Below are 57,671 nucleotides of genomic sequence, written 5' to 3' on the forward strand. Positions count from 1 at the left end.
CGGCAAAAAAATTATAGTATTTAAACACTCCAAGGAAGCCCAGGTTGATCAAAATACTAAGCCACAACCAAAAACTTCTTGATTTCTGGTTTTCCGACTCCGTCATCTTTAATCCTGTAAAATAATCTAATAGCGTTGAGAAAACCAGAAGGAAAAGAAAACGCCAGTCCCAGCATGCATAAAAGAAATAACTTGCACAAAGCAATAAAAAATTTTGAAGCTGTAGGTTCCTGTTAAATATCAACCAATATAAAATAAACACAACCGGCAAAAAAATTGCAAAACTAACCGAATTAAAAAGCATCTTGGAGTTATTTTTAATGTGATTGAGACATCAGAACAATGCCACTTTATTAAGAAAGAGTTAATTTATATTTTCAACCTTAGTTCAGGTCATTGTTTATGGCTTCCTGTCAATATCAACATTAACAGGAAGTATTTTTGCTGCAAATTTCAAATAGATGACTGGGCACCAAAAGTTTGTAGCATTAAAAACGGAAGTGGTATTTACCAAAAATATAGTTGACCGGTACAGAAACTTAACCTGCCAATAAATTGGCAAGATCAAATGACTTTAAAAATGGAATTTGTATTAATTAATCAATTGCTATCAGTTTACTTAAATCTATACAATTATATTTTTCCCCTCGTGACTTAGAACTTCATTGAATTTTTCAAGCAGCTTTATGTACTTGTCCATCCAATAGTAAGTTGCATCACGGGGCTGATCTTTTATGTTTAATGCATCAAACGAACGATCAGCGTTGACAGAATTAATTCTTTTGGCGAAAGCTTCGGGAAACTCTTTGGAAAAATCATGCCCAATCACAAAGCCGATTTGGCAAATTATATCCAGGTTCAATTTTTTTGTTTCAAACCAATTATACAAGGTTCTACGACTTACATTCAGCTTTCTCGCAATTTCGCTTATACCCATATGATCTCGTCGCACAATGCGTTCCACAATTTGGCCGTAATGTAAGTCAATGCATTCAGATGTTCCAACAGTACAACTGTCATTATCTAAATAACTATTAATCGGGTAATCCATTTTGCTGTACATACATTCACTGATTTAGGTTGAAAAAATAATTTTTAAAGGACGATTTACATTTGTTGTTTTTATTCTAAAATTAGGATGGTGCTATATTTCTTTACTACGAATAACGTTAGGGGGATAGTTATTCAAAAAATTTCAATTTAGGTTATCTCAATTAAAAATGTGTTAAATGCCTGGTCTTTTACCTGTTAAAGCTTATAACATTATTGTCGCTTGTGATTAGTATAAATTTAGAGATAGTAGAAGCACTAATCAACCTATTGGCGGTCATTTTTTGCCTGTAGAAGACATTGATCAATAAGTATTTAACGTATAAAAGCAGAAGCTCCCCATCGTTATTTTAACTATAAGTTTACCAAAATCATCATCGATACTATAATTATTTACCTATAGCAGTGGTTGTGTGGAAATAATTTGCCACAAAGTTTAAAAGGCAGCGATCTTTATAGCCCGAACTTTTAAAGTTTTTAACATTTATTACCGTCGCTCCCTGCTTTTCGGCCACTCCGGACTTGGCGGTAAATTGAATAAAAGGGATTTTATTTATGTATAACCAGCTGAACATGGTTTTATAAATATCATAGCCATTCATACCCGACATTATAATTTCACAAATCACAAGATCAGGTAATTGTGCCTTTAAATGCTTTAGTGCGCTCATACCATTATCTGTTATTGAAACATGATAACCTTCGGCAATTAAAAGCCTGGCAATGTTCTCTCTAATTTTATGATTATCTTCAATTAGGAGTATATTATTCATAATAAAATTAATTTTAACTCGCTTAATTGGGGCGCTCTTGCAAATGTTAAGCAAACGTTATGTTGCAGCGTGTTTTGTTTGGTGAGTGATATCAATAAAGATACCTGACAGCTTTTCACATATCCCATTATTAAATTCCGGATAGCAAACAGCTCTAACCCTTATTGAATTTTTTTTGGCTGTAATCATTTCAAATTCACCATCAAATGATTTTCCATTCTCAAGTGCATCTTTCAATCCCAATCCGGCCAATTCCCGGTCGGCACCTTCTTTATAAAATCCCATAGCTGTTTTCAGGTCTGGGCTAAAATCTTCAGGTACTTCAAGCATTTCTTTCAATACCTTGCTCCAAATAGTGGTATTTTTAACAAAATTCCTGCTCCAAGCCCCAATACGGGCAATTTTTTGCGTTTTATTAAGTATTTCTAAAATTTGACTGCTGTCTGCTTCCTTAAGCTTAAAAGGAGTAATATTTTCAGTCAATATTAAAAAACCACCAATTTCTAATCTGTTCTTATACCAAGGTCTCAGATCCCAATGCATCCAGGCTAATGATCCATCCTGGTTTTCTATTATAGCATCATCAAAATGACTTTCTCCTTTCAAGCATGTGAGCAATAAATCATGAAATTGAGATTTAATTTGAGGAAGAACCCGGTAAAGGTTTACCCCTATGATTTCTTTACCTTGCAAATCATAATCTTCTACCCATTTTAACGATGCCGCGATAAATGCCATATTCTTATCAAACATGGCAATGGCAACCGGAGCTTGCTCTACAAAAGTTATATGATTTTCCTGGTTTTCTGAGTGTATTTTACTAATGAGCTCTTTCGCTAATTTTTCATTTAAATATTTTTGATAACATGAAGAAAAATTAGACGGATTTGAGAAATTTAGCATTAAAGCCATCTGACTTTTATTGCAACGCTTTTCATTAAGGCACTTTTCAGCAAATTCCATCTGAAGATTCCGGTAATAAGAAAAAATAGTGCTATTATATTTTTCCTTAAAGTCTCTTTTAAGCTTTGATTCCGAAATAAAGTGCTTTTTTGATAGCGTTGCTATACTTGGGAACTCAGTAAAAATACATGACTTTAAGGTTTGTACTACTTGCTCTAAAATTTGATCATTGGAGAACAAAAAAACCTTCTCGGTTTTTAAATCATCCTGATCATTCATTAAAGTTTTCATATCAATAGGGCTTATATCGGCAACATGCACAAAAAAACCATCTACCTCACCATCTATAAAATTGGGGGTATAAGTTGCCCTTGTGTTTTTAATTTCTCCCGATGGAGTAGTTAAAAGCCTATCAAAAACCTGTAATTCCCCTCTTAAAACTGCATTTGTTTGTTTAAGATTCCTTTGATACAACAACGCTCCTAACTCCCATAAATACATCTTATCGATCATTTCATCGGGAGTTTTTTCAAACCACTTTGAATAGGCATTATTTGCAAACCGGCAAATTAGATTCTTATCCCAATAAGCCAGCATGGCATTGGTATGGTCAATAACATTAAAAACTATATTTATAAAGTTTGAATTGGTATTAAAAGCCATTTAATCCCCTTGTTAAGCGTAACTTTTTAACAAATCATAAAAAAATCCTCAATAAAAAGAATTTAATTTCATGGATCACAATTCCTTAAAAGTGCAAATAAATAATTAATTATCCTCGAACGAAACTGACTATTAAAAATATGATTTGAATCATATTTGAAATGTTAACTAAATGTGATAATCATTAATCAGCTTAACATCAAGTTTTTCATATTGGGAGTTATTACTAATGAAATCGGGTAAAATCGTTTTCATTTTAGTTACCATTACATCAATATTATTTTGAAGGTTAAGCTCCATCAGTTCCTTAATTACCCTGTTAGTATCTGCATAATTATTGGGTATCGTTTTTGAAATTTTTATATCCTTATTATAGGTAGGTATTACTTCTTCCTCCACATTAAGTAACTCTTCATATAGTTTTTCACCTGGCCTTAAACCTGTATAAATAATTTCAATGTCTTTACCGGGTACCAAGCCTACCAATTTAATCATATTGGCGGCCAAATCTGCTATTTTAACTGGATCTCCCATATCAAATAAAAATATTTCTCCTCCGCTACCCATAACTGCCGCTTCAAGCACGAGTTGTACAGCTTCGGGTATTGTCATAAAATATCTTGTAATATCGGGATGCGTAACCGTAATTGGCCCCCCTTTTTCAATTTGCGCCTTAAACCGGGGTATTACAGACCCGTTTGACCCTAACACATTGCCAAAACGTGTTGTAATAAATTTAGTTTGATTAGCAGATTCACTTATTGGATCGGTACAAAAGAAATGGTTTTCAAACAGCACATTATTTAAAGATTGAATATACATTTCAGCAATGCGTTTGGAAGCACCCATAATATTAGTGGGCCTAACTGCTTTATCTGTGGAAATCATCACAAATTTTTCGACACCGAACTCAACCGAAATATCTGCCAGATTTTTTGTGCCCCAAATATTGGTTAAAACCGCCTCTGTGGGGTTATTTTCCATCATAGGCACATGTTTATATGCAGCGGCATGAAAAACAATTTGAGGTTTATATAAATCAAATAAAGTTTTTATTCTGCTTGCATTTTGTATATCAGCAATAAATATTCTTATTTTATCGGCATAATTACCATCCTCTATTTCTAACTGAATGTCATGTAAAGGGGTCTCTGCCTGGTCGCACAGCACCACATATTCCGGATTGTAACTTAATATTTGACGTACAAGCTCTGAACCAATTGAGCCCGCGGCACCTGTTATCAAAACCCTTTTATTTTGAATATCAGCCAACACATGTTTATTGCAAAGGTTGATGGGTTTGCGCTCAAGAAGATCTTCGATTTTTAAATCTTTAAACTGCCTTAAATTTGGCTCGCCATTTATCCATTGATCAGAAGGCGGAACAGTTATCACTTTTATACCAAGCTCAACACATTTTTCAACGGCCATTCTTTTGCCATCAATTTTTATGTCTTCGGATGTTATGAGCATCGTTTTTATAGAAAATTTATTTTTTAATTTCTCTATTGCCTTTATTGGATACACGCGTTTTTGTTCAATGCATTTGTAAACCTTATCAGACCCGGTATCTATAAAACCCTGTACATTTATCATAAAACCTTTTTGGGCTTCAAGCGCATTTTTTATTAAGATAGATGGCGTTCCTGAACCATAGATTAAAACATTCTCTTTGGTGATTTTGTACCCAGGCTCATCAAAATATTTAAAAACATCCTTAATTATTATACGCATACCCATCAATATTGATGAGGATATAAAAAAATTAATTAGTAAAATATCCCCAAGGCCTTTAAGGCTAATTTTAAGATAGGAAGCAAATAAAATATGATAAAGAACCAGGAACGCCGCATTACTAACTAAAACAGCGAGGAGTATACGTAACATATCCCGGGTATTTGAATGCCTGATAATATGCGTATGTATCCGCATGAACAGAAATATCAATATAGCATTGCTACAATAAAATACGATATAGTAAATATTGCCTTGCTTAAAATCAAGTTTATCTTTCAGGTAAAAAGATAAGCACAGAGACGACAAAACGATCAAAAGGTCGGTTAACAGAATTAACCATCTTGAATGGAATTTGTCCTGAAATAATAAATTTCTAATGTAAATCATATCCAATACTTATTTAAGAACATTAAAATTATGCATACCTGTATAGTGGAAAAAAATCTATCTCAACGTTTTCCTGAATACCTTTTTCATCCAGTAAAATTTGATAAATTGTAGGGTTAGCTACAAAACGCCAGCTTTTAAAATCAATATGCTGATTTGAAAAGGCAGATTTCCACTCAAAGAGTTTATCATGTTTATAACCAAGGCCACCTCCCAGGTTATAATACCTCATTCCTTCTATCCTGCCAATTTTGGTAATTTCATCAACTAAGAATTTTGTTGGACTTTGGTTCAAATATTCTGCACGTGTGCCAACTAAATGAGCCTGGATAATACCGTTGGTGAAGGTTATAATTGTACTTGACATAACTGTTTCGCCATCATAAACCATAAGGATACGGGCATCGTATTCGCTGGTGTTACATAGGTTTGAAAAGTATCTGTCATTAAACAAATATTTGTCGTTCGCCCCTACCCGCTTCATGCTTTCTGTATAAATTTCAACAAAGGTTGCTAATGCTGCCGGCCCCTTTTCTTCCTCAACCCTAAACCCTTTTTTCCAGGCGTGCTTTATGGCATCCATTGCGCTTTGTTTATATCTGTTACGTTGATCTTCAATACTTTCAGAGAGATCAATAATCACCGTTTTGCCATTTTCATGCACACCCCCAAACTTATTAAGCAGGGGTTGCTGATTGTAGAAAGGGTGCATTCGTGTAAATACAGATACATAGTTTTCCTCGGATAGGAAAGAAAGAAATGCTTTTTTAAAATTCTCCATAAAAAAATCGTCAAGCTGATCTATTTTATGGTTAGAAAGAGGTCCCGAAAAGCCGTAAACACAACTCAGGTCAAAATATTCAGATCCAGGTATGGCTCGCTTAATTAACGGGAAAGCGATATAATTAGCAAATTCCTGGTAAACAAATAAAATAGGACTGCCATCTGTTTCCAGCGAATGATAATGCCACGTGTGATAAAAATCATATTCTGCCGCATTACGGACGTAGAATGTCCACTCCCTCTTATCGTGGATAGAAAATATTCTTGTCATAATTCTGTATTAAGGTTACTTATGAATTATAATTTCAAATTTTCAAGGGTTACGAATTTACTTTTTGTAATGCTCATACAAATAAGATCATTTTGTTTACCAGTAATATCAAAACCAGCTTTTTCATAAACTGACAATGCTGAAATGTTTGCCGGATGAACCTTTAAATAAATAATATCCAACTCCTTAACTAAAAAGCCATAGCGTAGCATTTGAACAGTTGCCTGGTAGCCTATGCCTTTACCCCAGTAAAGCTTATTACCAATAAAAAGGTGTAGCTCTGCATCATGTTCAGTAATATCCAATAATTGAACATTACCTATGTATGTATTAAGCTCCTTAACACAAATTGCAAATCTTGCCTGGTTTGTTTTGTTTAACTGGGTTCTAAGCCATTCGGTTTCTACCTCGGCACTTATGTAATTTACAGGCTTGTAGCCTGTATATACCCATATTAAAGGGTCGTTTCGCCATACATGTGATACCTGTGCATCTTCTATAACGAGGGGGCGTATGTATACTGAAATCGTCATAAAAAAAGGCGTAAAATATTTAACATATAAAACATATCCTGAAGATTATATCGTTGATCTATTGGTAAAGGGACTAAACAGCGGGCAAGGTGATTTTCAAACATTCCTTTTTTCGTCCACTTAAAAACGTTTGGCCAATATGTGGCAACAAATATTTTCTTTTGAATTAAGTGAACTTTTAAATGGCTGTCATCATTTAAAAAAGGGTAAACCATTGGGGCACAATTCTCTGGGACATCAAATTTTAACAGGTTATACTCCTGGAGATGTTTATGTAAAAAGTGAAAATTTCGCTCCCTGATTTTGGCGCATTCATCATAATCAATACTTGAAAGAATTTTTTGTGTTAACATTGACATTGCTCTAATCTCATTATTTTCCAGATCTATATTATTTTCTTTATAATCCGTATAAGCTGCCTCTATGCCAAAATCTATACTTTTAATAAGGTGCGAAAAACGATGGCTTGAACTATCCACTGGTAATTTTTTAGGGAGTTTTCTTTTTATTTGAAGGTAGGCTCCGTCAGAAACACCGAAAAATTTTCGGCAAGAATAAAAAGTATCCACCCCTGGTATCGGCTCAGAAAAAAAAGCCTGAGAATTATCTACTATCAGATTGGTAACCTTGTAACTGAGTTCTATTATTTTTTCTTGTTTAAGTCCAAAATAATTAGTGTACAAAAAACAGGCGTCTGGTTCAATCTCAAAATTTATTTCCGGATCAAGATGCTTATCAATTGAATAAAACTGATGTTTAATGCCCAGTTTTGTGATAGGCTCAAGTAAAGATTCACAGGTAAAATAGGGTATATATATTTGGGTGTATCCTTTTTGTCTCAGGATGTACTCCAAAGCGTTACGCCCGGTATTAAGGTGAATAAGATTTGGATAATACTCATTTCCATGGGGGAGTTCAAGCTCTAAATATCCACCAATGGATTTTAAAGCAGCTTTATTTTTTTGCATAACTGTAAATTACTTGGCGGATTAATTAAGACTTAGGTTAACCCTGATCGCATTGGTACATTCTTAAGTTTGGTGGCTGATAAAATTCATTCAAATTTTCGGGTGTGCGCGAGTTGTATCCTATAACCTGCCGCAACTGCGAGTTGAGGTGAGATACAAAATCATAACCTAAAAATCTTGGATAATCCATCTGCTGTTTTAAAAATGGACGGGTAAATCCTATCGTTAATCCCCGGCGCGGTTCAAGGGTAGTATTTTCGCCCGCCGCATGCCAAATATTTGAATCAAACAAAATGATACTCCCCTTAGGTACAATAGCTCTATCGGCACTGTTAAAAAAGTATGTCGCATTGGGCCGTATTGCAGATTTATGCGAACCAGACAGAAAATAAGTTGCGCCATTTAATAAATTAAAATCATCAAGCGTTACAATCATCTGCAACAGCAACTTTGTGTCATTCATAAATGTCCGCATATCGCGATGCATGTTGCTTAGGTACGGATGTTCATGCTTAGCGTGTATAACCGCATTTAACCCATTTAATATATAATTCCCACCTAAAAATTGAGAAATCTCTTCATTACAATACATGCTTTGAAGAAATGGAAGGCTAAAATTATTTCTTTCCAGTAAATGATGAAGTGTACCATCCATATTGGCACTTATGCCATTTCTTTCCTGGATAGCTCTTCTTTTTATATATGCATCAGTTAAATCGAGATTTATTGTGTTTACAAAATCAAGATTTATTGCATTTTCATACACAACCCACCCATATTCTCGAATAGCATTAATAAAATCATTGATGTTTCTTGAACCATAATTAAATCTATTTTCCATAACTTTTGATTATATTATTTATTCATTTTTAGTTACTTCAGTTTCATTATGCTTAGCATGTGATCATTAATCAAGGTTACATCGAATTTCTTTTTTGCAAATGCCAACCCATTTAAACCGTAGTTATAAATAGCATCGCTATCCTTTATATAAAACTCCATTTTTGACATAAGCTCCGGTATGTTTTTTATAGGGATCAAAAAACCGTTTTGGGGTGATTCAGGATTAACAGTTTCCCTGCATCCTACAGAATCACTGGTAATAATAGCCCTGCCCATTGCCATGCTTTCAAGTAAACACCGGGGTACGCCCTCGCCATAATATGATGGCAATACTACAACAGAGGCATCTTTTATATGGGGCCTTACATCGTCAACTTCTCCCAGATATTGCAAGTTGTCGCCATTTTTGATCTTAAGGTATAAATCAGGACTAATTGCATCGATATTATCAGCATAAGATCCAATCAGTTTAAATTGTATATCGGGATACTTTAGGCGGATCAACCGTGCGGCTTCAAAATATTCATGAATACCTTTGGCGTTTATTAACCGTGATATCATTATAAAGCTAATATTCTTGGTATCTGGCGGAGTATATTGGTAATGCTCAAGATCTACGCCAGAACCATTAACTACAAAAGCCTGGTGTTGATCACTTAATATTTTATATGAAAGCAGTGTTTGATAATCGTCTTTGTTTTGAAATATGATGTATAAACGCTTGTTTTTAATGAGGCTAAACCTGAGCATTAAACGTGTAATACGGCTTACAAATGATTTTTTATTTTCCGGCGAAAAGTTATAACCCAAACCGGATAGCATAGGAGCTATACATTTAATGCGATGAATTTTTGCAAGCACGGTTCCATATATAACAGGCTTAAATGTGTACGGAAAAAAAACATCTGGTTTTATCTTTTTCATCAATTTATAAAGCATTATTAAATACTTTATGTCAGCAAGAATTGAAACGTTGCTCCCTGATAATTGATTTTCGTGAATAGTTACTTTAAGTAGCGTAAGCTTTTCACGTATAGCTTTAGGTAAAACAGGTGTAAAAACATGTACTGTATGTTGTTTAACCATTTCTTCAATCAACTTGCCCCTGAAATCAATTAATGATTTAGCAGAATCGCAGGCGATTAATATTATTTGCCCTGTTTTAAGCATATAAAAACAATAATAATGTTTAGGTATAGAAAGCCGTATAAGGGCTGTTAATAGTAACTGTTGGCAATATTTATAGGCGGACCGATCAAGGACTGATTGGCCGGACAATTGGATATTAAATTGGAAAGGCTTTAGGTAAAGCCATTTTTGGGGGCAGCTATAATAGTATCTGGACTATTATAGATAAAAAAGTAATCGGATAATAAACCCAAACCACCGAAAGGTGGTCTGGGTTTTAATCTTTATTATAAAATGTTTAATTATTAATTAGTTACTTAGTATTGCTCCTGAACCTTTTTGAACTACGGTAGGAACGTTAGCAGCTGCATCAAGTACTGATGAATATGAATAAGCCGGTACCCATGAAGATAATGAAGTAGTTATATCATTAGAACCACAACCTGAATAAATGTTAGTACTAACACCACTGAAGAATCCTGGAGGGTCACCTGCCAGATTGGTGCTGATTGGTTTAGCACAGCCTTGGAAATACTCGTTATCTGTACGTACAGTTCCGTTTGCTCTTGCACCTAAACTGTAACCTGCATTATTTAAGTGATAGTTGTTGAATACGTGAACACTTCCATAGTTCATATCAGGCTCTCTTTCACCTACGTTATACCAAAAATTATGGTGTAATGTAACATGCAAATGGCCGATATCTGATTCATGACCTGCAATACCACCACTTATTAAGAACGATAAGTTAGTATCGTGAAACTTGCTCCATGATACTGTTACATAATCTGATGCCCTTGTAATAGCGATATCTTTACCCCAATAAGCCCAGCCATGGTTACGATCAGTTGAGAAATCACAGTGGTCAACCCAAACGTGTGTGGTTGAAAACTTTATCATAAGCGCAGCATCAGTAACATAATTTTTGAAAGTTATGTTTTGAACAATGATGTTGTTTACAGTGAACATGTAAAGCGATATACCAGTAATTGTTGCACCCGGTTTACCAATAAGTGATTTATTAGATGAAACATAAACCGGATCATCACCAGAGCCAGAGATAGTTCCGCTAACATAAATAATTTTTGGACTGTCACCAGCAACTGCCGATTTTAACTCAGATAAATTTGTTACAGTAACAACTGTACCTCCTGTACCCCCTGTTGTTGTTCCACTAACCATTGCATAACCCATTAAAGCTGTAGTTATACCTGTTTTAGTTGGTGAGCCTGCTGTAGGTGCACTTGGAGTTGTTGGAGTTGTTGGAGCTGTTGGAGTTGTTGGAGCTGTAGGCGCTGTTGAACCCGCAGCAGAGCCATCCATTGTAAATGTGTACTTTCTGCCGTTAGTTGCCGGATTGGTATTGTCCGATGCCGAAAATATCAAAGTAGTACCCCAATGACTAAAACGTCCTTTTCCAGAATCACGAATATCCTGGTGTACTGAATGCGGAGGTTTCAATTCAACACCGTTCTCAAATAACCGCATTGTAGATGCAGAAGGTGCTGTGTTTGAATCACCCGACTGGGTAAGCGGATAACTGATCTTATAGGCATATCCACCATCCGATCTTAATCCAGTTAAGTCAACTGCGAAATTAGTTGCGGTTGCTGCTGCAGAAATTGAAGACGCACCCGAGGTTGATGAAAGGGTACTGTCCTGAATATTTCCAGAGCCATCATTACTTTTTTTACAACTACCTAAAAAGATAATTGCCGTTAAAAACATGCTGATTACAGCCACTTTTCCGAAGATTTTTGTTGTTCTTTTCATTCAATTTTTAATTTTGGCTTTTCAAACGGTAGTGTATTTGAAAAATTACAATTAAAAATTTTGCTGAAAGGTGTGGACTTAATGGATAAAAGGACTAAAAACCGGGTCTAATACAACTTAAAGGGGTAAAACAGTGTGAAATTAAGGTGTAAAGAAAGTGTAAAACTTGCACACTTCATGACATTAAAATGACAAAACTTTTTCTTCACTCCAACAATATGGCTTCGTTCGAGGTGCTTTTCACCTTGTAAAAAGACTTATACCAGGCAATAAAACGTGCAACCCCTGTCGGTACAGAAACTTTGGGTTTATAATTCAACACTGTATCAAGATTGGAAACATCTGCGCAAGTTTCTGCTACATCACCCTCCTGCATTGGTCTGAAAATTTTTATGGCTTTCTTATGAACACGTTTCTCAATTTCACTCACAAAATCAAGTAAGTTTACCGGCGCTCCCCTGCCTATGTTAAATATCCTAAATGGTGCATTTGAGGTGGCTGGGTCGGGGTTGGTAGCATCCCATTCAGGATTGTTTTCTGCAGGCTGATCTATTACGTGAACAATACCATCAACAATGTCATCTATATAGGTGAAATCGCGTTTCATATTCCCATTGTTAAAAACCTCAATAGGATTGCCTTCCAATATTGCTTTGGTAAAAATAAATAACGCCATATCTGGCCTGCCCCATGGACCATAAACGGTAAAAAAGCGTAAGCCAGTAGTGCGCAAGTTAAATAAGTGGCTATAGGTATGCGCCATCATTTCATTTGCTTTTTTTGATGCTGCATATAATGAAACGGGATGATCAGCAATATCGTGTTCATTGAAAGGCATTTTTTTGTTTAATCCATAAACGCTTGAAGAGCTTGCATAAGCCAAATGGTTAATTTTGAAGTGCCTGCAGCATTCTAAAATATTAAGGAACCCCTTTATATTTGAATCAATGTAAACATCAGGATTAGTTAAACTATATCGTACACCCGCCTGTGCAGCCAGGTTACATACTGCATCGAATTTGTTTTTTTCAAATGTATCTTCCAACTGGTCTTTATCTAACAAATCCAATTTTATAAAGGTATAATTGGGATACTTTTTGCTTTCAACCGGTTTTCCATACTCTAAAGTATTTACCTGGATGCCTGTATTGGCTAAGCGGGCGTATTTTAACCTTACATCATAATAATCATTTAAATTGTCAATACCAACAACGGTATCTCCTCTTTCAAGCAATTGTTTGGCCAAATGATAGCCAATAAAACCAGCGGTGCCGGTGATTAAGATTTTCATAAATATGGGTTTTAAATTTAAAGAAGGCTTTACAGAAATTGAGGCTTTAGTCTGGCTTAAATTTGAAAGCTATTCGCGGGCAAAAGAATTATGCCGGGAATCTGTGCCAGAAAGCAAAAATCAGTTATTCACTTTCTGGCGGGCAGTTGTTGAGAATCCTGAAAATTATAATAATCAATACTTATTATTCAGGAATCTATAAGGATAAAATACTAACTATTAACGTGTTATTTTAATTTGTAAGCATACTTTCGGCCATTTGAAAGTGGATTTGTATTATCAGAGCTTGAGAACAATAACGTGTTACCCCAATGGCTAAATTGGCCCAGGCCAAATGCCCGAATGTCATGATGAACCGAATGGGCTGGCCCCAGTTCAACACCGTTTTCAAAAAGCCTGAGGGTTGAAGCAGTGGGACTTCCGTTCGAATCTCCAATTACAGGAAGATCATATCCTACTTTATAGGCAAAGCCACTATCAGACCTCAATCCAATTAAACTTATAGCTATTAATGATCGATCATGTCCGGTAGTATCATGAGTTGTTGTTGTATCATGAACCGTGATTAACGAGTCATGCGTAATTTTTACGGTATCGCGCACCACTTGCGGATTTTGTATATTTTTTTTACAATTATTTAGCAGGGTAATGGCAAATATTAACGTGCCGAATAATACTACTTTTGCGAGTAATTTAATTTTCAGGTTCATGACATTTAATTTAAATAGTGAATAATGATCACTTAAAGAATAAGTGATGTTTGAGGTTTATTAGACTAAAGCTTTTAATATAGAATTTACAAAAATCTCCGGAGTTCGATTCTCAATATAATGCCCGATTAACTTTTTGTTATCAGTATTTGATTTTAGTGCTTTACTGATAGCAAGTAATAATGCATCTACATTATTTACATCGGCTTTAAAAATGCCCGGAATATCTTCTATCCCCCCGGCACATTTTGTACAAACAACAACAGGATTAAGGCTCATCATTTGCAATAAGACATTGGGGAAGCCCTCTTTTAAAGAGGATACGACACATACTTTTGCATGTTTAAAATACGGCATTGGATTGTCAGTCCAACCTTTTAAAATTACTCTATGCTGTAACCCACAAGTTTTAATAAGCTTTTCCAAAGAGTTCTTCTCTGGTCCTTCGCCAAAAATCAATAATTTCAAATCCGGAAAATGCGATTCAATTTCCTTAAAAGCACTTATCAAATTATAAAATCCTTTCTCGGGAATTAAACGACCAGCGGCGCAAATATAATTAGTACCGGCATCTGCATCATCCAATGGTAAATCAGCTTTCCGGATGTTTTGATCCACATCAACCGGATTTTTCTGAACAATCACTTTTTGACCATCAACAAAAGGCGCGTTTTTCAAAAAAATATCACGCATCATGTTTGTTTGGCAAACAACTAAATTTGCTGCAGGATAGCCCAGGCGATATGCCACTTGATAACTCCATTTTTTGAAACCTTTGTATCTTATAAAAACAGAAGTACACTCTCTGACTATTAGTCTTGATTTTATGAAACCCATCCGCTTTAAAAACCCGAGGTAAGCATTTAAATATGGATGAGAACTGATAATAATATATCCGGATTTATACGGTTTTAATAATTTTAAAAGCCCGATAAAACCAATTAGCATGCTTTTATCAGTCACATATTTAGAATCAACTCCGTCAGGGATTTTCAATCCCCCTTGAATTGATTTTTTTAGAAAAATCAAAGGTGAATTACTTGCATGTGCCCCCATCAGCAATATGCTTTCTGCACCATTAGCTTTGTCAGACATGGAAACAAAAACTAACCTGGTTTTTAGATCGGGCATTTAATTATGCTTATTAAGGTTTCTAAATTTTCTAATTACCTTTTTTACAGGTCCTAAAACACTAAACACCTTACGTTTACCATCAACAATAAGTAGGTCGCCTGCAAAATTTATGGTGTGTAAGCCCTGATCATATGGTAACTGGGGCAATAGCTCAAAAGCGGTATTATATTTAAAATCAGTTTCGGTAATAGTTGTGATTTCGTTGATCATAACCGATCCGCCGTAACGTATTTCGGGATTTTGACTTGGCATGTACAATTTTTTGCCAACAATGAATAAGCGCCCCGCAGATCTGCTCACATTTGAAGCAACATTAATAGGATTTAAGGCATGTGCCTTAAATGAATCTTCCAAAGTATCTGAATAAAACACATACAGTTCTCCTTGCTTGCCAGATACGCTGGTAAATAACCAATATTTATTTTGAAAGTAGATGATTGAGCTATCTACAAAGGCCTGGCCTTCCAGTATAACTTTTATCTTCTTAAATTTTGACGGGTTCTCTACATCAATTTGATATAGGGCTACCTGTTTAGCCGACCCTGTTTCAGGAATGCAATACAAACTGTCATCGGCGGTAAACAAGTATGGGTACGATAGGTGTATTGAATCTTTCATGATGCCTTTAACCTTCTTTTTATTCCTAAAATGCAAAGTATCCATCATCATGATTACTCCTTTGCCTTTCCAAAAATTAAGTTCTTCATAATATAAATGCATATGGCCATTTATATTTACCGCAAAAGGATCAGCTGCATAATCAGCAGCACCTTCTCTTAACCAGTTAATCTTCCCGTTTAGCCTTTGTGTGAGTATAAGATTTTCGGGGGTTTGTGAAATGTAGCCAATATTCCATTTATCGTAAGAAAACAGTTTATTTCTAATTGAATCTAATATCCCTAATAATTTCATGCTTTTAATAATCTTGTGAAAAACATCAGAACAAGCCCCAAAACTGGTAAATAATCACTTTCCTGTACCAGATTGCCACCAAAACTATCTTTGAATTGATTTATTCTCTTCAAAGCCTCGTCTGCGGTACCATGGGCGTATCCCCCCATATCATAAACTTCAAAACCATGCTGTTTAAAAAAACACATATCCTTAAAATGTAATAACCGATTTGCTCTGCCGATTACCGCTTTCAGCTGGTTGTCTTTTTCGGTTCTGAAAAGCGACGCCGAGTGCAATAATCTTACCCTTTTTAAGGAATCATCGCGTAAGTAAGCATGCATAACAATATCCTGATCCTGGTAGATAGCCTTTGTTATAACAAGACACGATTGAAACTTATAGAATTCACGGGTGAGCGTTGGTAGATTTTTGGTTACTGCAAATAAATTGTAGAAATCAATGAAACGTTTTATTTCAGTTTCGGGGGCCGTTGTAACTCCATCTTTTATTGCTCTGCGTATTTCGTAGTTGGTGTTTTGGTCAAAACCGGCCTCAAAAATAGCCTGAGGAGCTCCAATGTCAATTGTTTTTGTAAAAAAGGGTTCCCTACGATACCCTGGAACATTGTTGTGGCAAGCACTTTGTTTATAATAGCTAAAAAGGCATTTCCATTTGGAGGGCTTGTCGGCAAACCATACAACATTGTAAGGTACTAAACGCATAGCCCTACTTTTAATTTGAATCATAAAGTATTAAACAGTTTGATATGTAAGGACCGGGTTATTTTTTTGATTCTTTAACCATTGCGTAAACACTAATAATTTCCATATTTGAGGGAAGCGGTTCCACTTACCATCCATATGTTCATTTATCATCATTAATGCCTTTGTTGCATCAACTCCGGGAATGTTTTTTAATTCGCTTAATGATAATTGATCAAGAACATAATCTTTTAATTCATTTCTAAACCAAAACTGCAGCGGTATTGTAAAGCCGGATTTTGGCCTGGCGAAAAATTTAGCTGGAACATACTGGTATAGTATATCCTTTAAAATCCTTTTTTGTGATTTATATTGAAACTTATAGCTATCTGGCAGATTCTGAGCAAAAGTAACCACCCGGTGATCCATAAGTGGCGCCCTGGCCTCTACTGCAAATGCCATAGAGGCACGATCTACTTTGGTGTTAATATCGCCATTTAGGTATGTTTTAATATCAAAAGTTGACATTTTTTGTAATATACTCGTTGATTTTGATGACCAGATATCCATAAAAGGTACATCTAAGCCCGCGTTTGGTTGTTTAAGCCATGAATACTCAAGGCCACCAAGCATTAATCCATACAGTGTGCTTATTTGGGAATTACAGAGCCCTAACGCGATAAGTTGGTGTCGATAATTAGGTGAAACTCTTAAAATTGTCGCTATTGCCTTTCTTAGTGGCAATGGATAATTAAACAAGTAATTTACAAGGTTTAACCACTTATATCTGCCGTAACCCATAAAGCTTTCATCCCCGCCATCACCACTTAAAGCTACAGTAACATATTTTTTTGTGTATTTACTCAACAACAAAGTTGGTATAGCGCTTGAGTCGGCAAATGGTTCATCGTAATATGTTCCAAAATCTTCAATCAAACCCATCCCCTCTTTTGCGTTACATTCTATTATGTGGTGATCTGTTTTAAGGTGTTTAGCTATATTGGCTGAAAATACGCTTTCATCAAAACCTTTCTGGTTAAATTTTATGCAAAAGGTTTTTACGTTTTCGTTATTTTGAGCTGCAAGGGCTGTAACAAGTGAAGAATCAACGCCCCCTGAAAGAAAGACCCCCAAATTCACATCTGCATGCATCCTGATATCTACCGCATTTGTTAACAATAATTCGAGTTCTGTTTTAGCTTCAGAATATGTTCCCTCATATTTGTTTGTATAGGCAAGATCAAGATCCCAGTATTTTGTTGTTTGAAATTTCCCAGTATCACTATTGAAAGTGAATGTATAACCGGCCTCAAGTTTTTTGATCTCTTTCCAGGCCGATTTGGGTTCTGGTACATATCCCCAGATAAAATATTCATTTATTGCCCCTTCATCAAGGTTTACATTTCTGCCGATATTTATTTGTGCTGGCTGACTGGCAAATTCAAAATCGAGCCCGTTATGGATATAATAAAAAGGTTTTTTTCCAAGCCTGTCTCTTGCTCCAAAAAATTGCCGGTTTTTGGTATTATAAATTGCAAAGGCAAACATGCCATTAAAGTGATAAACACAACGTTCGCCGTATTCAAGATATGCTGCTGCAAGTACCTCTGTATCTGAATCTGTATTAAACGAATAACCTAAGGTGATCAGCTTCGCTTTTATTTCTTTGTAATTATATATTTCTCCGTTAAATACAACCACCAGGTGTTTATAGGCGAATGGCTGATCTGAGCGATGATCCAAATCAACAATCGCAAGGCGATTATGGCCTAAGATGACAGATCCGACGCGTTCAAAACCTGAATAATCAGGACCGCGAAACTGTACTCTTGTTAATTTTGCCCGTATTGCTTCGTCGGGATAATTAACTGTTGATCCATATATTCCGCACATAAAATGAAAGTTTTATAGAAGTTAATATTTATATTATCTTAATAGAAGCGTTTCATACGCCTGCCCTATTTTATCCAATGCGAACCGGTTTATTATATCGGCTTTAATTTTATCATGCTCCCATGTTTGATTGCATGCACGGATAATTTGTCTTTTTAACTTAACTACATCATTTTGTTCGGCAACAAAACCATTAAAACCTTCCTTAATTAATTCATCAACACCGCCAACTCTAAAGGTTACTACCGGTACTCCTACAGATAGTGATTCAAGTACAACATTTGGAAATCCTTCGGTAAACGAACTCAAAACCAATAAATCATGTTGAGATATTTTTAAAGCAACATTATTTATATTGCCGGTAAAAAACACTCTGCTTTCCAAATCATTGGTGCTTACTTGAGCCTTCAGAACATTCATCAGCGGGCCATCACCGATAATTGTTAACACATAATTTTGAGGTAATGATTTTATAACGTCCAACAATCTAAACAACCCTTTTTCCCTTGAAAGACGACTAACAACAACTAATCGTTTTAAACCAGATATACTTCGATGATCTTTTAAAATACAGGATTGATTAACCGGGTTATGAATAACTATTAACTTACCCAGGCTAATGGAATACAGTTTGGCAATTGACTGGCGCATTTCTTCTGACTGGCAGACAATAAAATCAAACTTGAAAAATAAGAATTTGCTAAAAAAATTAAAGAACCGAGCCTTAAAACCATAAAACTCTCTCATTTGCTTAGGGTTATTAGATGCCCTTGCTATTAAATGGGGTAGCTTTATAAAACAAGCTATCATTGCTATTAATATATTAATATGATCTGTTGTTGAAAAAACAGCATAGGGTTTTTCAACTTTAAAAAGGTTATATAGCTTAAAAAATGACCTGGAGGCTCTTATTGTTTTAAGATCAATAAACCTAACACCATCTATATCAGTTGAATAACAACGATTACTACCATTTAAAAAAACGACAGATACGTCATACTCTTCTTTGTTAAAATATTGTGAAAGCAGCCAATAAACGCGCTCGGATCCACCAGCTCCAAGGGAGCCAACAATCAGAAATAACTTCTTTTTCATAATAACAAAATGATAAGGTTAAAGTATTCTTAAGGTCTTGATTCTATAATATCTATGGTATCTTTTTGAGGCTGGTAGATATTATTATATTGAAGTATAGCGAAATACAGAAATATTGTAGGCCCATCAACACTCATCAGCCATCCATTATGTGATAGCGCATTAAGCGAAACCGCGATAAAGGCGAAAAACAGGGCCAAATACAAAGCATTGTTTTTATAACGGATATTTTTTATTGTTTGAAAAAACAGCCGGGCTATCCTGTAATAGATAGCGCCTAATAATCCAAGTCCTAAAAACGGCCCCAGGTATGTTATAAACATTAAATATGCATTATGTGAAGACAACCCGAAAGTGAATAATGGGTTTCTATAAGTTACATCATCCCAAGTTTTTCCGTAAAATATAAGGCCAAAGGGATAATCAGCAAAGATTTTAAGATTTTCGGCAGCAAGATTTGCCCGGTTATATTCGTTAGCTTCTTTAGCCTGATTTTTGGATAGGATATTGTTCTTCTCATCCATATTTCCTTTTAACACATAAGTGTAAACCGCAAAACCGATGGCTATAGTGAATACAACAAGAAGCACTGCTTTATAACGGTAATAAATAAATAGAAATATTACGACAGCTCCACCAAAACTTACAAATGCAGACCGATTCATGCCCAGGTATATGCAAATAAGGCAAGCACCAAGCACAAGTGCTTTTAGTATTATATTTTGTTTGAATGTGCATGCCGCAACAAAAACAAAAACAGTAAAAGCAGCAACCTGGTATCCAAAAGTAAACTGGGTTATTGACAACCCCGATGGTGCTTGCTTAACTTGTTCATCGAGCATTCTACTTCTTAAAGGGTCAATTATGGACGAATAGCTATGATCTAAAACCATAATTACCATGGAGAGCATCAACAGGGCAAAAAAAATATACACTGATACATTAAAACGCTGTTTACTTAAGCCAATGAAATAATTAAAATATATAGCGCATGTTCCTATGGTAACGAAAACCGCAAAAAAAGCTTTGTAATCTCCCATTCCAACTATAAAATATAAGAATAGAGATATTGCGAATACCACCATTTCATAGTAGTAACTGAATTTTTGTACTGGTTTTTGCAGAAAAAAAATCAATAACAAACAAAATATAAGGGGTGCAGGTATCCTTAATAAATCTGTCATAAAAATGCCAAAGGCAAGCGTATACAGATAGAATACAATAACACCAGTAACAAAAAACTTTTTAAGTAGCATAAACAGTTATAGCTTTATTTAAACAGTTTCTTGAATGTGTAGAAAATTATTTTTGCGTCCATCCAAAAATTACGATTATCTATATATTCCAGGTTTTGACTGATTTTAGAAGGTATTATTTTATTAATATAGAGTTCTTCCGGGTTGATAGAATTTGCAAGTAATTCATTTTCATTGAAGTACTTAATAGAAGCCCAGTCAGTTATTCCAGGTTTAATGCTCAATACCCTAAGCTGATTTTCTGTATATAATTGTACATACTTTTGCACTTCAGGCCGTGGCCCCACAAAACTCATATCGCCAATAAGCACATTAAACAATTGAGGCAATTCATCAAGTTTGTATTTCCTGAGCCAATATCCAACCGGGGTAATTCTGTAATCATTGTAGCCAATTGTTAATAGCCCCATCCTATCGGAATTGAGGTACATGGTTCTGAATTTATAAAGTTTAAATTCAGTTCCATTTTTCCCCACCCTGTTTTGCAAATAGATAACGCCTCCTTTTGAGTTAAGCGAAACAATAATTGCTATTACCAAAAACAAAGGCGTTAGCAGCAATATTATTACAATTGCAAAAACCACATCAAAAAATCTTTTTAAGATCATTTTATTTTTGTGAAACTTTTAAAATCCAACGTTACATTTCAATAGTTATCGACTCCTTTGAATATGCCAATTGCTTATTAACAGCGCCTACTACTGTTTCTATAATAAAATCTACCTCACTATTATTCAATTGCGGATAGATGGGCAGTGAAATTTCGTGGGCATATTGCAAATAAGCAGAGGGGTAATCGTTAATCTGGTAGCCTAAACTTTTAAATAGTGTTAGCATTGGTAAGGGTATAAAATGAACATTAACTGCCACACCTTTACTTGTAATATCATCAATGATCTTGTCTCGTTGAACCTCTGATATACCCCTAATTCTTAATGCAAACACATGGTATGATGATTCGCGAGCCTCATCTATTAGCGGGGGAGCTATAAACCAACTCATTTTTTTAAAGCCTTTACAATACTTTAACGCAATAAGTTTTCGAAGCGGAAGAAGTTCAGGTAAATACTTCCTGATTTGTGCTAATCCAATTGCGGCGCAGATATCTGGCATGTTAATTTTTAATCCCTGGAAAAGAATATCGTATTTCCATCCGCCACCAATTGATTTTGCAAAAGCATCTTTTGTTTGTCCGTTTAAAGTGTACATTTTTAAATAGCGATACTCTGCAGCTACATCAAAATTTGGAGGCAGGTTTAAACATATACACCCGCCTTCTGCTGTTGTTATATTTTTAACCGCATGGAAAGAAAATATGGCTATGTCGCTTTTTTTTGCAGCCGCAACACCATTTATTGTTGCGCCCAGCGAGTGAGCTGCATCTGCAATTAAAAGTATCCTGCCCAAGTCTCTTTGTTTCTCAGAGTTGGCTATAAACAGATCGTTAATTTCGGGCCTGCAGATAACCTCATTCAGTTGTTCATAATCACAAGGCCATCCGGCAAAATCAACAGCAATAATTGCTTTTGTTTTGGAAGTAATAGCATTGAGCACTGCCTGGGGCGATATGCAAAAATCGTCATCAACATCAACAATAACCGGCACAGCACCGCAATGCAATACACACATGGCGGTAGCGCAATAAGTATAAGCTGGTATTATTACCTCATCCCCTTCCTTTATCCCAAACCATTTTAGCATCAGTATAGCTCCAGATGTCCACGAATTAACACATATGGCTGCATCTGATGATGTAAATTGTACCATTTCATTTTCAAGCGCTACAACCTTTGGCCCGGTAGTAAGCCATTTTGAATTAAGCGTATCAACAACTTCATTAATTACAGATTGATCAATATAAGGTGGAGAAAATGGAATTTTCATTGTGTTATGTTAAATAAATAAAAAATTGAATTGGATTATTTAAATGAATGTAAACGGGGCAGCTAAAGATTCAAAAATGGTTAGGCCGGTATTTTTTCAAAGAAGGATATGATATCATTAATAAAATCGCGCCCGAGGCGTTTGTAAATGCAATATTTTTCCATGAGGTTGTCTTTCCATGTGAAATTGCCAAATGATAAATCATCGAGAGAGACAAAATTTTCATGATAAATAGCTAAAAAAATTTCGAGCTCATGAAAAGTTTTATTACTACAGGTTTCCGGATGATAATTAAAAGTCCATGTGTTTTTAGTTTTAGGTTCAACCTCCGACAACTGTACCGGGATCCAGTTGAAACCAAATCTTATATAAGGAGATTTTAACAAACCATCGCTTATGATTTTTATATCGGTATATTTATTTAGGGCCAAAAGTGTATTACGATCAAATGTATGCGCAGGAGCAATAAACAATGATGAGTGAATACCTTCTCTTTTAAAAATGGCGGCAGCGGCTTTTATTTTTTCTTCCTGGATATGAAATGGCAACCCGGCAAATTCTGATCTTTTGTTGATCTTAAGTAATCCCGAATTATGGTTTACATAACAGTGGTCAAATCCGTGCATACCTATTATATAGCCTTTCTTTTGAAGATCACGAACCAGTTGCCAGTAATTAGGGTTTAAATCACCACAGATTTTTAATTTAGGATCCTGATTATCCGGGATCACAGCGATTATGGGTTTTATATTATACTTGTCGAACAAGTTAAAGAAACGCTCCCATTTTGCTAAATCATTTGTTGGACACAAATCATCTAAACGAATTAAATACTGTAGCATATTAATAAAATTAATGTAAGTTAATGTCGATCAGAACTTTAGGTATGTACACAGGCGGATCATCTATATTACTCATAACCAAATTCTCCCAATCTTTAAATATTTTTTCAGGATTATTGGTGTTGATAATATTTCTTGCCTCCATACCAAGGCTGTTTTTTAATACTGAATTGTTAACTAAATCCTTGATAGCTGCTGTTAAGCCGAAAATTGATTCCTTTTGTACTAAAATACCGTTTACATCATTTGTAATAATTTCTGAAGGCCCAAAATCACAATCAAAAGCAATACATGGGCATCCAAAACTCATTGCCTCCACCAATGCATTGGGGTACCCCTCGTTTCTTGATGGTAAAACAAATATTTCTGCCTGGCTGTAATAATCCTGCAGGTTGGTTTTTGAACCTGGCAGTATAACTTTTTCAGTCAACTCCATATTATGAATCTGGCAAACAAGGTTAACCCTTTCCTCTCCTTCTCCAATTATAAGTAAGTCTACATCATCTAAATTTGCATTACTATAAGCTGTAATCAGCATATCAAAGCCTTTAACACGTGTTAACCGGCCCACTGCTAAAATAAATCTTCTATTATGTACACTGTTGGTTGAACCCGACTTAAATGCGGTAACAGCATTTGTAATTCTGTGTATATTGGTAAGTTTTTTAAATGATTTATTTTCAAGTAAACAATCTTCAACTCCTTTGGCGCTAACTACAACAGCTGCAGCCTTTTTATAAATACTTGCTGCCAAGTGCTTATGAAAATAACTGAATTGGTTTACACTGCGGCTTGGCGACGTTCTCTCAGAAACGATATAGGGTGTACGTGTAAAGTTACATGCAATGCCAGTCCAGATATTTGCCGAAGTAATAAATGATATAACGCAAACGGGTTTCTCTTTCCGAAGCAATGTTACCAATCTATAAAAAGTTTTTCCTATGTATAAAACCCTGTACCCCAACAAATTTTTATGGCGTTTTAATATAAACACCACTTTTACGCCAGGATCAATTGCATAAGCCGGTATATCGTCATTTAAAGAAATAATTACAGATTGAAAATTTAATTGATTAAAATGGTTAGCCAGGGATATTAATACCCTTTCGGCTCCCCCGCCCATTAATGAGGGTATTACAAAGAATAGCCGGGGCTTTTCGTGCAAAGCTGAGTTTTTTTTCATAACTGTTTTGTAGCTTTTAATTATAGGCTTAAAGCAAATATTTAACAGTTTGATATGCTTTGCGTACTTGCATATTACGCAACTCAAATAATAAATATCTTCTTATATAAAGCAGCAACAATTTTTTTCTTTGAAATGCAGGGTATGTAAAATATTTAATAATCAGGTTAAAATCACTTATCATCCTTTCCGTTCTTACCTTTGTATTGATCATACTCCATATTCCACCTTCATGATTCCGGTAACAGCTCATTATCTCAGGCATAACATAAATTTTTTGGCCTGTAAGATGGGTGGCATAGAGTTTAAAAATTTTATCCCCGGCATAACAATTAAAAAACCACGGGTTTAAAAATAATTTATATAGATCAGGTAAGTTTCGATATAAAACGGTAGCAGTTTTTGTTTCCTCCTGCTTACCGGCCAGTAGATCATAGTAAGTATGTATTAAAGGTATTGGTTTAGGATTTTCATAAAGCGTTTTATTGAGGGCATTTACAACCCGCGTATAATGGCAGCATATTATATAATCGAGGTTGCTTTCTAAAAAAGAAACTTGTTTTTGTAATTTATAGTTATCAGTCCAATAATCATCACCCTCACAAAGCGCTATATATTTTCCTTTACATAATTTAGTACAATTAATTAAATTATAATGAATACCCAAATTTTGGGGAGACGAAACAATTTTTATTTTATCAGGGTATTTAGCGGAAAACAGCTTAACAATTTCAAGTGTGTTATCGGTAGAACAGTCATTACCTACTATAATTTCAAACTTAAAGTTTGTTTGTTGTAGCATGAAACTGTTTAGGGCCTGGGAAATAAACTTTTCATGGTTATAAGTGATGCAGCAAATGCTGACCATTATTTCAGCATCATTCATATAGTGCCATTTTTTTCGTTGATCTCCAATTCAATTTTACCGGCTATTGCATTCCCAAAATGATTTTTTTTGTGCTGACCTTTATCGTCAAAATTCTGAACCCTAAGCAGTAACCGGCAAATAAGATCAAGATCTGGCAATGTTAATGTATGATATAAAGGAAGGCATACTATCCTGGAAGCAATAGAGTCACAAACAGGCATTTCCACCTTGTTTACATATGGTAAGCTTGATAGTGATGGATAAAAATACCGGCGGCAATATATTTGTGCCAACTCCAGCTTGGCTTTACTTTCATTCATCAAATCCTCGGTGTTAAAAAGCACAGGAAAATATGCATAGTTGTAATCTTGTTTATTTTCCAGCTTCTGAAATTTCACGTCGAGGTTACTCAAACGCAGCATATATTGTTCTGATAAATACTTCCTCTTTTTTAGTATTTCATCAGCATGGCGCAGGTTACACAGCCCCATAGCAGCATGAAATTCGCAATTTTTAGCATTTATGCCTGCTTCAGAAAAACTATCTACCCCAGAATAGCCAAAATTGCGCATCAACGCCATTTTCCTTAGAAGCTCCGGATCCTGTGTAAATACAGCTCCCCCTTCTATCGTGTGAAATAATTTGGTTGAATGAAAGCTGGTAGTACTAATGTCTCCGTATTCAAACACCGACCTATTGTTGTAAAAAGTACCAAAACAATGAGCAGCATCGTAGATAACCTTTAATCCATACTTATCGGCAATTTTTTGTATGGCCGTAATATCGCAGGGGTTTCCAAAAACATGTGTTGCCAGTATAGCCGAGGTTTTTGGCGTAATAGCTGCTTCTATTTTAGCCGGATCAATATTAAACGTTTCAGGATCTATATCTGTAAATACAGGTGTACACCCTTGCCATACTATACTACTTGTTGTTGCCACAAATGAAAAGGGTGTGGTGATAATTTCACCGCTTAAATTAAGCGCCCTAATAGCCAATTGTAAGGCTACCGTTCCGTTTGAAACAAATAATAAATGATTAACTCCTAAGTATTCTTTTAATTTTAGTTCAAGCGTATTTACCAAAGGGCCATTATTTGTAAGCCATTGTCTTTCCCAAATACTCTTAACATAATTATCGAATTCAGTTTCTGCAGGCAGAAAAGGTTTGGTTACAGGTATCATTTTTTTAGGATTAATTGGTTAAAATCTTTAATTGCAGACAGCTTTACTAAAAGGCCAGCGCCATAATAAACTCCAAAATAAAATATGCTTATTATGCCAATTTGCATAAACGCAGGGGTATAAAGATTAATTAATAGGATATTAAGCAGGTAACAACTAACACCTATGGTGCTTGATATTGCCAGGATAGGAAATATATCTTCAATTTGCTCCTTTACTGGATATGAAATTAACCGGCCACTGTACATTGAGTTGATATAGTACGCTACGAAATTGAAGAACAACTGAAAATATAACAAACCATATATCCCAAATGGAATAAATATTAGAATACCTATTACACTTATCGCCTTTTTTATAACTTCTAATTTTAAAAACAATGAGGCTTTACCCATTACTTTTAAAATATTTAAGTTGTATGAATGCAGCGGATACATTATTCCACAAATACATAAGATTTGAAAATAGGGAACCGCAGGTAACCACTTATCAGTAAGTAAAATATGAAACAACGGTTGAGCTATTACACAAAGAAAAGTTAAAGCCGGAGCATTCCAGAAAATAACTTGTTGCATTAACTTCTTATAAACATTTTTTAACTGCACCGCATCATGTGCTATCTCGGCAAACATTGGATACGTAACCTTATTAATGGCTGCCGATATATTGCTTATAGGCAATTGACTAATGGAATCAGCGCGGGAATAAAAACCAAGCTGTGCTGCTGAGAAATATTTTCCGATGATAATTAAATAAAGGTTTTGATATATGGTATCTATAAGCCCAGACACCGTCATTTTGTAACCAAAATTAATATGCTTTTTAAAAATCTCTTTATCAAATATCAACCCAGGTCGCCAGGATGAATAAACCCAGTGAAAAGCCGTTGATAAAAATGAGTTACATAATCCCATCCATACCAGGGCCCATACACCATATCCTAGTTTTGCAAGCACAATACCCAAAATCCCACCTCCAATAGCTGCAGGTACCTGGATATTAGTTTGAAGTTTAAACTTCATATCCTTTATTAGTAAAGTGCTTTGTACTCCAAAAAATGCGTTTATAATTAAAATAAGACCATAAACGCGCACAACTGCCTTTAATATTGGTTGATTATAAAAATCTGAGATCAACGGAGCAAACAAAAAAAGTAACGCATATAACAGGGTACTACCAGCCAGGTTAAAATAAAATACCGTTGAGAAATCCCTATGATCTGCGTTTGGCGTGCGGATTAACGAAGCCGTTAAGCCACTATCCAGCAAGGAGTTTCCAATTGCTATAAAAATAGACAGCATAGCAATTAAACCAAATTGTGATGGCTCCAGGATACGCGCAAGGAAGATAGATATACCAAACCCCACTACCTTTGAGCTAATTTGTTGCGACAAAGACCACAATATGCCCGAAACAGCTCTTTCTTTATAATTCATATGGTTTTTACAAGCGGGCGTTTACAATGTTATCAGGTAAAAATGCTTTCAAATCATAAAGCACCGTATGTGGTTTACAAAGATCTTTAAGGTTCATCTCTTTAAATTCATCATGGGCAACGGCAAGTAAAATTCCGTCATAGGTCCTTTCTTTGGATTCTCCGTTTTCACATATTACGCCATATGCACGTTTCGCTTGTTCGGCATTAGCCCAGGGGTCATGGATGTGCACCTTCACTTTATACTCTTCCAGGCGCCGAACAATGTCTATTACACGTGTATTCCTAACATCCGGGCAATTTTCCTTGAAGGTAAAACCAAGCACCAATACTTCAGCATTGATCAAAGATGTACCCCTGCAGGTTATTTGCTTTATAAACTGATCTGCAACATATGCCCCCATGGAATCATTTATACGACGACCTGCCAAAATAATTTCCGGGTGATAGCCTGCCTCCTGTGCCTTTTGTGCCAGGTAATAAGGGTCAACACCGATGCAATGCCCCCCAACAAGTCCTGGCCTAAAATTTAAAAAGTTCCATTTTGTACCAGCGGCCTCCAATACCTTATGCGTATCAATTCCGAGCCTATTAAATATCATCGCAAGCTCATTTACGAATGCAATATTGATATCCCGCTGTGCATTTTCTATAACTTTTGCCGCCTCAGCAACTTTTATTGAATCTGCTTTAAATGTACCGGCTGTTATTACAGATTTATAAAGCGCATCTACAATATCTGCAGTCTCAGGTGTTGATCCCGAGGTTATTTTACGAATATTGGCAACAGTGTGGTATTTATCTCCAGGGTTGATCCTTTCAGGCGAATAACCGGCAAAAAAGTCAACATTAAACCGGAGGTTAGAGGTTTTTTCCAATACAGGCATGCATTCATCCTCCGTAACTCCAGGATAAACAGTTGATTCATAAACAACTATATCTCCTTTTTTTAATACTTTACCAATTAACAGGCTGGCATTTATTAAGGGGCTTAAATCCGGTCGATTATTTTTATCAACTGGGGTAGGAACTGTTACGATATACACAGAGCAGGCTCTTAACTTTTCAATCTCATCGGTAAAATATAAACCCACCGGAGTTGTACAAACCGGCGTAGTTACTGCCTGCAATTGCTCTTCACTAATTTCAAGGGTGTGATCAACGCCTTGCCGAAGTTGATTGATCCGGTTTATATTAATATCGAACCCAAATACTTTGTATTTCTTTGCAAATTCAACAGCCAATGGCAAGCCCACATAGCCAAGGCCTATAATTCCGATTTTAGGTTTAGAATGTTCAATTTTCATGATTATTGTTTAAGTCTTGAATTGTTAAATTTTGAAGGGCCACACGCGTTACCAATGCACAATTGATAGTGTCAAATACCATTAGCACATTTTTGCCTTGTATTTGAATTACCTTACCCAGCTGATTTGTAAGTGCCCCATTTTTTATTTTCACGGTATCGCCTACTGCTACACCCTGCAGATTCACAATTTCTAAATCTTTATAATTGGCCAGGTTAATTTTTATTTCTTCAATAATGCTGTTCCTAACAACAGCAGGTTTGCCCATGTAATAAACATAACCCATAACACCCAATGTGTAAAGAACATTGGCTTGGTCATATAAATCAACATTAACAAATATGTAAGAGTTAAATAGAGGAAGGCTTACCTCCTTTTTTCGATCGGCCCATTGATTTACCACCTCCCTTAGCGGGCAATAAGATTCAATACCCCGTTGCTTTAAAAGTTTGTCAACCTTTTTTTCCCATCTGGGTCTTGTATATATAACAAGCCATTTCTTTTCATGCAAGTTTAACATGGGATTTTTGATTAAATTTAATTGAGGTTCCATAAAAAGTGTTTTAGCTGACTATTTTATATGATCATTTTATGGCTTCGCCATCTCACTTACATAATGTAATTGGGGAGTATTTACTTACTTCTTTTAAAAGAAGCTTAAAAAGGAGGTAATGAATGAAAATGTATTTACAAACAGTACTTTATAACACAACAACACTGGTAATCTGGTGCCTATATAAGCATATATGGCTTCGCCACTCCACTTACATGGCTTTTATTCTTAAAAAAACTTATTTTATTTTGTAACAGAAGGTATTCTCTTGACAGTTTATGGCTTCGCCATCTCACTTACATAGCGCTTTATTGAAGTACAAACCATCAAATAGTATCACACCGAATAACACATTCACTCCTGTGCTATTAAGCTTGCACAATTAAAAATTATTATATACCTAAGAACCATACACAGGTGCATATCCATAACCGCCATAAGTATATGCTGCGCGGTTCTCTCTTTTTGCATCGTTAAATACAACCATTAGGTTTTTTAATTTCTCGTTATCATAAATATCCCTTAGGATATCTAATTGCTCTGTACTTGTATAATTGTAACGTACAATGAAAATGCTGAGATCTGCATATTTAGCCAGGCCGAAGGCATCAGAAACCGCGCCTACGGGTGATGTATCAATGATGATATAATCAAATTGAGTATTACACCAGTTAAAAAGTAAATCAATGCGATGATCCAATAGTAGCTCAGCCGGATTTTTTGGCATTCTTCCGCATCCTAAGACAAACAAATTTCCTGACTCGCCATACGGCTGTATACAATCCAATAATGAATCGGTATCTCCTTCAAGAAAATCTGTGATACCCATTTTTTGTTCAATTCCAACTGATTTAAGCAAATCTGGTTTGCGCAAATCAAACTCCATGATTAACACTTTTTTATTCATTAGCGAAAGGGTCAGTGCTAAGTTGATACTAAAGAAAGTTTTACCCTCTCCTTTCATACATGAGGTAACCAGGATGTTTTTTTGTGGTAGTCCCTGGTTCAATATCCCTAAGTTGCTACGGATATATCTAAACAATTCTGAAATAACTGTTGTGCTCCCTTTATGTATAGCCACCGGGCTTTGAAGTTGATCGTTATGACACAGTTCCCCTAATACTCTTACCCCTTTTATGTTTAATAAATTGGATGTATTTCTGACTTTTGAGTTTAGTTTTTGCGACATGAAAATTGAGAAACCCGGAACCAACAGCCCAACAATGCTACCAATCAAATACATCAGTTGTTGCTTGGGAAATTCTGGAATTGGGTCATATGCCGGCTTATCAATTATCTGCGCTGATGGAATTGTTGCAGACAGAGATAAGGCTGTCTCTTCTCTTTTCTGTAATAAGTATTGGTATAGGTTAGTTTTCACGCTTTGTTCTCTGCCCCGTTGCAAAAGACCTCTTTCAAGTGTTGGCACTGAACGTATCTTAGAGTCATACTCCGCCGAGTTTTGTTTAAGGAGTTTATGCCCAATTACAAAGCCTTTTTTAATGTTACTTAAGTTCTCCTTTATATTTTCACGCAGGCTTGCTATCTGACTGCTTAAATTTTGAATTAAAGGGTTGCTGAGGTTTGCACTGTTCAACATCCTGTTTCTTTCAATCTGAAGATCGTTAAAACGGCTTACCAATGTGTTCAAAACCGGATCCTTGAGCCCCATTGTACTTGGTATAGCGTTGTATTGGTTACCAGGTTGGTTTAAATAGGATTCTATAGATTTTACAATACCTAATTCCGTGCTTGACTCTTCAAGCAATTGAGTATACTCCGCAGACTTTGTTAAATTAACTTGTGTGCCTGCGCCTATCTCAGAAGCGCCATTTTGTTGTTTATATGCTTCTATATCTCCTTCCGTAGAAGACAAATCTTGTTCCATTGTCTTAAGCCTTTTATCAATGAACACGATGGTATTAACAGCTATAATATTTTTTTTCTGTACGTTTTCGGCATTGTACGTGTTAATCATATTAGTTAAAATATCAATGCCTCTTTGTGGCACCGCATCAACAATACTTAATATCACTGTATTTGACTCTTTGATAACAGGGTTCACCTGCAATAAACCTGCACTGTAGGCAGCTGCCAATTTTCTTATATTTTTAAACTTGATAGATACAATCGGCTCGCCTGTAAAATTAGCCGGCCCTTTATCTACTTTAAATACATAATCAGCATGTTGAATCATCTGGCCATATCTGTATATCCAGCTCATTTTACCTTCTGTAAGTAAAAATGTTGTATGTGAATATGTTTGAAGCTGAAGCTTTTTCAGATATGCATTTTTACTTATTTTATTTACCGTCACAATAAATGGCAGTTCATCTCCATACAATTCATCCGTTTTATACCCACTCTCATCAAAATAAGCAACTTCCAGGTTTAGCTTTTTAAATACGCTATATATTAAATCCTTTGAGCGCAAAACCTCCATTTCATTATCCACGGTTTTAGTTTCCTGGAACATATTAAGGTCGCTAAAAGCAGTAGCCTTAAGCAGGCTCCCGTCGCCTTTCTTATCATCTGGAATTTGAAGGGTGCTGGTGATCTTGTACAAAGGTGTAACATAATTTAAATACAACCACACGGCTAATAAACTGATCAACAAACCTGCAACAAGCCAATACCAGCGTTTTATATAAGGCATGGCATTATCCATAAAGCTATTACCAGGTAAGGATTGTTTTAAAGTAAAATTCGCGTCCATGTTAACGATCTTTAACATTATGAAACAGTTATATATTTATCTTTTTAAAAGTACTGCAGCCAAAACCGCAAGTGCAGAAATAGAGGCTATAACAACAGGCAATAACCGCGTATTTTGACTATATTCTACGGCTTTTGATCTATCTGGCTCTACATAAACTATATCATTTTGCTTTAGGTTGAAATAGGGTGAATTCATTGACTCCAGCTTATTAAGATTTAGCCTTGTCATTGATTTATTGCCCCCCTCATTACGTATAATCAAAACATTTTCTCTTTTACCGTACACGGTCATGTCGCCGGCAAGCCCCAGGGCCTCTAATAAGTTTACCTTTTCATCGCTTATAATAAAGGTTGATGGTTTATTAACTTCCCCAATCACAGTTACTTTAAAATTGATAAGCCTTACATCTACAACCGGACTTTTAACGTGTTTTTTCAATTCCAGGGCTATTGCAGTTTGTGCTTCTTCAACGTTCATCCCTTCAATTTTAAACTCCCCTATAAGTGGTAATTGAATAGCGCCGTCTGTATTTACTTTATATCCTACCTCTTTGCCCAGTTGAGCATTAGGCATTGAGAAAAGCTTATTAGATTCTTCGCTTAGGCTGTTTACTGATACACTTACAATATCATTTTTATGTATCCGAACTTCTTGTTGTGCTTGTGAATTATTAACAACTGTTGCGTTTGCCATGTTACTAAAATATACGAGATCGCGTCTTGCTGCGCAGCTTGTAATTAACATTAACGGTATTACACAAATAGCTAAAATTACTTTCATGATTATCGGTTTAAAGGAAACAGATTATATTTTCGACCTGTTTTATGAATCAAATTTATCTATTTGAACTCCAATTGAATACCGTTTTTTCCGATTGAAATTAAATTGTAAAATGGTTGTATTCACTTCACATAAAGTGTAAAGTTGCCTATAACATGATTTACAAACCCTGTAAAACAGGGTGTGAAAAGTGGTAATAAAGTTCAAAAAGCTTTGATAAAAGTTCAGAAATTGTGATCTCGGTAACTTTTTTTTTAGGCGAAATTGTGATTTGTATTATCTTTTTTTTAGGCAAAATTGTGATTTGCGTTATCTTTTTTTCAAGAAAAATTGCGCTACGATTTTGATATATCAAATACCGAAAAAACGTAAAATACACGCCACAGGTTAGTAAACTTGAATCTTATTAAGTTTTTAAATAAACACAGATGCTGAATGACTGATTCAGATAGAAGATATTTTTAGCAGCAGAATATGTAGATGAATTAGGAAAAATGAAATACCATAATGTAATTCACAAAAAAAGCAGGCTTACGCCTGCTAATCTTATTTATTATATATGAACTATTGGTTTGCTACAGTAATTTATTATAAGCTGTAATTGCCGTAAAATGGGTTATAATTTCATTTTACTCAACAGTTACTGATTTTGCAAGATTACGTGGCTGATCAACATTACAACCCCGCATCACAGCTATGTGATACGCCAGTAATTGCAAAGGTATTGTAGCTAAAAGCGGCAAAAAGGCTTCGTCAGCATCTGGTATTTCTATGCAATAATCTGCCATTTCCCTTACTTTGGTATCACCCTGCGTCACTATAGCTATCACTATTCCCTTCCTGGCTTTCACCTCCTGTATATTACTTATAACCTTATCATAAGAAGAATTTTTAGTGGCTATAAATACAACCGGCATCGCTTCATCAATTAAAGCAATTGGACCATGCTTCATTTCTGCCGCCGGATACCCCTCAGCATGAATATATGAAATCTCCTTCAATTTCAATGCGCCTTCCAAAGCTACAGGAAACCCGCTCCCACGGCCCAAAAACAGGCAGTTACTGGCATTTTTAATTTTAGATGCAATGCTTTTTATCAAATCATTATCAGCTAAAAGGGTTTGAACCTTTTCTGGGATGGTTTCAAGCTCAGTTAACAACCGCGTTAATTTAGATGACGTAATAGTCCCTTTTTGCTGCGCGATATATAAGGCTAACAATGTTAAAACGGTAACCTGTGCAGTAAAGGCTTTTGTTGAGGCCACGCCAATTTCCGGACCAGCATGGGTGTAAACGCCCGCATGTGTAATTCTTGGAATTGAAGCCCCGACAACATTGCAGATACCCAAAATTGTTGCTCCCCTTTCTTTGGCAATTTCTATCGCAGCCATTGTATCCGCCGTTTCGCCAGATTGCGAAATGGCAATTACTATATCATTCTCACTAATAATTGGATTTCGATACCTGAACTCTGACGCGTATTCAACTTCTACAGAAACCCGCCCATACTCTTCAATTAAATATTCGCCTGCTAAACCGGCATGCCAGGATGTACCGCAGGCTATTATTATTATCCGTTCAACATTTTTAAGTTTATCAGCATATTCTTTTACGCCGCCTAACTCAACCTTTCCAATTTCAGGAATGATACGTCCGCGCATACAATCTTTTATTGAACGTGGCTGTTCAAATATCTCTTTTAACATAAAATGCTCAAAACCACCTTTTTCAAGTGATTCAAGTTTCATTTCCAGTTCTTGTATAAGCGGGGTTTGAATTACATTATCCAATCGTTTAACTAAAAGGCCATCGCGCTTCACCAATGCTATTTCATTGTCTTTTAAATAGATAACATTCTTGGTGTATTCAATTATAGGTGTTGCATCTGAGGCAATAAAATATTCACCCTCACCAACCCCGATAACCAGGGGACTTCCTTTTCGGGCAGCAATTAATTGACCCGGATTTTCCCTATCTAATATAACTATTGCATATGCGCCAATCACCGTATTTAAGGCCAAACGCACTGCCTCCAACAAATCTGTTTGCTCAATATTTTGTATTTCTTCTACCAAATGTATTAAAACCTCGGTATCTGTTTCGCTTTTGAACTTATGCCCGCGGTTTATTAATTCTTCTTTCAATGTTGAGTAATTTTCAATAATGCCATTGTGAATAATGTGCAGGCGATTATCATTTGAAGCGTGTGGATGCGAATTAAGGTCAGATGGTATACCATGTGTTGCCCATCGGGTATGGCCGATGGCGATATACCCGCTTGTATCCTGGTTTTCAGCATGGTCTTCAAGATAGGATACTTTACCTACTTTTTTATAAACGTTAAAACCCTCATGGTTGATAATCGCAATCCCTGCGCTATCATACCCACGGTACTCTAATCGTTTAAGGCCTTTTATTACAATTGGCCATGCGTCTCTAAATCCGATATAACCTACAATTCCACACATAATTTTGTATTTTAATGATAGATAATCAATAAACATTTATTTACTAAACAAATTTATTTAATTGACTACCAATACACTAGGCGATATTTCGATTGAAGCCCAAATTGTAAATGGCATCGTTTTTTTACACAAAAACATGTAAAATAGTTCAATCTCCATTTACATATTTTGTATAGTATATTACTCAAAAGCCTTTTTTTTCTGAGATATCAAGCGTCTTTAAATGAAGAAACGGCGTGTGATTTCTGCCCATTTTTGGTCTTTAATACCGGAGGATTAATTAACGGTGATACCTTTAGCTATTGCATAATATCGCATCTGCATTAAATTGTCAATAAATCTTTTTCTGCTTCGCAAGTCTCCTCATTTCTTAAGATATTTACCCGCTATAGCACCAGGAAAATTAGTGAATACAGAAACTGCTTACGAGGAAGACGATTTTGAGGGACACACCTATATTATAGATGATATATCTTTTGCAGCTATTACCGAAACCGCAATACTCCAAAGATCGGGCATGGGGATTGACAATCATCCTTCCTCCTATAAACACGTCATCCCTCACTTAATAGAAGTAAACCAGGGCACATTTGGCCATGAATATGATGCCGCAAATTTCCCCACAATAACCGTAATTCAGCAAAACAATCAATTATTACTTACCTGCGGTTGCCATGCAAATCATCATAAATTGTGTGAATACCAAGCCATGGCACTCACAGCAATCATCAAAAAAAATGATTTCCGCATCTTTTATGATGAGCATTTAAGATACGATAAACTAAGAAAGGTAGCCCATGATTACGGCCTGGAAAACGAAGCTGATCTTGATGCTTTTTTCCAGCTGACCTACGAGGATAAAAAAACAGAGATCCGCCCCAAATTACCTTCACTTATTCCTGTCACCAAAGAAAGTTTAGACGCATATAGTCAAATGGTACTGGCGCCTGCCATTTCTCCTCTTGAGCAATTCGCAGATGATACCGACCGAACCATTTGTGTTGTTTTAAAACAGCATAAATATTATAAGTACCTTTTTATTGAGCTTTATAAAGCACAAACAACTAAAGACGGTAAAATAAAAAATCCTTTAACGCTCATAAATCCTTTAGATCATATTTGGGAAACGGAGGATCATGAACAGCTAAAGTTTTTTACCGGGGTTAATAAATTCCAAAACCACATCAACAGCAAAAGGTCGGTGGCTGATATACAGGCTTTGCGGGCCATTGTCAAAAATCCGCTCAAGTATAATTTTTACTGTCACAACAGCGAGGCATCTGATAACATTACCGCTACTTCGGTAATCCCGGTAAAGGTGGCTTTGCTTCCTCATGATATTAATCTTAATATTAAACCTCAAGGACCTTTTTATGAATTTTCTGGTCAGCTTAAAATCAATGGAATTTCACATCAATTAAAAGACCTAAGCATTAAATTCAATTATTTCATTTTAGTTGATGATGCTCTTTACCTTGCCGATAATGTGCAGTTATTGGGTATCATTGACCTGATGCGGAAACGTCCGGAAAACCTGCTTATCCATCACTCTAAATACAAAGAGTTTAAAACTCATTTGCTAACCAAACTTGAGGATAGGATAAGTATTGCCTACCAGCATGTTAAACCGGCTACTGCCGTTCAGTTAAAACAACAAGGATTTACCAATGAAATTGAGCAGATCATTTACCTCTCTGATTTTGGAAGCCATGTAATGATTATTCCGGTAATGCGCTATGGTGAGGCCGAAATACCTGTGCGGACAAAGCGTACAATCCATGGGGTTGATCATAAAGGCAATGAGTTTATTGTTGAGCGGGATAACGAAGCAGAAATTGAGTTGACCGCCCTGCTTATCAAACAACACCCCTACTTTGCCGAGCAGCTGGATAATGACCTGCATTATTTTTATCTGCATAAAAGGCATTTTTTACAGGAAGAATGGTTTTTAAATGTATTTGAAGATTGGAAAAAGCATCATATTACCGTTTTAGGGTTTAATGAACTGGAAGGGAATAAACTAAACCCTAATAAAGTAAATATCATCATAAGGGTGCTAAGTGGCATCAATTGGTTCAATACCGAAATAGGTGTTAGGTTTGGCAATAAGAAAACTACTTTAAAGCGTGTACAGAAAGCGGTGCGTAATAAAAGCAAGTATGTGCAACTGAATGATGGAACATTAGGCATTTTACCTTTAGAATGGATGGAAAAGTTCGCTCAATATTTTAATGCAGGCGAGATAACGGACGAAAATATATTAAGCATCCATAAAATAAATTATACAGCCATTGCCGAATTATTTGATCAGCAGGTTATGGATGAGGAAGTTAAGGCAGAACTGAGAACATACCGCGAAAAACTATTAAATTTTGAAACGATAGCCGATACTGAAGTTCCGCCGGACTTGCACGCTACCCTTCGCCCCTATCAAAAACAAGGATTAAACTGGCTTAATTTTTTAGATGATTTTAATTTTGGCGGATGCCTGGCTGACGATATGGGGCTGGGCAAAACCATGCAGATCATCGCTTTTATACTTTTGCAGCGTAAAAAGGCAAATCATAATACTAACCTGCTGGTAGTACCTACTTCGCTTATTTTTAACTGGCAGGCCGAAGTACAGAAATTTGCACCGTCTATAAGAGTTCATACCATTTATGGAGCAGACAGGATCAAAAGCATAGATGATTTTTCCCGATATGAAATCATATTAACTTCATACGGAACATTGCTTGCTGACATTGGCTTTTTGAAAAATTATCAGTTTAATTATGTATTCCTTGATGAATCGCAACAGATCAAAAATCCCGATTCGCAACGTTATAAAGCTGCCCGCTTATTAAAATCGCGAAACAGGATTACCATCACCGGCACCCCTATAGAAAACAACACCTTTGATATTTACGGGCAGCTTTCTTTTGCCTGCCCCGGCCTTTTGGGAACCAAGCAATACTTTAAAGATATTTATGCTGTACCCATTGATAAATTTAAAAGCCACAAACGGGCGACAGAACTTCAAAACAAAATAAAACCTTTTGTTTTAAGACGAACAAAGCAACAAGTAGCTGCCGAATTGCCCGAAAAAACCGAAATGGTATTGTATTGCGAAATGCGGGAACAACAACGCAAAATTTACGACGCCTACGAAAAGGAATTCCGTGAATTTATATCGGCAACAACCAGTGATGAATTAAGGAAAACGCCAATGAACGTGCTCAAGGGATTAACAAAATTACGGCAGCTTTGTGATTCGCCGTTGTTAATCACCGGTGAAAAGCCGCCAGGTAATGAATCTGCGAAAATTGATATGCTGATGGAGCAGATAGAAAGCAAATTGCCACAGCATAAAATACTGGTATTCTCGCAATTTGTTTCGATGCTTGAATTAATCAAAAAAGAATTAATAACCCGGCAAATTGGCTTTAGCTGGCTTACCGGCAGCACCCGCAACCGCGAAGCCGCAGTAACCGAATTTCAAAATAATCCGGCAGTAGGCGTATTTCTTATCAGCATGAAGGCTGGCGGAACCGGTTTAAATTTAACCGAAGCCGATTATGTTTACATTGTTGACCCATGGTGGAATCCAGCAGTTGAAAACCAGGCCATTGATCGTTCGCACCGTATAGGGCAAAACAAACATGTGGTTGCAATAAGGATGATTTGTCCGGACACTGTTGAGGAAAAGATTATGCAGATGCAGGAATTTAAAAAGAATTTGGCAGATAACCTGGTAAATACCGATTCCTCTTTCCTTCAATCACTTTCAAAAACAGATCTGTTGAAAATATTAGGTTAAATCGAAACTCCGCTTTCTTTCTGGCTTACCTCAAAATAGTTACATACCCTGTAAATTTTTGGCCGCCGTTTACTTTGGTATCTACAATAAAGTAATATACACCGACCGGTACAGGTTGCCCATTAGATTTTCCATCCCACGGGACGCCATAGCCCTTTGAATGAAACAGTTGAGTGCCGTATCGGTTATATACATCAACAGTTGAATTTTCAAAAGCTATCAGGCCAGCTATCTCCCAGGTATCGTTTTTCCCATCTCCGTTAGGAGAAAAAGCATTGTTCACAAATAATTGTGGTGATACTATGATATGTGTAGTATCAGCGGTTGTACATCCCAAAGCATCTGTTACCACAAGTGTATAGGTGCGATCAATATCCCCCGTTATAACCGGATTTTTAACATTAACATCACTGATATTAATATTAGGACTCCATAAATAGGTAACTGTTTCATCACTTACATTTACATTTGGATGCAGTGTAATAGTTTTATCCTTTAAAACATAACGTACATGTTCTGTAGTTAATGCCGGCGGACCAAAAAACGTTATTTTTACAAAATCAGATGGTGTAAAACATTGACCAGAATTATTAACGTTGAATGTTAATACAACAGATCCATTTTTTTTATCATTGTCACCTGGTAAATAAACAGCGTTAGGTTGATTTCCCGATTCAAATTTACCATCGCCTGAGGATGTTGTCCAGAAGCCGCTTGCGCCAGGTACAAGTATTTTACCAGCCAAAGGTATACGGGTATCCTGCGAACAAACATCTATATTAGGAGGGCCTGCATCGGCACCAGGTTCCTGTCCATATGTAATAACCAGGCTTGAGGAGCTTATTGTACAATCATCTTTACTTGTTGATGATAAGGTTATAATAACTGAACCTGCTGCTTTTTCTTCTTGTGTTGGTATATATTGCACATTATCAACCTGGGTAGCGAATGGCAAAAACTTGCCCTTAGGATTGCTGGATGTCCATACACCAGTTGTTGTACCGCCTGTTACCGAGCCGGTAAGTGCAATGGATGTTACTGCAGTACAAACAAGACGAGGCCCATCAGCCTTTGCTACCGGTGGCTGGTTTACCTGTACAGTAACAGGGCTGGCATCGCTTGTACAACCCCCTACCGTAACAAATAAATTATACGTTCCTGCAGTTGCCTCTGACGCGGGAATATTGGGATTTTGAGATGTTGATGAAAATCCGTCCGGCCCTGTCCACATAAATGTAGCCCCGGCTATTGGAGGAGTATTTAATTGTATTGTACTTCCCACACAAACAGGGGAATTGCTATTGGCAATCGGAACATCCGGCTTTGGGTTTATCATTACAGTGTGCGTAAAAGGCAACCCTGTGCAATCATAGGCCGTGGGTGTTATAATATAAGTAACCTTAATAGCTGCTTTAGTTGTGTTAGTTAAAGCTTCATCTATCAAAGGCCCTGTATTGTTAACCGCCGGGTTGCTTATGCCCGGTACAGCCTTTCGCTGCCATTCAAATGTTGCCGTGGGCACATTTGATGTTATAGTATATCCCTGAGGAGTATTACTACAGCTTGATGATAACGCATCACTTGTTATATTAATCTGCGGGTAAACAGTTACCACCCGGTTAAATGGTATTCCGTCACAATCATTTGTTTTATAATTAATAATATAAGTAACATCCAGTGGGGCGTCAGTTGTATTAAATAAAACCTCCCGTATGGTTTCTGCTGCCTGGCCAGATACCGCAGCATTACTTAAACCAGATATTGCAGCCCTGCTCCAGCTAAATGTTGTTGCAGGAGTATTGAATTTTATAACATAATTAGCAGTAGTACCATAACAAACGGCATCTTGTGCCGAACTGGTAACAATTGGTGTTGGGTAAACAGTTACTACATATTTAACAGGAGTTCCTACACAATCGCCATTAATTGGGGTTATTGCATAGGTTACATTTATTAAATTAGGTGTTGTATTAATTAATGTTTCCGTAATAGCATTGGATGTTTGGGCAGATAGCGCAGGATTACTAATACCCACTACCGCTGCGCGCTCCCATTGGAACGTGGCTGATGGAACATCGGCGGCGATATTATAATTTAATGGATTGCCGCTGCAAACAAAATCAAATAATGAACTGGTAATATTGGGTACCTGATTAACCTGTACAACCACCTTTTTCATAGCACTTACACACTGCCCAATCATACTTTGTACTGTGTAAAACGTAGTAGTGGTTAGTGGTGTGGTTTGTAAAGTGTTACCAACAGCTACCGGCTGTCCGGTTTCATTAAACCACTGGTATGTACCGGGCGAACCACTGGCAATAATTTGCGCTGTACCGCCGCTGCAGATAGTAACAATATCTGATGTTAAAACAGGCGTTGGTGGTACATTATAAACTGTTACGGTTACAGGAGTTCGTGAGCTGGTTAATCCATTCAATGTTGTTTCTACATAGTAAGTTGTGGTAGTTGTGAGCACCGGCGTTTGGAAATTAGGGCCTGAACTAAGACTACTCCCACCTGTAGCATCCTTATACCAGTTATATGCACCACCAGGGGCAGTTGCTTTTAAAATGGTGCTGCTTCCTGCACAAATCCCGGCTGGTTTCACGGTTGGCGCCGTCGGCGTAGTATTGAATACAATAGTTACTGAAGCAGATTTGGGCTGGCAGGGACCTGGCGGGTCATTTGATAAAAAGGTTAACTGCGCACTGCTCTCTCCTGGTGCCGGAGTATATACGGCATGCGGATCATTCCTGTTGGAGAAACTATCTGAGCCACCTGACCATGTTCCAGTAGCCCCGCTTATAATTCCCTCTAATGTAACCGGGGTATTTATTGGAGCATTTTTATTGGTACCTGCCGTTATTTTAACTTGTTCATTAATAGTTATAGGTGATGTTGAAAATACACCGGCGAAACTACCACTTGGTGGTATAGTGTTTGTCACTGAATAAGTTCCGGATTTACTATTGGCAAGATCTATTTCCCCTGTGTTTTTATTTATAAAAACCAGGCCGACCGGAGTAGCAGTAAAAACACCTGCACTTGCGCCCGGCAGAAAGTTTGGCAAAGGATTTACTCCATCCCTGCAAATTGGCGTATTATATGTAAAATCTGTCTTGGGTGCATCAGTAATTGTAATATTACTACTGTAAGTACCTGAGCAGGCACCACTACTGGTAAGCGTAACACTATAGGTACCTGGCGTACTTGCGCCAACATCAATTTGACCGGTACGATTATTTATAAAAACTATACCTGCAGGTGCGGCACTAAAAATTTCATCCCCTGCAGGATTAAAAATGGAAGGTGTAGGATTCGCAGCTGTGGTTGCTACGGTGCCTGAGGGATATTGAAACTTTGTGCCTGTATTGTTAATAATTACATTTATAGCTTTACGAGTGCTGCTGCATGTACCAGATACATTTTCAACATAATATGTTGCATTATTATATAAGAAAGATGTTGTATATGTGTTTCCTGTGTGAATTGAAGAGCCGCCTGTAGGTACATCATACCATTTAATGGTTTGCCCTGCAGGAACACTCGCCGAAAGATTTGCTTTATTACCCGGACAAATTGTGACGTCGGAACCCACAATTGGCTCGTTTGGCAAAGGACTAACAATTACATTAGCAATAGCCCGTTGGCTTGTGCAACCATTTACAGTAATTTGTACATAATAACTGGTGTTCGTTGTTAGCGCCGGTGTAATAAATGTGCTACCTGCATTCACCAGATTTCCACCAGCATCATACCACGTGTAGTCTCCATTAGCGCCTGTTGCTGTTAGTGTTGTTGAACTACCGGCGCAAGTAGTTGCATCATGCGTTAACGGTGTAGGTATTTGTGCAAAAACAGGAATTTCAACAGCCGTTCTGGGACTTGTACATCCTCCAATCGTTGTTTGCACGTAATAAGTAGTTGTATTAGTTAATGGCGGTGTAGTAAACTTGCCATTTTCGGTAGTTGGCAATGCATTATTATCTGTAGCAGTTTTAAACCATTGGTAAATACCACCGGGAGACGTAGCGGTTAGTTCCGCAGATGATCCGTAACAGGTAATTGGTGGGGTCAATACAGATGGAGCCAAAACCGGAGGGGATACAATAACATTTACGGGACTTAAAGCACTAGTGCATCCAGCATTAGCTGTCGTTATATAATAAGTAACATCATGAGTTAATACGGGTGTATCATAAGTGTTTCCCTGTTTCAAAAAATGCTTCCCATCTGCATCAGCATACCATTGATAGATACCGGTTGTTGCACCTGCACTGAGATGCACACTGCTATTATAACATCCATTCACTGTTTGCAGTGCCGGCACTGCGGGTATGGGGTTTACAGTTACCGTAACAGGAACCCGGGAACTTTGACAGTTATTTAAAGAAGTTTGTACATAAAAAATTGTGTTAGCGGTAAGCGGCTGTGTTGTATAATCCGGGCTTGATATCAATGGTGTTCCACCCGATGGACTATTATACCACTCAATAACACCCGCAGGCGTATTAGCATGTAAAGTAATTACAGATCCGGCACATATTGCAAGGTTATTACCTGTAATCACCGGTACCGTTGGTGCGGCAGTTACTGTAGCGGTTACTGCCGTACGCTGACTAACACAGCCGTTTACTTCCGCCTCCACATAATAAGTCACCGTATTTGTTAATGCGGCAATTGATAACGTTGGTCCTGTATTTATTGCATTTGTTGAACTATTTGAAGTGTACCACCTAAAATTATCACCTCCGCTTACAGATAATGTAACCGGGCTTCCATAACATGCCTGAGCATTCTGAGCTACAGGTCTACTTGCAACACTGATGATAACTGTAGTTCTTAAACTTGTACACCCTCCAACTGTTGCTTCCACGTAAAACACTGTAAACCCCTTAATAGGATCCGTATCATAAGTTGGGCCGCTATGAAATGAGTTGCCCCCTGTAGGCTGGGTATACCATTGATAGGAATTTGCAGGCGTTGTTACTTCAAGATGCGCACTATTTCCCTGGCAAACGATACCCCCGCCTTTAACACCTGGCGCGCTTGGCGTTGATGTTACATTAATGGTGATATCGTTTTGAGCAACACATCCCGAAACTTTATCAGTAATCGTTACTGTATACTTACCTGCTTTATTAACATGTATAGGGTTAATCGTTTCACCTGTGCTCCAGGCATAATTATACGAACCAGATCCTCCTGTAGGTACAGCAGTTAATGCAAGGGTATTGCCAGCACAAATTGCCGGCTCAGAAGATGATATACTTACATTTAACGTACATGACTGACTATAACCTCGCAGCGGAATTGATAACAAATAAAAAATAAATATAAGTAAGCGGCTCTTCATTAACCTTAGTATCTTTTTAGTTTTTAGCTTTTTTGATATCAGGTCAAGGTGTACTTTACTCAAAAAAAAGAGTATATAATTTTACAACCATTGACACGTTGTCTTAAACATCGTTGTAAAATAATCAGGTACCCCTTCTACGTAAAAATACGATTTTGGTTTGTTGATATTCATTAATTTTGCTTTAATTAATTGACATTCAGCCATATTATTTCAATAATTAATTGATAAAAAAAAAACCGGCTATTTTTAACCGGTTTTTTAATCAATTACTTATTAAGCAAAGCTTATTAATGGTTTTTAGTGACCTTAATCCAATCAACTAACATTTTTGCCTTATTTGCTTTAATAAGGTTGACTGTATAAGCGGGCATTCCGTTATAAGGTTCAGTTACACCGTTTATTTTTGCCGGGTAAGCACCACCTAAGGCGTAATTTAAGATAAGATATTTTTTATTGTCAAAGGCCCATTTACCATAATGTTCAGCCATATGCCGGTTTACTCTGAACATCAGCTTTCCATCATATTTAAAATCAAGGTTATCGGGTGTCCAATCAACAGCATAAACATGCCAATGCGTAACATCATTTTTAACATCAAAATATTGCCTGTTTACAAAAGGTGTTTCACCACTATATCCCGGCCCGTGTACGGCCGCGCTAACCCAATCCTTCTCACCTACATATTCCATAATATCTATTTCGCCGGTTTGGGGCCACATACCATTGCCCAGTATCCACCACGCAGGCCAAAGTCCCGAACCCTCTGTCAACTTAATTCTTGCTTCAGCCGTGCCGTACATAAAATCGAATTTATTGCGCGTATTTATCCTGCCCGATATAAAATCGAAATTCTGTCCATCCTTAGTTTTAAAACCAGGCACCGATTGCGGACGCAGCACTAAAGCTCCGTTTTTAGCACCTTCCGCTGCAGCTCCGCTCACTATAAATATGGTAGAAGTAGTATCTACGTATGCCTGTAACTCATTGTTAACATGCATCCCGGTTACCTCAACATTCCATTTGTTACGATCAAGTTTATTGCCAGTGAAATCGTCAAAAAAGATAACTCCATTCCCTGTTTTTATAGTTTTCGATTTTTTTTGAGCCAAACACACCTGCGATAGTGCAAAAGTGAGACAAAGGAAAAGTATGAAACAATACTTGCATTTTTGATAATTCATATATAATCGTGATTAAAGATAACAGTTGGTATTCAGTTGTTTTTATTTGTTTTTTTAATGAGATCAATATATCACAAATTTCATCCAACTCATAAAATAATAAGTCTTAATTAGTTGGTACAATACATTTCAATGAACGCTTTTAACGCCCTTGATTGAGGTATATTTTTCCTGAACGCCAATACAGTTGTCATGGTTCCAAGTTCCTTATTTATGGCAAACGTAGTTAATTTTCTGCCCGCGTAATATTGGTCAATAAGCTCGGCTGGTAAAATGCTGATGCCGAGATCCGCTTCAACAAAGTTGATGATACCTTCAAGTGAGTTTACCACGATACTTTTATAATTAATAATCCCTTTTGCGCTAAGCCATGATTCGAGCCGGGCTCTAAAAATGCAGCCCTGATCAAACACAATTATTTTAAGCGGATGATTTGCGAGAATATCTTCAAGTTTAAATCGCCGGGCGGATGCAAGGATAACCAGTTGTTCTTCCTTAATGTGGATCTGCTCCAGTTCCGGCGAGTTGATAGGGCCTGATACAAAGGCTGCATCAAGCTTATAATTAATCACATCGTTGATGAGGCCATGGCGCATTTCTGATTTAAACTCCATTTCCACATCGGGATAAGCATTTGAAAACTTGTTTAAAATATCGGGCACCTTAAGGGCCATGGTAGTTTCAATGCAACCAATTTTAAGCTGCCCGGTAATTTGGTTGGCTTTCATGATATCCTTTTTGGCTTCATCAACCAGGTGGCCGATCTGCTTGCAGTAATGCATTAAGGTTTCACCGGCGCTTGTGAGTGTAACCTTACGAGAAGAACGTGTGAAAAGATCTGCTCCAAATTCTTCTTCAAGATTTTTAATACGGGCAGTAACATTTGATTGAACGGTAAACATGGCTTCCGCAGCTTTTGTAAAGCTCCCATTAAAAGCAACAGCCTCAAATATTTTCAGGTCGTGTGTATTCATAAATCACTAATTATGATCAATAACATCTTTATTAATCGTTTTCAATAATCAAATATCAGTATTAGTTTTGATGAAGCAAATAAAATACATGAAAACAATCCACATGTCGTTAATAATGTTGACTTTAAGTATAAGTTCACTTAACAGCCAGCTCTCGGCCCAAACTAAAAACTCAAAAAAACAAACCATGGAAACCAATTCAGTTTATTACCGCAACATTAAAGTGAAAGGCTTGAACATTTTTTATAGAGAAGCCGGACCCAAAGAAGCCCCCACCATACTTTTACTACACGGGTATCCTACATCATCGCACATGTTCAGGAACCTGATTCCCATTTTAAGCAAGCAATACCATGTTATAGCTCCGGATTTGCCGGGCTTTGGTTATTCTGATGCACCAGCTCACGATCAGTTTGAATACACTTTTGATAACCTGGCTAACACCATGCAATCATTTATTGATGAATTAGGACTTAAGCGCTTTGCTATTTATGTATTTGATTACGGTGCCCCAACCGGTTATAGGCTGGCATTGGCAAATCCTGAAAAAATTACTGGCATTATATCTCAAAACGGTAATGCATATGAAGAGGGTTTAAGCACCGGATGGAACCCGATACAAAAGTATTGGCAAAACCCAACACAGGAAAACAGGGATGCACTTAAAGAATTTGTATCAAAAGAAGCAACCTGGTATCAATATCATGAAGGAGTAGCTGACCCATCATTGATAGCTCCCGAATCTTATACCTTAGATCAGCATTTTTTAGATCGGCCTGGAAATATCGATATTCAATTAGACTTGTTACTGAACTATCGCACTAACGTGGCTTTGTATCCAAAATTCCAATCATATTTCAGGGAATATAAACCAAAGTTGCTGGCTGTCTGGGGAAACAAGGATCCCTTTTTCCTGCCAGCGGGTGCAGAAGCTTATAAGCGCGATGATCCAAATGCTACGGTTAAGTTTTATAATACCGGTCACTTCGCCCTTGAAACCAATGTCGCCGAAATTGGCAATGATATTTTAAACTTCTTAGCGGAGCTGCCAAAGTAAACTAACTAACGAGGGTATAAATAAAAGAGGGGATGTCATCTAATGATACATCCCCCCTTTTTTATGTCACCAATTAAACCGCGTCAGATAGCGAGCTAAATGTAAAGTCTCTGATTTTCATAGGTGGTATCAGGTAGCTCCTGTAACTTTCCACACTGATGCTGCGTTCTTGTTTACCCAAAGCTTCGAGGTTATTAAGCATAATAACCGGGCTTTCATTGAAGCGAAAGTTTTTTACCGGGAACTTGATCTTGCCATTCTCAATATAGAATGTACCATCACGCGTAAGCCCTGTTAACAGCAATGATTGCGGATCAACCATACGGATGTACCAAAGGCGGGAAACCAATATCCCTCTTTCGGTGCTTTTAATCAGATCCTCAATACTGGCATCGCCGCCATCCATAATGATATTACCAGGTCCGGGCATTGGTTTTACACCTTTTTTATCAGCCCAATAGCGCGAATAACTCAAATTTTTCACCGCGCCTTTGTCTATCCACATTGTCTTTTCACGTGGCAGTCCGTCACCGCTCCATGTTGATGACGGCAGTTCGGGATTAAATGGATCCGAATAAATGTTCACTTTGGAGTCTACCAGTTGCTCACCTAAACGGGTACCTCCACCCTTCTTACTTAAAAAACTGCGCCCTTCTTCCGCGCTACGTGCGTCAAAACGGAACATGTTCTCCAGCATGTAAGTAGCCGCAACAGGTTCCAGTATTACCGTATATTTTCCGGGTTCAATAGCTTTTGCACCTGATGAGCTCAGGCATTTGCCGGCAGCTACCTTTGTAGCGGTAAAAGTATCCAGCTTATTTACATCAGTGAAGCCCTTTGCAGCATAGCCCGAAGCTGTACCAGCCTCATTACGTGTGGTTACAGAAAAAGTAACATCGTTACCTTTATTGTAGGCAAATAATCCTTTTGAATTCATCATCGCATTAAAGCTTGTTGAATTTTCAAGGAAACCAGCGGCAGTTAGCTTGGCTTCTTTGGTAACTGATAAGCTTTTGGCCACCAATTCAGCGCGGCTATCAGGTGTCATGCCTGCGGTATTTGCATTGTATGTAATAGAATCGGGGAAATCATGAGGACCCAACATCGGCATATATTCCGGGTTGGCCGGGGCTAACTGCGCAAGTTCTTCTGAGCGGCGCACTACCCTTTCCAGGGCGGCATCATCAAACTCATCAATGGTGGTTGTGCCTGCTTTCTTTCCAAAAACAGAGGTTACTGCGAGCCCGATAGTACTAATATCACCAGCTGTAGATACAGCGTTTAATGCATACCGGATGTTGCCGCCTTCGCTTCCGTTAAGAGTTACTTCGCATTCTTCGGCTTTTGAATAGGCAAGCACTTTCTTTAATAAAGCCTGTGCTTCTTCTTTATTTAATATTGGCATAATTCAATTATCCGATCTTTCTTTTAGTATTAATTACATTAACTCCCTTAAACAGCGCTGTTGATGCGCCATGTGATACCGCGCTTGATTGTGCAGGCTGGCCTTTACCATCATTAAAAGCACCTCCTAAACGGTAATCGCGTTCATCGCAAACCTGTGCACATGAATTCCAAAACTCCTGTGTATTGGCCTGGTAAGCTACATCATTCAGCATGCCTGCTATTTTCCCCTCTTTGATCTCATAAAAAAGCTGACCGCCAAACTGGAAATTATAGCGCTGCTGATCTATCGAGAAAGAACCATCGCCAATAATGTAAACACCTTTTTCTACATTTTTGATCATCTCATCAACACTTAAAGGCGTTTTTCCCGGCTGCAGGGAAACATTTGGCATACGCTGAAATTGTACGTCCTGCCAGCTTTGCGAGTAGCAACATCCTTGCGATTCGTTTAAACCAATGATATGCGCCTGGTCACGGATAGCCTGGTAATTAACCAAAACACCATCTTTAATGATATCCCATTTTTTACATTTTACTCCTTCATCATCATAACCTACCGCACCTAATGAACCTACCTGGGTTTTATCGCCCACAATATTTACTGCCTTACTGCCAAAGTTAAACTTGCCCGATTTCCATTTATCCAACGTAAGGAAACTGGTACCGGCAAAATTAGCCTCATAGCCTAAAACGCGGTCAAGTTCGGTTGGGTGACCAACGGATTCGTGAATAGTTAACCACAAATGTGATGGATCAAGAACCAGGTCGTATTTACCGGGCTCAACAGACTTTGCTTTTAACTTTTCGCCGGCCTGTTTGGTCGCAAACTTCATATCCTCAATCATATCATAGCGCTTTTTGTAACGGGTAGTTACACCCAAAACTTTTTCGCTTTCCAAAGGATCAAGATACTCATAGCCCATTCCAACAGGCGAGCTTAATGATCGGCGGGTTTCAAATGATCCCGCTGTGGGATCTATTTTAGTTACCGTAAAACTTGGATAAAGCCGGTGAACATCCTGATCGATATATGAACCATCTGTTGAAGCAAAATACTTTTGCTCGTTAACCGCAAACATGATGGAATTTACAAAATTGGCTCCACCTGCCATAGCTACTCCATTTGCGTTTAACAATAAATCTACCTTTTCTTTAATAGGTACTTCAAACGCGTTTTTTGTTAAAGGTGTTTTCCAGTTAACCTCGCCATAACCTTTTTGAGGGGCAAGCTGTACTGGTGCGCCGCCAATTTTAGCGTTAGCCTTAGCTACCGCCACAGCTTTTAAAGCGGTTTTGGCCATACCCTCTTTGGTTACATCATTGGTTGCCGCAAAACCCCAGCAACCATTTGCAATAACCCGGATGCCTATGCCGTATGATTCGGTATTGGCTACATTAAGCACCTTATTTTCGCGGGTAACCACAAACTGGTTAAGATAGCGACCAATGCGCACATCGGCATATGATGCACCGTTTGATTTAGCTGTGTTTAAAGCCACATCGGCAAGTTCTTTTTTGATTTTTACATCAACGCCTTCCAGCGCCTGCAAAGGATCAATCGTTTTACCAAGCGCGTTCATGCCGGGCAACATCATTGCTCCCGCCCCCATGCCTGTTAAATAAATAAAGTCACGTCTTCTCAAAGTATATTCCTCCTTTTAGTATTTAATAGCTATAAAAATTTAGCCTCGACCCACAAATACACAAAGGCTATCAAAAGCAAAACATAAAAATATATTTTACTTACAGCAATCGTGATTTTTTCGTGTATCTGTTTCGTTACATTTACACTAATTGCATTTTTAGCAATATAGGCTTTCGTATCCGCCAGCTTCTTCAATATGCGGATATTTTTCCAGTCATTATCTTTGTATATATAAAACCAGTTTAAAAGTCCGTTTGCTTGTTTTACTGACTGCCATCCAGGCGCCTGCGGCCTATAACTAACACGCCATTCAAAAGGCACCAGGCTATTTTGCAGCGGTGCTATATCAGCCTCGCCAATTTTTATTAATGAAGGACTTGTAGCGGTTTCCAATTGTAGCTGAACCGGATTTGATAACGATGGTATGGCCGATAATATACTCCAATGTTCGGCCACCGGTGTAGCCCGTGCAGCCTTAGTGATCAATAACGACCATAAGTTGGCATAGTCATTTTTATTGCCACTCAGCACCCAGCTAAAGGTATTATTTAAAGGCGTAAATACTAACTTTCCGGCACCAGCTAATGTGCTGCCAGCTAAAATACGCCCATGCTCATCACTTACCAATGATTGTGTATTATTTTGATTGTCAATGTACACCAGGCCCACATTTAATTTGGCAGACTTTACCATTTTACCTTGCAATAGAAGTGACACCGGTAAGGGATCTTTTCCCGCCAATCTATCAGAAGGAAAATCGCGTTGCAGCCATGAGTTTGAACGTTGAGTACTATCGGCCCTAATAACTACACCTAAACCTTTTTGGGTTACCGCCTGCTGTAATACAGCGGCATCTGCCCCATTAAGCGTTTTTAGCACAGCTAAATCTCCAATTAAAACATCAAACTGGCCAAGCAACGAAGCAGAAAGATGATCAAGTGAAAACTGCTGCATGTTAATAAACTCTCTGTTGAATTTATCTTTGCTAATGGCGGAGCGAACAGCAATGGAATAGCCTTTTTCAGCTAACCAGTTCTTTAAAAACCTGATTTCAAAATCGGGCGATGCGGTTAATATCAATACTTTTAAAGGTTTTACCGGCTCTATTTGTACGGGAATAGTTTCCGTTTCAATAGTATCCATTCCTGCAATAGCCAGTAAGCTATATATGTTATTTCCTACGCTTTTAGGTATAGTACTCAGGTTAAATGAGCTCAACGTATCTGTTCCTATGCTAATTGAGTCCAAACCAGTACTTAATCCCTTCAGTATAAGTTTTATTTTTTTTGCAGATGAATTTTTAAAACTCCCCTGGATGTTTAATTCTTCACCAATCTTTAGTTTTTCATTCCAGCTAATGGTGGTAATTCCATCATAAACCGGCATTTGATTGAAATTGAATATAACAGGTAAATGGTTCAATTGCTGCAGATCTTCCGCGTTTAAACCATCGCCTAAAATCCGTAACCGACTTATTTTAAAATCATTTACCAAATCATCTACATTATTTATCAATACTGCTTTATGGATAGTCTTTTTTATATCCTTGTTTAGGGTAAACAGCTTTTCTGCACTATATCGGTTCAAGCTATCTGTGTTCAATCCCTCTGTTAACAACACAGCTTCGTTATTATCCTGTTTGGTAATATCAGCTTGATAAGTTAATGGCAATGCAATACAGGCCATTGCAGCAACCACTACAATAACCGCGGTAATTCGCTGCAATAAACGCGCTTTATTACCGCGTGCATATTCTTTCCATACCACAAAAAACGCCAGTAAAATGCAAATAATGATAACGCCAGTGTTCCAGTTCATTTGCAGCTATCGGTTTAAACGGTTAAGGTTTTTATAATACTCCTGCGATAAACCCATATCTATTGAACTTTGAGTTGATGCAGGCGTTTTTTGAGGTGGCGACAAGTTTTTTTGAATTGCCCTTTCAACCAATGCTATATCATACAATTTAACATTCGCCGGCTTTGATAATATCCTGCGCATGGCACTTAATGCCGATAAATAAATGCCCGGTTGAGTCGACGCCTTTAAGCTAATTTGTTGATTTGCAAGCGCCAACACGTGTTCATCTAATTCATTTAATTGTGGTTTAACTTTTAGCTGCTCCAATACTGCCACTGCTTTTTTCAGGTTTTCAAATTGATCTGTTTCTTGTTTAATATCCTGTTTATATGCTGGTTCAGTAATTTTCGACAAATCGCCGCTCAAGCGTTTCTCCAGTTTCAATGGCGGGGGATTATAGGAAGTTTTAGCCACATACATTCTTGATTTTTGCTGAAGGTCTTTTAGCAGGCGCAATGCTTTGTATTCAAATGGCAAAGCATCCTGTGGTTTGTACAGCCTCAATTGCAGCTCTGCCTTCCACATTTCAGTTAGGGTTGCTTTCAACTGTTTTTTCAATTCAGGATCAAAAAACTGAGCGTCCTCTGCATTATCGTGCTTATCGGTGTATTTATCCAATATCACAGCCGCGTTTCCGTAGTTATTGATATCTCCAACAGGATCGTTCTTTTCATCAGCCGGATTGATATCTGATTCAGATTCCTCTCCCAAAAACTTACCATAACGCAGGCGGAGTAATTTTTGGTCAACCCCAAGATCATTGCTCCTGTTATTGAATTTCTCTGTGCTAACACTGTCCTTGTCTTTTAATAGCTTTTCTGTATCGAGGATGATCTGCCGCTCACTCCTGAAAAACTCAGGCTTTTGATTTACCCCACTCAGCATGCCATCCATACTTAATAGTTGCGCTGTATCCTGTATAGATACCGTATAAACATCCGTTCTGCTTTGCTGCTGATGGGTATCGGTTGCCTGAATATAGAAATAAAGCTCGTCGCCTGGTTCCATATCCAGCGCTTGAAGATTGACCAATTTTTGCAGATTATACAGCGATTGATGACCACTGAACGACGCAGAAAAATCAAGCTTATATTCTTTAAACTTAACCGCTTCACCGCTACCTTTAGCTACAGTGGCAAAAATAAGGGCATTGCCTACACCATAATCATCGTTTATGGCGACATCTATACTTATCTTCCTGGCTTCTCCGGCATCTATGTAGGTGTATTGTTTTGGCGATTTAATATGAATTACCGGCGGCTGATCTGTTATAACCTGTACCTGGTACAGATCAGAAAGTTTACCATCCACATTTAGCTGGTAAAACCCTGGGTTGGTGATTTGCTTTTGGGCTTGCCATTGGATTTTTCCCGTGCTTAAGCTTTTTAAAGTAATTATTTCCTTATCATTGAATAGTAGCAAAACCTGCTTTACAGCAACATTGGTAGTTATTTTCCAGGTTACAGTTGCACCGTCTTCTACATTTAAGGTGAATTTATCTTGCTCACGTTTGGTTTTACCTGTATAAACCGGTGGGTTGACAGTTACATTCACGGCCGAGATTTCGGGCAATATAATTTCAGGAACTTTGGACTTTTCTGAAGATATGGCAAGATGATTGGCAATAGAAATCAATGAATGGTGTTTTCCTGCCAGCCAATTTATACCTAAAGCGACGATTAGTAAGAGTAACGCCAGTTTAATTCGCTTTAAAAACGAAGGATGTGATTGCGGTATTTGCTGCAAATAACCTTCCACTTTTGCCAGTTGTAACGTTTCGAGCAGGTTCAGCTCATCGCCCGATTTTAAGACCAGGCTACTGCTTTCTTCCAGTTCCGGGTAATGCTGATCAAGAAAGTTAGAAATAACCACATCTCTTACCATCCACGGTTTCCGCACGAATGATAGAATTAACAGGCTTAAAACAAATAAAAGCAATACCCAAAGCTCGGAAGCTTGAAATACATCAGTTACCAGAGCGCTTGCGATGACAGAAAAAGCAACAGTAAAAAGCACATCGGCAATTAACTGACTGCCGATGTACCATTTGCGAATTGCACCAATTTTATATCTGCCTGTGCGCTTATCCATTTACTGGTAGTAGTTTGTTTTTGTGGGCCAGCCATCTTTCAATTAAAAATAGCAAGATTAATGTTAGCCAGAAATAATGCGATAGATCTGTTTGTACGTTTTTCTTCTCTGAATTGGAATTTTGGGCAGACCAAATAATATTTGGCAGTAATTGCCGACGATCTAAAACCCTACGATCACTTACAATAATTATTTTATAATCAGAGTCATATACAACTAACCTCATCAATAACTTTACAAAGTCACCATCCCAAACCATGTCATTCCATGCAGGATTAAAGCGGGAATAAAAATGATACGCCATTACACTCCCATTTTTATTCATATTTAAAACCGGGTTGCCATATCCGTCAACCCAAATGGGTTGCCTGTTTAAAGCATCGTTTTTTATCAGCTTATATAATGCAGGCTTTCCGTTTTGGCCGGCCAATGCAATAGGATCATTTGTTTTTATCCAGGATGCAGTATTGCTTACTTTGCCCGGCTCATAACTTAATATGCGGGCAGTTTTCTGAAGACTGTTCTTATCAATGGCCCTTTCTGACAACCAAAAAAGCCAGTCATTCCCCATTGGTAATTTTCCCGAGTCATTAAATTGTTTAATAACAATTTTACGCTGCGTGAAACTGCTTATTGCCAACAGGGCCGATTTTAAGTAAGCAACATCAGCATCATACTTATCGCTATAAATAGCTATCCTTAAAACGGAGGTATCAATAGCAACAGGAAGCTGCGTGCTGCTTTTCAAACTTATAAATGGATTCCCTTTTTTTACATTGACCATAAAAGGTGAATTGGGATCCCCGGCTGATTTAATAACGTAATTTGTAAAATAAGTTCCCGAAGGCTTACTGCTACCTTTAACAACTTTAATTGCATTATCATTGGTAAACCACGCGCTTTCAATCCAGGTGCTTGTTGAATCTACCGGGGTGTAGGTTTGCCAATGCAGGTTGAGCGATACAGATGGTTTATTACCATTAAAATATCTTACCTGATTTGGCGTAAACAAGTATACAGGAACAGTAGCAGGTAGTTGATTATTTAAATGAGCTACTAAATTCCAGTAGTTTGTTACTTTAAATGTATCTCTTAAAACTTTATCAATGAGAATCTTATTTAAATTAATCTTTTCAAAACCTTTATTCAAATAATGAAACTCATAGCCAGCTTTGATTAACGAATCAATAGATATTTTATACTTACCATAACTTTCATTTACGTTCTCTTTGGGAATAAGTATCCAGCCTTTTGTTTTGCCTGATGAAAGATATTGCCGCCAAACGGGTGCCGCTAACAGAAGAGAAAGTATAGATAATAAGAGGCATCGCACCAGGAACAGAGGAATATCATTCAGCTTAAAACTGCGGCTGCTTTTTTGGGCAGCAGCGGTTATAAGTGCTATGCTTCCAACTTTTAAAGTTTTACCGGGTTTTATATTCCACAGGTGAATAATTACCGGGATGCTTATCGCGGCAATACCAAACAACCATAGGGGATTTAAAAACTGCATTTGTATAATATTTTATAGCGATGGGTTTGAAAGCCGTTTTACGGTTTAAAATTTACTTTTATTCCTTTGAACCAAAAAATCACGCAGGGCTTCATCTAAGGGTTGCGTCGTGCTTATCATCCGGTAATAAATATGCTTTCCTAACAATTGCATCCTGATATTTTCTAAATGGGTATTTAACTTCTCTTTGTATTGGGCAGCTTGATCTGCGTTTACTTCTACGGTTTGCCCGGTCTCCAGGTCTTCCAGTGTTGAATAGTTTTTAAAATCAAAGTCGAGCTCATTTTTCCCCATCAGGTGAAAAACAACAACTTCGTGTTTCAGCGCCGATAATGAATCCAATAATCTACTGATCTCATCCCCTGCCTGGTACATATCGGTAACAAAAACCAGTAACTCTTTGCGGCCATCGCCCGCGAACAATTCTTTATAATGTACAGGTTGCGTAAAGGTACCTGCCGGCTTCACCTCCTGCAAGTGATATAACAGGCGTTGCAAGTGTTGCGGATCGGGTTTGGAAGCCAAAGAAAATAAACTGCCATCCCGAAAAACGTATAACCCAACAGAATCCCCCTGCAAATTTGATAACCATGCTAATGATGCAACAAGGAAACGCGCATAATCTATCTTCTTAATCCCGTTGTCATCATGGTTCATGGACGCACTTGCATCTACCAGGAATCTTACAGAAATACTGGTTTCTATTTCTGATTCCCGGATGTAATACCTGTCACTCCGGGCAAACATCCGCCAGTCAAGCCAGCGCAGGTCAT

The 57,671-nt window shown here is 37.3% G+C and carries 43 protein-coding genes (2 of these 43 running past the window's edge); 3 read left to right on the forward strand and 40 right to left on the reverse strand.

All coding sequences use genetic code 11. The features are described from left to right. From AC1DYB_RS17485 to AC1DYB_RS17540, 12 genes are all read right to left on the reverse strand, one after another. Window positions 1-106, reverse strand: the start of a protein-coding gene (locus AC1DYB_RS17485; RefSeq protein WP_477436861.1) for an MBOAT family O-acyltransferase. The gene continues 1,148 nt to the left of window position 1, outside the view; the window shows 106 of its 1,254 coding nt (coding positions 1-106); its start codon is at window positions 104-106; the stop codon falls past the left edge of the window. 519 nt (window positions 107-625) lie between these two features. Further along, the gene (locus AC1DYB_RS17490) at window positions 626-1,063 is read right to left on the reverse strand and encodes a helix-turn-helix domain-containing protein (protein WP_295713882.1); all 438 of its coding nucleotides are present in this window, start codon (window positions 1,061-1,063) and stop codon (window positions 626-628) included. 376 nt (window positions 1,064-1,439) lie between these two features. Then, a complete protein-coding gene (locus AC1DYB_RS17495; protein WP_295713880.1) occupies window positions 1,440-1,823 on the reverse strand; it encodes a response regulator in 384 nt (127 codons plus the stop codon). A 57-nt stretch (window positions 1,824-1,880) separates the two neighbouring features. Continuing rightward, a complete protein-coding gene (locus tag AC1DYB_RS17500) occupies window positions 1,881-3,389 on the reverse strand; it encodes a PAS domain-containing protein (protein ID WP_477398088.1) in 1,509 nt (502 codons plus the stop codon). Between the two features lie 168 nt (window positions 3,390-3,557). Beyond that, complete coding sequence (locus AC1DYB_RS17505; protein WP_477436864.1) at window positions 3,558-5,276, reverse strand: polysaccharide biosynthesis protein; 1,719 nt, start codon at window positions 5,274-5,276, stop codon at window positions 3,558-3,560. 265 nt (window positions 5,277-5,541) lie between these two features. After that, window positions 5,542-6,567 (reverse strand): GNAT family N-acetyltransferase, encoded by a 1,026-nt coding sequence (locus AC1DYB_RS17510; protein ID WP_477398025.1) that lies wholly within the window; start codon window positions 6,565-6,567, stop codon window positions 5,542-5,544. 26 nt (window positions 6,568-6,593) lie between these two features. Beyond that, the gene (locus AC1DYB_RS17515) at window positions 6,594-7,100 is read right to left on the reverse strand and encodes a GNAT family N-acetyltransferase (protein WP_295713868.1); all 507 of its coding nucleotides are present in this window, start codon (window positions 7,098-7,100) and stop codon (window positions 6,594-6,596) included. Then, complete coding sequence (locus AC1DYB_RS17520; RefSeq protein ID WP_477436866.1) at window positions 7,097-8,068, reverse strand: hypothetical protein; 972 nt, start codon at window positions 8,066-8,068, stop codon at window positions 7,097-7,099. Before AC1DYB_RS17520 ends, AC1DYB_RS17515 begins: the two co-directional genes overlap by 4 nt. Window positions 8,069-8,105: 37 nt before the next feature. After that, window positions 8,106-8,909 carry a phytanoyl-CoA dioxygenase family protein gene (locus AC1DYB_RS17525; protein ID WP_295713863.1) on the reverse strand — a complete coding sequence of 268 codons (804 nt, stop codon included), beginning with the start codon at window positions 8,907-8,909 and terminating at the stop codon, window positions 8,106-8,108. Between the two features lie 32 nt (window positions 8,910-8,941). Continuing rightward, complete coding sequence (locus tag AC1DYB_RS17530) at window positions 8,942-10,081, reverse strand: glycosyltransferase family 4 protein (protein ID WP_477436868.1); 1,140 nt, start codon at window positions 10,079-10,081, stop codon at window positions 8,942-8,944. Between the two features lie 267 nt (window positions 10,082-10,348). Then, window positions 10,349-11,812 (reverse strand): pectate lyase family protein, encoded by a 1,464-nt coding sequence (locus AC1DYB_RS17535; RefSeq protein ID WP_477436870.1) that lies wholly within the window; start codon window positions 11,810-11,812, stop codon window positions 10,349-10,351. 205 nt (window positions 11,813-12,017) lie between these two features. Next, window positions 12,018-13,103, reverse strand: coding sequence for an NAD-dependent epimerase (locus tag AC1DYB_RS17540; protein WP_477436872.1), 1,086 nt, complete (start codon window positions 13,101-13,103; stop codon window positions 12,018-12,020). Window positions 13,104-13,107: 4 nt separating this feature from the next. On the opposite strand from AC1DYB_RS17540, the gene AC1DYB_RS17545 reads away from it, so the two are divergent. Next, the gene (locus AC1DYB_RS17545; RefSeq protein WP_477436874.1) at window positions 13,108-13,305 is read left to right on the forward strand and encodes a hypothetical protein; all 198 of its coding nucleotides are present in this window, start codon (window positions 13,108-13,110) and stop codon (window positions 13,303-13,305) included. A gap of 25 nt (window positions 13,306-13,330) precedes the next feature. Here AC1DYB_RS17545 and AC1DYB_RS17550 read toward each other — a convergent pair whose 3' ends face one another. The 19 genes from AC1DYB_RS17550 to glmS form a co-directional block, all read right to left on the reverse strand. Then, the gene (locus tag AC1DYB_RS17550) at window positions 13,331-13,813 is read right to left on the reverse strand and encodes a hypothetical protein (protein ID WP_295713847.1); all 483 of its coding nucleotides are present in this window, start codon (window positions 13,811-13,813) and stop codon (window positions 13,331-13,333) included. A gap of 60 nt (window positions 13,814-13,873) precedes the next feature. Beyond that, window positions 13,874-14,944 (reverse strand): glycosyltransferase, encoded by a 1,071-nt coding sequence (locus AC1DYB_RS17555; RefSeq protein WP_477436876.1) that lies wholly within the window; start codon window positions 14,942-14,944, stop codon window positions 13,874-13,876. Further along, the gene (locus AC1DYB_RS17560; protein ID WP_295713841.1) at window positions 14,945-15,859 is read right to left on the reverse strand and encodes a glucosamine inositolphosphorylceramide transferase family protein; all 915 of its coding nucleotides are present in this window, start codon (window positions 15,857-15,859) and stop codon (window positions 14,945-14,947) included. After that, on the reverse strand, window positions 15,856-16,563 hold the full coding sequence (locus AC1DYB_RS17565) for a hypothetical protein (RefSeq protein WP_477436878.1): 708 nt from the start codon (window positions 16,561-16,563) through the stop codon (window positions 15,856-15,858). Before AC1DYB_RS17565 ends, AC1DYB_RS17560 begins: the two co-directional genes overlap by 4 nt. 30 nt (window positions 16,564-16,593) lie before the next feature. Continuing rightward, window positions 16,594-18,435 (reverse strand): asparagine synthase (glutamine-hydrolyzing), encoded by a 1,842-nt coding sequence (asnB, locus tag AC1DYB_RS17570; RefSeq protein WP_477436880.1) that lies wholly within the window; start codon window positions 18,433-18,435, stop codon window positions 16,594-16,596. Window positions 18,436-18,468: 33 nt separating this feature from the next. Then, window positions 18,469-19,530, reverse strand: a complete 1,062-nt coding sequence (locus AC1DYB_RS17575; protein WP_477436882.1) for a glycosyltransferase — start codon at window positions 19,528-19,530, stop codon at window positions 18,469-18,471. Window positions 19,531-19,559: 29 nt separating this feature from the next. Beyond that, window positions 19,560-20,570 carry an O-antigen ligase family protein gene (locus AC1DYB_RS17580; RefSeq protein WP_477398899.1) on the reverse strand — a complete coding sequence of 337 codons (1,011 nt, stop codon included), beginning with the start codon at window positions 20,568-20,570 and terminating at the stop codon, window positions 19,560-19,562. Between the two features lie 230 nt (window positions 20,571-20,800). Beyond that, the gene (locus AC1DYB_RS17585; RefSeq protein WP_477436885.1) at window positions 20,801-21,394 is read right to left on the reverse strand and encodes a sugar transferase; all 594 of its coding nucleotides are present in this window, start codon (window positions 21,392-21,394) and stop codon (window positions 20,801-20,803) included. 31 nt (window positions 21,395-21,425) lie between these two features. Further along, the gene (locus tag AC1DYB_RS17590) at window positions 21,426-22,670 is read right to left on the reverse strand and encodes a DegT/DnrJ/EryC1/StrS family aminotransferase (protein ID WP_477436887.1); all 1,245 of its coding nucleotides are present in this window, start codon (window positions 22,668-22,670) and stop codon (window positions 21,426-21,428) included. Between the two features lie 80 nt (window positions 22,671-22,750). Next, window positions 22,751-23,512: a DUF2334 domain-containing protein gene (locus AC1DYB_RS17595; protein ID WP_295713822.1), complete on the reverse strand. Its 762-nt coding sequence runs from the start codon at window positions 23,510-23,512 to the stop codon at window positions 22,751-22,753. A 10-nt stretch (window positions 23,513-23,522) separates the two neighbouring features. Next, the gene (locus AC1DYB_RS17600) at window positions 23,523-24,695 is read right to left on the reverse strand and encodes a glycosyltransferase (protein ID WP_477436890.1); all 1,173 of its coding nucleotides are present in this window, start codon (window positions 24,693-24,695) and stop codon (window positions 23,523-23,525) included. Window positions 24,696-24,723: 28 nt separating this feature from the next. Next, window positions 24,724-25,581, reverse strand: a complete 858-nt coding sequence (locus AC1DYB_RS17605; protein ID WP_477436892.1) for a glycosyltransferase family 2 protein — start codon at window positions 25,579-25,581, stop codon at window positions 24,724-24,726. After that, window positions 25,578-26,747, reverse strand: coding sequence for a DegT/DnrJ/EryC1/StrS family aminotransferase (locus AC1DYB_RS17610; RefSeq protein ID WP_477436894.1), 1,170 nt, complete (start codon window positions 26,745-26,747; stop codon window positions 25,578-25,580). The genes AC1DYB_RS17605 and AC1DYB_RS17610 overlap by 4 nt, the downstream gene beginning before the upstream one ends. Beyond that, window positions 26,744-28,183 carry a lipopolysaccharide biosynthesis protein gene (locus tag AC1DYB_RS17615; protein ID WP_477436896.1) on the reverse strand — a complete coding sequence of 480 codons (1,440 nt, stop codon included), beginning with the start codon at window positions 28,181-28,183 and terminating at the stop codon, window positions 26,744-26,746. Before AC1DYB_RS17615 ends, AC1DYB_RS17610 begins: the two co-directional genes overlap by 4 nt. 7 nt (window positions 28,184-28,190) lie before the next feature. Beyond that, window positions 28,191-29,489, reverse strand: coding sequence for a nucleotide sugar dehydrogenase (locus tag AC1DYB_RS17620; protein WP_477436898.1), 1,299 nt, complete (start codon window positions 29,487-29,489; stop codon window positions 28,191-28,193). Next, window positions 29,479-30,042 (reverse strand): UpxY family transcription antiterminator, encoded by a 564-nt coding sequence (locus AC1DYB_RS17625; RefSeq protein WP_477399472.1) that lies wholly within the window; start codon window positions 30,040-30,042, stop codon window positions 29,479-29,481. Before AC1DYB_RS17625 ends, AC1DYB_RS17620 begins: the two co-directional genes overlap by 11 nt. 400 nt (window positions 30,043-30,442) lie before the next feature. After that, the gene (locus AC1DYB_RS17630; RefSeq protein ID WP_295713804.1) at window positions 30,443-32,497 is read right to left on the reverse strand and encodes a GumC family protein; all 2,055 of its coding nucleotides are present in this window, start codon (window positions 32,495-32,497) and stop codon (window positions 30,443-30,445) included. Between the two features lie 297 nt (window positions 32,498-32,794). Continuing rightward, window positions 32,795-33,541, reverse strand: a complete 747-nt coding sequence (locus AC1DYB_RS17635; protein WP_295713801.1) for a polysaccharide biosynthesis/export family protein — start codon at window positions 33,539-33,541, stop codon at window positions 32,795-32,797. Between the two features lie 629 nt (window positions 33,542-34,170). Continuing rightward, entirely contained in the window at window positions 34,171-36,009 is a 1,839-nt protein-coding gene (glmS, locus tag AC1DYB_RS17640; RefSeq protein WP_477436901.1) for a glutamine--fructose-6-phosphate transaminase (isomerizing), read from the reverse strand. A gap of 406 nt (window positions 36,010-36,415) precedes the next feature. Between glmS and AC1DYB_RS17645 the strand changes: the two genes are divergently transcribed. Continuing rightward, the gene (locus AC1DYB_RS17645; protein WP_477436902.1) at window positions 36,416-39,808 is read left to right on the forward strand and encodes a DEAD/DEAH box helicase; all 3,393 of its coding nucleotides are present in this window, start codon (window positions 36,416-36,418) and stop codon (window positions 39,806-39,808) included. Window positions 39,809-39,833: 25 nt separating this feature from the next. Here the strand turns inward: AC1DYB_RS17645 and AC1DYB_RS17650 are convergent, their stop codons facing one another. The 3 genes from AC1DYB_RS17650 to AC1DYB_RS17660 form a co-directional block, all read right to left on the reverse strand. Beyond that, the gene (locus tag AC1DYB_RS17650) at window positions 39,834-45,167 is read right to left on the reverse strand and encodes an Ig-like domain-containing protein (protein ID WP_477436903.1); all 5,334 of its coding nucleotides are present in this window, start codon (window positions 45,165-45,167) and stop codon (window positions 39,834-39,836) included. Between the two features lie 290 nt (window positions 45,168-45,457). Beyond that, window positions 45,458-46,351, reverse strand: a complete 894-nt coding sequence (locus AC1DYB_RS17655; protein WP_477436904.1) for a glycoside hydrolase family 16 protein — start codon at window positions 46,349-46,351, stop codon at window positions 45,458-45,460. Between the two features lie 110 nt (window positions 46,352-46,461). After that, window positions 46,462-47,325, reverse strand: coding sequence for a LysR family transcriptional regulator (locus AC1DYB_RS17660; RefSeq protein WP_477436905.1), 864 nt, complete (start codon window positions 47,323-47,325; stop codon window positions 46,462-46,464). An 88-nt stretch (window positions 47,326-47,413) separates the two neighbouring features. On the opposite strand from AC1DYB_RS17660, the gene AC1DYB_RS17665 reads away from it, so the two are divergent. Beyond that, window positions 47,414-48,382 carry an alpha/beta fold hydrolase gene (locus AC1DYB_RS17665; RefSeq protein ID WP_477436906.1) on the forward strand — a complete coding sequence of 323 codons (969 nt, stop codon included), beginning with the start codon at window positions 47,414-47,416 and terminating at the stop codon, window positions 48,380-48,382. 73 nt (window positions 48,383-48,455) lie between these two features. Here the strand turns inward: AC1DYB_RS17665 and AC1DYB_RS17670 are convergent, their stop codons facing one another. The 6 genes in view from AC1DYB_RS17670 to AC1DYB_RS17695 are tightly spaced (at most 45 nt apart) and all read right to left on the reverse strand, a layout consistent with a single transcriptional unit that may run on beyond the window. Then, window positions 48,456-49,787, reverse strand: coding sequence for a TldD/PmbA family protein (locus tag AC1DYB_RS17670; RefSeq protein WP_477436907.1), 1,332 nt, complete (start codon window positions 49,785-49,787; stop codon window positions 48,456-48,458). 7 nt (window positions 49,788-49,794) lie between these two features. After that, complete coding sequence (locus tag AC1DYB_RS17675; RefSeq protein ID WP_477436908.1) at window positions 49,795-51,432, reverse strand: TldD/PmbA family protein; 1,638 nt, start codon at window positions 51,430-51,432, stop codon at window positions 49,795-49,797. 29 nt (window positions 51,433-51,461) lie between these two features. After that, a complete protein-coding gene (locus tag AC1DYB_RS17680; RefSeq protein WP_477436909.1) occupies window positions 51,462-53,252 on the reverse strand; it encodes a hypothetical protein in 1,791 nt (596 codons plus the stop codon). A gap of 6 nt (window positions 53,253-53,258) precedes the next feature. Further along, on the reverse strand, window positions 53,259-55,385 hold the full coding sequence (locus AC1DYB_RS17685) for a hypothetical protein (RefSeq protein WP_477436910.1): 2,127 nt from the start codon (window positions 55,383-55,385) through the stop codon (window positions 53,259-53,261). Further along, window positions 55,378-56,898, reverse strand: a complete 1,521-nt coding sequence (locus tag AC1DYB_RS17690) for a BatA domain-containing protein (RefSeq protein WP_477436911.1) — start codon at window positions 56,896-56,898, stop codon at window positions 55,378-55,380. The genes AC1DYB_RS17685 and AC1DYB_RS17690 overlap by 8 nt, the downstream gene beginning before the upstream one ends. Window positions 56,899-56,943: 45 nt before the next feature. Then, window positions 56,944-57,671, reverse strand: partial view of a DUF58 domain-containing protein gene (locus AC1DYB_RS17695; protein ID WP_477436912.1) — the 3' portion only. 148 nt of this gene lie beyond the right edge of the window; 728 of the gene's 876 nt are visible here — the last part of the coding sequence; the start codon falls outside the window, past its right edge; it ends in the stop codon at window positions 56,944-56,946.

The sequence above is a fragment of the Mucilaginibacter sp. P2_A4 genome, assembly GCF_056405015.1.

Coding starts and splice junctions, on each gene's coding strand:
- AC1DYB_RS17670 (WP_477436907.1), bottom strand. CDS start 49,787: ATGCCAATATTAAATAAAGAAGAAGCACAGGCTTTATTAAAGAAAGTG.
- AC1DYB_RS17595 (WP_295713822.1), bottom strand. CDS start 23,512: ATGCTACAGTATTTAATTCGTTTAGATGATTTGTGTCCAACAAATGAT.
- AC1DYB_RS17585 (WP_477436885.1), bottom strand. CDS start 21,394: ATGATCTTAAAAAGATTTTTTGATGTGGTTTTTGCAATTGTAATAATA.
- AC1DYB_RS17575 (WP_477436882.1), bottom strand. CDS start 19,530: ATGAAAAAGAAGTTATTTCTGATTGTTGGCTCCCTTGGAGCTGGTGGA.
- AC1DYB_RS17620 (WP_477436898.1), bottom strand. CDS start 29,489: ATGAAAATTGAACATTCTAAACCTAAAATCGGAATTATAGGCCTTGGC.
- AC1DYB_RS17510 (WP_477398025.1), bottom strand. CDS start 6,567: ATGACAAGAATATTTTCTATCCACGATAAGAGGGAGTGGACATTCTAC.
- AC1DYB_RS17545 (WP_477436874.1), top strand. CDS start 13,108: ATGGGTTTTAAATTTAAAGAAGGCTTTACAGAAATTGAGGCTTTAGTC.
- AC1DYB_RS17490 (WP_295713882.1), bottom strand. CDS start 1,063: ATGTACAGCAAAATGGATTACCCGATTAATAGTTATTTAGATAATGAC.
- AC1DYB_RS17635 (WP_295713801.1), bottom strand. CDS start 33,541: ATGAAAGTAATTTTAGCTATTTGTGTAATACCGTTAATGTTAATTACA.
- AC1DYB_RS17615 (WP_477436896.1), bottom strand. CDS start 28,183: ATGAATTATAAAGAAAGAGCTGTTTCGGGCATATTGTGGTCTTTGTCG.
- AC1DYB_RS17655 (WP_477436904.1), bottom strand. CDS start 46,351: ATGAATTATCAAAAATGCAAGTATTGTTTCATACTTTTCCTTTGTCTC.
- AC1DYB_RS17590 (WP_477436887.1), bottom strand. CDS start 22,670: ATGAAAATTCCATTTTCTCCACCTTATATTGATCAATCTGTAATTAAT.
- AC1DYB_RS17505 (WP_477436864.1), bottom strand. CDS start 5,276: ATGTTACGTATACTCCTCGCTGTTTTAGTTAGTAATGCGGCGTTCCTG.
- AC1DYB_RS17650 (WP_477436903.1), bottom strand. CDS start 45,167: ATGAAGAGCCGCTTACTTATATTTATTTTTTATTTGTTATCAATTCCG.
- AC1DYB_RS17500 (WP_477398088.1), bottom strand. CDS start 3,389: ATGGCTTTTAATACCAATTCAAACTTTATAAATATAGTTTTTAATGTT.
- AC1DYB_RS17625 (WP_477399472.1), bottom strand. CDS start 30,042: ATGGAACCTCAATTAAATTTAATCAAAAATCCCATGTTAAACTTGCAT.
- AC1DYB_RS17560 (WP_295713841.1), bottom strand. CDS start 15,859: ATGAAATTATTAGGGATATTAGATTCAATTAGAAATAAACTGTTTTCT.
- asnB (WP_477436880.1), bottom strand. CDS start 18,435: ATGTGCGGAATATATGGATCAACAGTTAATTATCCCGACGAAGCAATA.
- AC1DYB_RS17555 (WP_477436876.1), bottom strand. CDS start 14,944: ATGCCCGATCTAAAAACCAGGTTAGTTTTTGTTTCCATGTCTGACAAA.
- AC1DYB_RS17580 (WP_477398899.1), bottom strand. CDS start 20,570: ATGGGAGATTACAAAGCTTTTTTTGCGGTTTTCGTTACCATAGGAACA.
- AC1DYB_RS17540 (WP_477436872.1), bottom strand. CDS start 13,103: ATGAAAATCTTAATCACCGGCACCGCTGGTTTTATTGGCTATCATTTG.
- AC1DYB_RS17685 (WP_477436910.1), bottom strand. CDS start 55,385: ATGGATAAGCGCACAGGCAGATATAAAATTGGTGCAATTCGCAAATGG.
- AC1DYB_RS17610 (WP_477436894.1), bottom strand. CDS start 26,747: ATGATACCTGTAACCAAACCTTTTCTGCCTGCAGAAACTGAATTCGAT.
- AC1DYB_RS17565 (WP_477436878.1), bottom strand. CDS start 16,563: ATGCGTTTAGTACCTTACAATGTTGTATGGTTTGCCGACAAGCCCTCC.
- AC1DYB_RS17600 (WP_477436890.1), bottom strand. CDS start 24,695: ATGAAAAAAAACTCAGCTTTGCACGAAAAGCCCCGGCTATTCTTTGTA.
- glmS (WP_477436901.1), bottom strand. CDS start 36,009: ATGTGTGGAATTGTAGGTTATATCGGATTTAGAGACGCATGGCCAATT.
- AC1DYB_RS17660 (WP_477436905.1), bottom strand. CDS start 47,325: ATGAATACACACGACCTGAAAATATTTGAGGCTGTTGCTTTTAATGGG.
- AC1DYB_RS17525 (WP_295713863.1), bottom strand. CDS start 8,909: ATGGAAAATAGATTTAATTATGGTTCAAGAAACATCAATGATTTTATT.
- AC1DYB_RS17530 (WP_477436868.1), bottom strand. CDS start 10,081: ATGCTTAAAACAGGGCAAATAATATTAATCGCCTGCGATTCTGCTAAA.
- AC1DYB_RS17520 (WP_477436866.1), bottom strand. CDS start 8,068: ATGCAAAAAAATAAAGCTGCTTTAAAATCCATTGGTGGATATTTAGAG.
- AC1DYB_RS17690 (WP_477436911.1), bottom strand. CDS start 56,898: ATGCAGTTTTTAAATCCCCTATGGTTGTTTGGTATTGCCGCGATAAGC.
- AC1DYB_RS17550 (WP_295713847.1), bottom strand. CDS start 13,813: ATGAACCTGAAAATTAAATTACTCGCAAAAGTAGTATTATTCGGCACG.
- AC1DYB_RS17495 (WP_295713880.1), bottom strand. CDS start 1,823: ATGAATAATATACTCCTAATTGAAGATAATCATAAAATTAGAGAGAAC.
- AC1DYB_RS17680 (WP_477436909.1), bottom strand. CDS start 53,252: ATGAACTGGAACACTGGCGTTATCATTATTTGCATTTTACTGGCGTTT.
- AC1DYB_RS17535 (WP_477436870.1), bottom strand. CDS start 11,812: ATGAAAAGAACAACAAAAATCTTCGGAAAAGTGGCTGTAATCAGCATG.
- AC1DYB_RS17665 (WP_477436906.1), top strand. CDS start 47,414: ATGAAAACAATCCACATGTCGTTAATAATGTTGACTTTAAGTATAAGT.
- AC1DYB_RS17515 (WP_295713868.1), bottom strand. CDS start 7,100: ATGACGATTTCAGTATACATACGCCCCCTCGTTATAGAAGATGCACAG.
- AC1DYB_RS17605 (WP_477436892.1), bottom strand. CDS start 25,581: ATGAATGATGCTGAAATAATGGTCAGCATTTGCTGCATCACTTATAAC.